General features: G+C 62.5%; 45 protein-coding genes (1 of these 45 running past the window's edge). 22 read left to right on the top strand and 23 right to left on the bottom strand.

Translation table 11 applies throughout. The features are described from left to right. On the bottom strand, positions 1 to 2,746 hold the 5' portion of the coding sequence (locus V7773_RS04845) for an NAD-glutamate dehydrogenase (protein ID WP_336072498.1). Its footprint begins 2,123 nt before the window's first position; 2,746 of the gene's 4,869 nt are visible here — the first part of the coding sequence; it begins with the start codon at positions 2,744 to 2,746; its stop codon lies off the left edge, out of view. Between the two features lie 431 nt (positions 2,747 to 3,177). Here V7773_RS04845 and V7773_RS04850 point away from each other — a divergent pair, with 431 nt between their 5' ends. Continuing rightward, positions 3,178 to 3,531 carry a hypothetical protein gene (locus V7773_RS04850; protein ID WP_063320773.1) on the top strand — a complete coding sequence of 118 codons (354 nt, stop codon included), beginning with the start codon at positions 3,178 to 3,180 and terminating at the stop codon, positions 3,529 to 3,531. Between the two features lie 49 nt (positions 3,532 to 3,580). Here V7773_RS04850 and V7773_RS04855 read toward each other — a convergent pair whose 3' ends face one another. Further along, positions 3,581 to 5,734 carry a WG repeat-containing protein gene (locus V7773_RS04855; RefSeq protein WP_336072499.1) on the bottom strand — a complete coding sequence of 718 codons (2,154 nt, stop codon included), beginning with the start codon at positions 5,732 to 5,734 and terminating at the stop codon, positions 3,581 to 3,583. Between the two features lie 243 nt (positions 5,735 to 5,977). Here V7773_RS04855 and V7773_RS04860 point away from each other — a divergent pair, with 243 nt between their 5' ends. From V7773_RS04860 to V7773_RS04880, 5 genes are all read left to right on the top strand, one after another. Further along, on the top strand, positions 5,978 to 7,003 hold the full coding sequence (locus V7773_RS04860; protein ID WP_336072500.1) for a LacI family DNA-binding transcriptional regulator: 1,026 nt from the start codon (positions 5,978 to 5,980) through the stop codon (positions 7,001 to 7,003). A gap of 149 nt (positions 7,004 to 7,152) precedes the next feature. Then, on the top strand, positions 7,153 to 7,935 hold the full coding sequence (locus V7773_RS04865) for a sugar phosphate isomerase/epimerase family protein (protein ID WP_336072501.1): 783 nt from the start codon (positions 7,153 to 7,155) through the stop codon (positions 7,933 to 7,935). Beyond that, positions 7,928 to 8,902: a sugar kinase gene (locus V7773_RS04870; RefSeq protein ID WP_336072502.1), complete on the top strand. Its 975-nt coding sequence runs from the start codon at positions 7,928 to 7,930 to the stop codon at positions 8,900 to 8,902. The genes V7773_RS04865 and V7773_RS04870 overlap by 8 nt, the downstream gene beginning before the upstream one ends. Positions 8,903 to 8,994: 92 nt before the next feature. Then, positions 8,995 to 10,293, top strand: coding sequence for an MFS transporter (locus V7773_RS04875; protein ID WP_336072503.1), 1,299 nt, complete (start codon positions 8,995 to 8,997; stop codon positions 10,291 to 10,293). A gap of 14 nt (positions 10,294 to 10,307) precedes the next feature. Next, a complete protein-coding gene (locus V7773_RS04880) occupies positions 10,308 to 11,285 on the top strand; it encodes a 2-hydroxyacid dehydrogenase (protein WP_336072504.1) in 978 nt (325 codons plus the stop codon). Positions 11,286 to 11,697: 412 nt separating this feature from the next. Here the strand turns inward: V7773_RS04880 and V7773_RS04885 are convergent, their stop codons facing one another. After that, the gene (locus V7773_RS04885; RefSeq protein ID WP_336072505.1) at positions 11,698 to 12,066 is read right to left on the bottom strand and encodes a DUF6124 family protein; all 369 of its coding nucleotides are present in this window, start codon (positions 12,064 to 12,066) and stop codon (positions 11,698 to 11,700) included. Positions 12,067 to 12,652: 586 nt separating this feature from the next. Here V7773_RS04885 and V7773_RS04890 point away from each other — a divergent pair. From V7773_RS04890 to V7773_RS04935, 10 genes are read left to right on the top strand one after another with little or no spacing between them, the layout of a single operon-like run. Continuing rightward, positions 12,653 to 13,612 (top strand): AAA family ATPase, encoded by a 960-nt coding sequence (locus tag V7773_RS04890; RefSeq protein ID WP_003202654.1) that lies wholly within the window; start codon positions 12,653 to 12,655, stop codon positions 13,610 to 13,612. A gap of 9 nt (positions 13,613 to 13,621) precedes the next feature. Continuing rightward, complete coding sequence (locus V7773_RS04895; RefSeq protein ID WP_092145907.1) at positions 13,622 to 14,566, top strand: DUF58 domain-containing protein; 945 nt, start codon at positions 13,622 to 13,624, stop codon at positions 14,564 to 14,566. Continuing rightward, complete coding sequence (locus tag V7773_RS04900; RefSeq protein WP_063320765.1) at positions 14,563 to 15,057, top strand: DUF4381 domain-containing protein; 495 nt, start codon at positions 14,563 to 14,565, stop codon at positions 15,055 to 15,057. Before V7773_RS04895 ends, V7773_RS04900 begins: the two co-directional genes overlap by 4 nt. Continuing rightward, on the top strand, positions 15,050 to 16,129 hold the full coding sequence (locus V7773_RS04905) for a vWA domain-containing protein (protein ID WP_092348694.1): 1,080 nt from the start codon (positions 15,050 to 15,052) through the stop codon (positions 16,127 to 16,129). Before V7773_RS04900 ends, V7773_RS04905 begins: the two co-directional genes overlap by 8 nt. After that, positions 16,126 to 17,862, top strand: a complete 1,737-nt coding sequence (locus tag V7773_RS04910) for a VWA domain-containing protein (RefSeq protein ID WP_336072506.1) — start codon at positions 16,126 to 16,128, stop codon at positions 17,860 to 17,862. The genes V7773_RS04905 and V7773_RS04910 overlap by 4 nt, the downstream gene beginning before the upstream one ends. Continuing rightward, on the top strand, positions 17,859 to 19,496 hold the full coding sequence (locus V7773_RS04915; protein ID WP_063320762.1) for a BatD family protein: 1,638 nt from the start codon (positions 17,859 to 17,861) through the stop codon (positions 19,494 to 19,496). The genes V7773_RS04910 and V7773_RS04915 overlap by 4 nt, the downstream gene beginning before the upstream one ends. A gap of 20 nt (positions 19,497 to 19,516) precedes the next feature. Continuing rightward, positions 19,517 to 19,852: a hypothetical protein gene (locus V7773_RS04920; protein WP_336072507.1), complete on the top strand. Its 336-nt coding sequence runs from the start codon at positions 19,517 to 19,519 to the stop codon at positions 19,850 to 19,852. A 44-nt stretch (positions 19,853 to 19,896) separates the two neighbouring features. Beyond that, a complete protein-coding gene (locus tag V7773_RS04925) occupies positions 19,897 to 21,141 on the top strand; it encodes an exonuclease SbcCD subunit D C-terminal domain-containing protein (RefSeq protein WP_336072508.1) in 1,245 nt (414 codons plus the stop codon). Next, on the top strand, positions 21,138 to 24,779 hold the full coding sequence (locus V7773_RS04930; RefSeq protein ID WP_336072509.1) for an SbcC/MukB-like Walker B domain-containing protein: 3,642 nt from the start codon (positions 21,138 to 21,140) through the stop codon (positions 24,777 to 24,779). The genes V7773_RS04925 and V7773_RS04930 overlap by 4 nt, the downstream gene beginning before the upstream one ends. After that, on the top strand, positions 24,776 to 25,378 hold the full coding sequence (locus tag V7773_RS04935) for a glutathione S-transferase (protein WP_063320759.1): 603 nt from the start codon (positions 24,776 to 24,778) through the stop codon (positions 25,376 to 25,378). Before V7773_RS04930 ends, V7773_RS04935 begins: the two co-directional genes overlap by 4 nt. Positions 25,379 to 25,782: 404 nt before the next feature. On the opposite strand, the gene V7773_RS04940 is transcribed toward V7773_RS04935, so the two are convergent. The 7 genes from V7773_RS04940 to V7773_RS04970 form a co-directional block, all read right to left on the bottom strand. Beyond that, positions 25,783 to 25,908, bottom strand: coding sequence for a hypothetical protein (locus V7773_RS04940; RefSeq protein ID WP_003180680.1), 126 nt, complete (start codon positions 25,906 to 25,908; stop codon positions 25,783 to 25,785). A 173-nt stretch (positions 25,909 to 26,081) separates the two neighbouring features. Further along, on the bottom strand, positions 26,082 to 26,261 hold the full coding sequence (locus tag V7773_RS04945) for a hypothetical protein (RefSeq protein ID WP_003202673.1): 180 nt from the start codon (positions 26,259 to 26,261) through the stop codon (positions 26,082 to 26,084). Between the two features lie 156 nt (positions 26,262 to 26,417). After that, positions 26,418 to 27,593, bottom strand: coding sequence for a lactonase family protein (locus tag V7773_RS04950; protein ID WP_336072510.1), 1,176 nt, complete (start codon positions 27,591 to 27,593; stop codon positions 26,418 to 26,420). Beyond that, positions 27,580 to 27,876, bottom strand: coding sequence for a DUF5629 family protein (locus V7773_RS04955; RefSeq protein ID WP_336072511.1), 297 nt, complete (start codon positions 27,874 to 27,876; stop codon positions 27,580 to 27,582). The genes V7773_RS04950 and V7773_RS04955 overlap by 14 nt, the downstream gene beginning before the upstream one ends. A gap of 234 nt (positions 27,877 to 28,110) precedes the next feature. Continuing rightward, positions 28,111 to 29,691, bottom strand: coding sequence for an aldehyde dehydrogenase (NADP(+)) (locus tag V7773_RS04960; protein ID WP_336072512.1), 1,581 nt, complete (start codon positions 29,689 to 29,691; stop codon positions 28,111 to 28,113). 13 nt (positions 29,692 to 29,704) lie between these two features. Continuing rightward, positions 29,705 to 30,697, bottom strand: a complete 993-nt coding sequence (gene araD1, locus V7773_RS04965; RefSeq protein ID WP_336072513.1) for an AraD1 family protein — start codon at positions 30,695 to 30,697, stop codon at positions 29,705 to 29,707. A 218-nt stretch (positions 30,698 to 30,915) separates the two neighbouring features. Next, positions 30,916 to 32,238 (bottom strand): MFS transporter, encoded by a 1,323-nt coding sequence (locus V7773_RS04970; RefSeq protein WP_092145923.1) that lies wholly within the window; start codon positions 32,236 to 32,238, stop codon positions 30,916 to 30,918. Between the two features lie 193 nt (positions 32,239 to 32,431). Here V7773_RS04970 and V7773_RS04975 point away from each other — a divergent pair, with 193 nt between their 5' ends. The 3 genes from V7773_RS04975 (at position 32,432) to V7773_RS04985 (ending at position 40,059) form a co-directional block, all read left to right on the top strand. Beyond that, positions 32,432 to 34,168, top strand: coding sequence for an IlvD/Edd family dehydratase (locus V7773_RS04975; protein ID WP_336072514.1), 1,737 nt, complete (start codon positions 32,432 to 32,434; stop codon positions 34,166 to 34,168). Between the two features lie 327 nt (positions 34,169 to 34,495). Then, complete coding sequence (locus tag V7773_RS04980; RefSeq protein WP_336072515.1) at positions 34,496 to 35,215, top strand: FadR/GntR family transcriptional regulator; 720 nt, start codon at positions 34,496 to 34,498, stop codon at positions 35,213 to 35,215. Between the two features lie 131 nt (positions 35,216 to 35,346). Beyond that, positions 35,347 to 40,059 carry a dermonecrotic toxin domain-containing protein gene (locus V7773_RS04985; RefSeq protein WP_336072516.1) on the top strand — a complete coding sequence of 1,571 codons (4,713 nt, stop codon included), beginning with the start codon at positions 35,347 to 35,349 and terminating at the stop codon, positions 40,057 to 40,059. A gap of 282 nt (positions 40,060 to 40,341) precedes the next feature. Here the strand turns inward: V7773_RS04985 and V7773_RS04990 are convergent, their stop codons facing one another. The 8 genes from V7773_RS04990 to V7773_RS05025 form a co-directional block, all read right to left on the bottom strand. Beyond that, a complete protein-coding gene (locus V7773_RS04990) occupies positions 40,342 to 42,717 on the bottom strand; it encodes an efflux RND transporter permease subunit (RefSeq protein ID WP_336072517.1) in 2,376 nt (791 codons plus the stop codon). Between the two features lie 43 nt (positions 42,718 to 42,760). Continuing rightward, the gene (locus V7773_RS04995) at positions 42,761 to 43,813 is read right to left on the bottom strand and encodes a WD40/YVTN/BNR-like repeat-containing protein (RefSeq protein WP_336072518.1); all 1,053 of its coding nucleotides are present in this window, start codon (positions 43,811 to 43,813) and stop codon (positions 42,761 to 42,763) included. Between the two features lie 388 nt (positions 43,814 to 44,201). Beyond that, positions 44,202 to 46,859, bottom strand: a complete 2,658-nt coding sequence (pepN, locus tag V7773_RS05000) for an aminopeptidase N (RefSeq protein ID WP_336072519.1) — start codon at positions 46,857 to 46,859, stop codon at positions 44,202 to 44,204. 13 nt (positions 46,860 to 46,872) lie between these two features. Beyond that, positions 46,873 to 47,703: a DUF2797 domain-containing protein gene (locus tag V7773_RS05005; RefSeq protein ID WP_116642028.1), complete on the bottom strand. Its 831-nt coding sequence runs from the start codon at positions 47,701 to 47,703 to the stop codon at positions 46,873 to 46,875. Further along, the gene (locus tag V7773_RS05010) at positions 47,700 to 47,960 is read right to left on the bottom strand and encodes a YeaC family protein (RefSeq protein WP_063320747.1); all 261 of its coding nucleotides are present in this window, start codon (positions 47,958 to 47,960) and stop codon (positions 47,700 to 47,702) included. Before V7773_RS05010 ends, V7773_RS05005 begins: the two co-directional genes overlap by 4 nt. A 45-nt stretch (positions 47,961 to 48,005) precedes the next feature. Then, complete coding sequence (locus V7773_RS05015; RefSeq protein WP_063320746.1) at positions 48,006 to 48,878, bottom strand: rhomboid family intramembrane serine protease; 873 nt, start codon at positions 48,876 to 48,878, stop codon at positions 48,006 to 48,008. Beyond that, on the bottom strand, positions 48,875 to 49,849 hold the full coding sequence (locus V7773_RS05020) for a metallophosphoesterase (protein WP_170862103.1): 975 nt from the start codon (positions 49,847 to 49,849) through the stop codon (positions 48,875 to 48,877). The genes V7773_RS05015 and V7773_RS05020 overlap by 4 nt, the downstream gene beginning before the upstream one ends. After that, on the bottom strand, positions 49,846 to 50,736 hold the full coding sequence (locus V7773_RS05025; protein WP_003202709.1) for an NAD(+) kinase: 891 nt from the start codon (positions 50,734 to 50,736) through the stop codon (positions 49,846 to 49,848). The genes V7773_RS05020 and V7773_RS05025 overlap by 4 nt, the downstream gene beginning before the upstream one ends. A gap of 232 nt (positions 50,737 to 50,968) precedes the next feature. On the opposite strand from V7773_RS05025, the gene V7773_RS05030 reads away from it, so the two are divergent. Continuing rightward, positions 50,969 to 51,934: a DUF1853 family protein gene (locus V7773_RS05030; RefSeq protein WP_063320744.1), complete on the top strand. Its 966-nt coding sequence runs from the start codon at positions 50,969 to 50,971 to the stop codon at positions 51,932 to 51,934. Between the two features lie 64 nt (positions 51,935 to 51,998). On the opposite strand, the gene V7773_RS05035 is transcribed toward V7773_RS05030, so the two are convergent. The 3 genes from V7773_RS05035 to V7773_RS05045 all read right to left on the bottom strand — a co-directional run bounded on the left by V7773_RS05035 (position 51,999) and on the right by V7773_RS05045 (position 54,425). Further along, positions 51,999 to 53,282 (bottom strand): arsenic transporter, encoded by a 1,284-nt coding sequence (locus tag V7773_RS05035; protein ID WP_336072520.1) that lies wholly within the window; start codon positions 53,280 to 53,282, stop codon positions 51,999 to 52,001. A 37-nt stretch (positions 53,283 to 53,319) separates the two neighbouring features. After that, the gene (locus V7773_RS05040; protein ID WP_336072522.1) at positions 53,320 to 53,670 is read right to left on the bottom strand and encodes a metalloregulator ArsR/SmtB family transcription factor; all 351 of its coding nucleotides are present in this window, start codon (positions 53,668 to 53,670) and stop codon (positions 53,320 to 53,322) included. Between the two features lie 197 nt (positions 53,671 to 53,867). After that, entirely contained in the window at positions 53,868 to 54,425 is a 558-nt protein-coding gene (locus V7773_RS05045; RefSeq protein WP_336072523.1) for an NADPH-dependent FMN reductase, read from the bottom strand. A gap of 186 nt (positions 54,426 to 54,611) precedes the next feature. Here V7773_RS05045 and V7773_RS05050 point away from each other — a divergent pair, with 186 nt between their 5' ends. Both V7773_RS05050 and V7773_RS05055 read left to right on the top strand, forming a co-directional pair. Then, a complete protein-coding gene (locus V7773_RS05050; protein ID WP_336072524.1) occupies positions 54,612 to 54,845 on the top strand; it encodes a hypothetical protein in 234 nt (77 codons plus the stop codon). Positions 54,846 to 54,930: 85 nt separating this feature from the next. Next, entirely contained in the window at positions 54,931 to 55,824 is an 894-nt protein-coding gene (locus tag V7773_RS05055) for a LysR family transcriptional regulator (protein ID WP_092145941.1), read from the top strand. Here V7773_RS05055 and V7773_RS05060 read toward each other — a convergent pair. Together V7773_RS05060 and dnaQ are read right to left on the bottom strand one after the other, a co-directional pair. Beyond that, positions 55,790 to 56,404, bottom strand: coding sequence for a GNAT family N-acetyltransferase (locus V7773_RS05060; protein WP_336072526.1), 615 nt, complete (start codon positions 56,402 to 56,404; stop codon positions 55,790 to 55,792). The genes V7773_RS05055 and V7773_RS05060 overlap by 35 nt on opposite strands. Before the next feature lie 327 nt (positions 56,405 to 56,731). Further along, positions 56,732 to 57,493, bottom strand: a complete 762-nt coding sequence (gene dnaQ / locus V7773_RS05065; RefSeq protein WP_336072527.1) for a DNA polymerase III subunit epsilon — start codon at positions 57,491 to 57,493, stop codon at positions 56,732 to 56,734. Between the last annotated feature and the right edge of the window lie 178 nt (positions 57,494 to 57,671).

Here is a 57,671-nt window from a genome sequence, read left to right on the forward strand (position 1 = left end):
CCACCACCAGGTACGGGTCATCGTCGTCATGACGCACGACGTTGGCCGGCGGTACCAGCGCGCCGTCCTTCAGGTTGTCGGTGATGTCCAACAGGCCCGAGATGAAGATGCGGTAGCAGGCGATGCCCTCGGCCGCGATCTCGTCCCGGCCGCCGCCCAATGGCAAGCGACGTGGCAGGAAACCGCCCTTGGCGCCCACCGGCACGATCACCGAGTTCTTCACTTGCTGGGCTTTTACCAGGCCGAGCACTTCGGTGCGGTAGTCTTCTTCACGATCGGACCAGCGCAAGCCACCGCGAGCCACGTTGCCGAAGCGCAGGTGCACGCCTTCGACCCGTGGCGAGTACACGAAGATTTCGAACTTCGGTACGGGCTTGGGCAGCTCCGGGATCAGGTGCGGGTTGAACTTGAAGCTGAAGTAGGACTTGTTCTGGCCGTTGGCGTCGGTCTGGTAGAAGTTGGTCCGCAGGGTGGCCTTGATCAGGTCCAGGTAGCGACGCAGGATGCGGTCTTCGTTGAGCACCTGGACGTCGTCCAGCGCCGAGAGAATCGCTTGCTCCAGGCGCAGTTGCTTGTCTTCCAGGTCATCGCCGGTGAGTTTGCGCGCCAGGTAGAAGCGGGTCTTGAACAACCGGGTCAACTCGCGAGCGATGTCGGTGTGGTTGTTCAGGGTGCTGGCGATGTAACCCAGGTCGAAGCCCAGGCGGATCTGCTTCAGGTAACGGGCATAGGCACGCAGCAGCGCCACGTCGCGCCATGGCAGGCCGGCGGTCAGCACCAGGCGGTTGAAGGCATCGTTCTCGGCATCGCCACGCACAATGTGGACGAAGGCGTCCTGCAAGGTGTCGTTGAGTTGCTGGATATCCAGGTCCAGGCCTTCGGCGGCGGTGAACGCGAAGTCATGGATCCAGAACTCGCGGCCATTGGTGTGGCGCAGGCGGTACGGGAATTCACCCAGCACGCGCAGGCCGAGGTTTTCCAGGATCGGCAGCACGTCGGACAGCGCCAGTGGCGTATCGGCGTGATACAGCTTGCAGTGCAGCTCACGCTGGCCGGAGACCTGGCCCAGCGGCTGGTAGAAGCTCATGACCAGCGGATTTTTTTCGCTCAGGCTCAGCAGGTGCTGCATGTCGACCACGGCCGAGTGCGCAGCAAAGCGCTCGCGGTAGCCGGCCGGGAAACCTTTCGGGAAATCCGACAGCACGTTGGTGCCCTGGGCTTCACCGAAGCTCTCGACGACCAGGCTGGCGTAATCGTCCTTCCAGCTGCGGCAGGCCTGCACGACTTCTTTTTCCAGCAGCAACGGGTCGATGTCGATGCGGTTCTTCGGGTCCACCCGCAGGATCAGTTGTACACGGGCCAGTACGGATTCGGAGAAGAAGGTCCAGAACTCGCAGTCCGAGGCCTTCAGGCGATCCATCAGTACTTGCTGGATCTTCTGGCGCACTTCGGTGGAATAGATATCACGTGGCACGTAGGCCAGGCAGTAGCAGAAACGGCCATACGGGTCTTTGCGCAGGAACACGCGGATCTTGTTGCGTTCCTGGATCTGCACGATGGACATGACAGTGCTGAACAGCTCGTCCACCGGGGTCTGGAACAGGTCGTCACGGGGCAGCACTTCGACCACCTGGGCCAGTTCCTTGCCCAGGTGCGCCTTGGCCTGGAAGCCCGAGCGACGCTCGATTTCCGCGACCTTGCGGCGGATGTACGGGATGGCCCGCACGCTCTCGCCATACACCGAAGAGGTGTACAGGCCCATGAAGCGGCATTCCTTGATGACCTTGCCGTCGGCGTCGATTTCACGGATCGACACGTAGTCAGGATAGGCCGGACGGTGTACGCGGCTCGGGTGCGCGGCCTTGGCGAACGACAGCGGCGTCGGTTCGCGCAGGTAATTGACGGCGTAGTCTTCGATGCGCAGGTCTTCGGCGGTCAGGCCGGCGCGCAGCAATTTGGTCAGGCCCAGGAACGAATCGGGGTTGTACTCGATGTGGCCACCATCGGCCTCGTCACGAACCACGAACTCTTCGTAGCCCAGGAAGGTGAAGTGGTTACCCACCAGCCATTCCAGGAAGCTCTTGATCTCGCTCTTTTCATCAGCGTCGATGGCGTAGGCGCTGCTGTCCAGGCTGTCGAGGATTTCCTGGACCTTGGCTTTCATCGGTTCGAAGTCGGCCACGGCCACGCGCACTTCGCCCAGCACTTGCTCAAGTTCCTTGCTCAGGACGTTGAGTTCGGCGGCGTTGGCGCAACGGTCGATTTCCAGGTACATCAACGACTCTTGCAGGATGTCGTCGCCCTGGGTGCCTTTTGGCAGGATTTCCAGCAACTCGCCCTTGCTGCCGCGACGCACGCTCAGCACGGTGGTTTGCAGGGTATGAATGCTGTAGCCGCGACGGTTCAGCTCGGTGCGGACCGAGTCCACCAGGAACGGCAGGTCGTGGTGCAGCACTTCCACGGCCGTGTGGGTCGACTGCCAACCGTGGCGTTCGTAATCGGGGTTGTAGACGCGCACCTGCGGCTGCGCGTGATCGAAGCGCTCAAGCAGGCGCCAGGCAGACAGGGTGCAGCCGGCGAGGTCGGACAACCGGCGCTGGGTAAGTTCATCGAGGGAAATGATGCCGAAGAATTGTTCAGCGAACAGCGCCACTTGTGGCAGTGCCTGTTCACTGATGTGCTGCGCCAGTGCCGCTTGCAGTTGATGCTGGAAGTCGGCCTTGCTGGCTGCGGTGAAGAACGCCATCTGTGGTACTCCGCTTGGGCTTGTTATTGATGAAAGCGTCGCGTGCAACCCCTTGCGGGGTTATCGGCCATCCCGTTCCTGATTCTCGGGCAGAGGAAACAGGATGACAGGTGGATGAAGCTGGACAGGACCCGCAGGTCACATCCTTTTCCATGTAATTTCATGTCATGGGCACCTGCAAAAAACACCCGTGGGATGGCCTTTGCAGGTGCACATCCGTTGCGCAGCTTAACGAGTGCGACAACCTGCCTGCTTGCAGCGCTGCGACATATTCGGTCATCGGCTAGCTAAACAGCCGGTACGCACCGGACAACCCTAGCAGGCTGGGGACCAAACGGCACCCCGAGGCGGTAAACCAGCAGAAAATCCTTCGGGCTGGCAGAATCCACTTTTTGCACCCCGCAGGTGCACTCGATCCTGGAGCCATCACCATGAAAATGACCACCGCCCTTCTGATCGCCAACCCGTGTGATGAAGAAGAAGACAACATGGCCATGCTCTGCTGCCACAGCACCCAGGGCGACATGTTCCTGATGACCCGCTACCCCGACGAAGATGAACTGGAAATCGCCCTCGATGGCGAGCCTTCGACACTGGACGGCGTCAAGGTCACCCTCAGCCCGACCCACTTGCTGATTGAAATTGCCCCGGCGGATGCCGATGCGCTCAACGGCGACGATGTGCTGGAGATCACCCACGACACCGATACGGCGGACCTGGCGGAAGTGGAACTGACGCTGCAGAACATCCTCAAGGGGACGGGGACCTATATAAGCCAGCTCTGAGATCCGGACACGAACACGCTCCTGTGGCGAGGAATCAGTGCGTCCGCCTTTATCCGTCTTTCTTCACGAGATTGCCATCGGCGTCATAAACCAGGTACTCGTCACTGTTATTCGGATCCCTCACGTAATAACGAGCCTCATTGCCGTTATCCGTCACGTCCAGGCTGGTGTAGGACCCCAGTTCCTTGATCACCTTGTTGTCCCGACTGATCAAGACCAGGCCGGAACCACCATCGGCCCGGATGGCCGCGGCGTAGTGGGCCTGGAACGCGCTGATCTGGTTGTAATCCAGCGGGACCTGCAACCTGCCCGCCAGGTCGATGGCACCGTAGCTGCCATCGCGTCCGACCACCGCCATGCCGTTGGAAAACGGCGTCACTTCGTCATACGGCAACTTGATGGGTAGCCGCGCGCCCTGGCGATCGATAAAAGCGAATTTCCGGCTTTTAGTGTCTTGCACCAATAGCGGTTGTTGCCCGACAAACCGGCCTATCACGTTGTCCACCTGAAGGTTGATCCGTTTACCTTGCAGGTCGAACACGTCTTGACGACTCCGATCGGCGGAGCTGGCGTAGAGCAACCCCTCGCGGTACTCGATGCCCGAGAACTGCGTCGGCAGGATCTCTTTGCCGTCCAGGGTATAGGCGCCGTACAGGCCTTCCATGACATCGGTTCGCTTGCCGAGACGGGCGATGAACACGTTGTCGGTCACGGTAGGGTTGACGAATTTCATCGGCAACACGAAACGATGACGCTTGGCATCATAGAGCCCGTAAGGGCCGTTGGTTTCGCGCTCCACCAACAGCAGGCCATTGCTCAACGCCTCGGTGATGTATTCGAACGGCAGGTCTACGAGTTTGTTGCTACCGGCGGGGAAGTAGGCGAGCTGGCTGCGCAACGCCTGCCACTCCGACTCCGGGTCGCTGGACTTCTCCGGGGAAAACAACGTGTAGGTATCGGCCATCTGGCTATCTTGCACCTGCACCCAACGGGGCTTGATCAACCACTGGCCAGCCTGATCGATGAAACCATAGCGCTCGGCGTTCCGGTCCAGGGCGATGTAACGCGCTTGTGCTGCAAGGACGTTGTCGACCTGGGCGAACTCAACGGTGTTGTCTTCCATCGGATCGAGCACATGGATGACGATACGTTGCGGGGTGGCCTCGAATCGATAGTCGACCTCGGTGTTTTTCAACGGCCCCACCTGAGCGGCCAGCGCCTCGGTCAAGCGCTGCAATTGCTGTTGCACCGCCTGGCCGGTCTTGAGCTGCTTGAGATCGCCCTTGGTCCGCAGCAACCCGTTGTAATACTCATGCAACGCCGCGATATCGCCATCGGAAGGGAACGCCCGGGCGTTGTTGCCGTTGCTGTAGAGCGCCCTGCCCGCGTCATCCAGCCCCTGCACCACGAAGGTCGACAATTTCGGTGTACTCAACCGCACGGACGCGCTGTCATCACCCAGGGCAGTGAGCTGGAAGGACTGACCGCCGTCCAGGGTCACTTTCGGGTGATCCTTGTCCAGTACCACTTTCTTGAACGCCGGGTAGCTGCGGTAAGCGACCGTGAGGCCGAGGCTCGCCAGGGATTTGTTCACCGACAGGGCGAAGGCGTCATGGGACGAGATCGTGTCGTCGGACTCGACCTGGGGCGACACCTTGAGCTCGGCGAAGGTTGTTTCGCTGCCATCGCGAAAACGCAGGCGCTGCGGCAGGTACTGCTCCGCCGCCGGCTCCTCCGGCGTGGCGGCGCGCTTCCAGAGCGGATCGAGGCGGCTGGTATCGAGCCGCACCTCAGAACCCTCGGCAAACAGCCGCTGGGTAAAACGCAAGCCTTGAATCGACGCCAGCTCAGCTTTCAGTTGCGCGCTGGTGAACGGGACAAACAGCGGCTCGTATTGCAATGGCTGCTCGTCGTCGGGCTCGCTCGTCGAAAGGGTCAGGCTCAATTGCGCGTCGCTGATCAGCTCCAGGGACCTGAGGGTTTCACCGGTGTCCTGAATCAAGTAATTGAGGCGTTTTTCCACCTCGGGCGCTGCCAGCGTACCGATGTCTTCCATGCCCCCTTCGTTCAGTTGCTCGGCGGCGAAACCTTCATCTACCGGCGCGCCGCTGTGGCGAAACAGGTAATAGGACGCACAGCCCACCACCAACAAGGTCACACTCAGTATCGACAGCAATCTCAAACGAGGCTGGGTAAAGTTCATGGTGGTTTCGGCAGTCAACGGGCTGGGGAGACAGGCAGCTAACCACACGGCCTTGCGCGCTGCAAATCGCCTGGGTGGCCCGGTTCTGATGAAGACCTGTCTGGATCGTCGCCCCTGTGCGACGCAAGCGAACCACCGCTGGTCGTGCCTGCGACACGTCGCCCTTGACGACCGATTGGGTTCTGGTGTTTCCTGAAACCGGTTTCAGAGCCACTAATAAATCCAATAAGCAGGTTTCAATCCGTGACTTCTTTCTCCGCCGCCCAGCGCAGCCGCGTGACCATGCTTGACGTCGCCGAACGCGCCGGGGTCTCCAAGGCCAGTGTCTCGCGCTTCATTGGCGAGGACCGCGCCCTGCTCTCCGAGGCCATCGCCCGGCGCATCGAGCAGGCCATCAGCGAGCTGGGCTACCGGCCGAACCAGATGGCCCGTGGCCTCAAGCGTGGGCGCACACGCCTGATCGGCATGCTGGTGGCCGATATCCGCAACCCTTATTCGATTGCCGTGATGCATGGCGTGGAAACCGCCTGTCGTCGCCATGGCTATAGCCTGGTGGTGTGCAACACCGACCGCGACGACGAGCAGGAACGCCAGCACCTGGCGTTGCTGCGCGCCTACAACATCGAAGGGCTGATCGTGAACACCTTGGGTCACCACCGTGACGAACTGTTCGAACTGCGCAGCGAAATGCCCCTGGTGCTGGTGGATCGCAAGGTCGATCGGCTCGACAGCGACCTGGTCGGGCTGGACAACCCGGCGGCCATCGAAATGGCCCTCGATCACCTCGAACAACGGGGCTACCGCGATCTGTTGCTGGTGACCGAACCGTTCGACGGCACCAGTTCGCGAATCGAGCGAGTCGAGAGTTTCAAGGCCGGCATCCAACGACGGCCTGCCCTGGCCGGCACCGTGGTGGAAACCTCTGATCAGTTGACCACGCGTATCAAGGCCTTTCTTGCCCAGCCTGGCCATGACCCCAAGGCGTTGTTCTGCGCCAATGGCATTGCCGCCCTGGCCGCCACGACGGTGTTGCGCGAACTGGGTTGTCACTTGTTCGATGACGTGGGCCTGATCGCCCTCGATGACTTGGATTGGTATCCCTTGGTGGGCAGCGGCATCACGGCCCTGGCCCAACCCACCGCCGAGATTGGCGCCAGTGCATTCGAATGTTTGCTCAAGCGCTTGCGTGGCGACAACGGGCCGGTGCGGAACCTGGATTTTGCGGCGCGGTTGATTGAGCGTGGGTCGACGCTTGGGAATGGTCGGTGATGGTGAGGCCCCTATCGCGAGCAAGCTCCCACAGGGATCTTCAGTGCGCCACAGATCCCGTGTGGGAGCGAGCTTGCTCGCGATGAGGCCCTGAAGCACACCCCCTTTTTTTAAATAAAACTGAAACCGGTTTCAGAGGTATAACAACAATGCACAACCCACCCGTCTCCATCAGCCTTTCCAGCTACGGCGCCGACCTGGTACGGCAACAAGGCCAAGGCCGTTTCATCGATCTGCTGGCCGCCGCCGGCGCCTCACGCATCGAATGGCGCGAAGAATTGCTCACCACCGAACAGCCCGCCGAGCTGGCCGCTCGCGCTCGCGCCCAGGGGCTGCAAAGTGTTTTCTCGTCGCCACTGGAGCTGTGGCTCGCCGGGCAGTCCAGGCCCAACCCGGCCCTGGCACTGACCCTGCAACGGTCCGAGGCTTTCGGCTCGGCATGGCTAAAAGTCTCCCTCGGGCACTTCACCGGCTCCCATGATCTGTCGGCACTGGCGGATGTGCTCGGCGCAAGCCCGGTGCAGTTGCTGGTGGAAAACGACCAGACCTTGCAAGGCGGACGGATCGAACCGTTGCAACGTTTCTTCACCGCTGCCCAAGAGCATGCATTGCCCGTCGGCATGACCTTCGACATCGGCAACTGGCAATGGCAAGACCAATCGGCCGCCGTCGCCGCCCGACAGCTCGGACGGTATGTGGCGTACGTGCATTGCAAGGCAGTGGCCCAGCGCGCCGACGGCAAACTGGTCGCCGTACCTCCGGCCATGACCGACCTGCACCTGTGGGAGCAACTGCTCAAGCACATGCCCGTCGGTGTAATGCGCGCCGCCGAATACCCGTTACAAGGCGAAGACCTGCTGCAATTGACCGCTGGACATGTCGCCACCCTTGCCCGCCTCGGGCAATCGCGCCGGGAGCCTGCCCATGCCTGAGTTCGATGTGTTGTCGTTCGGCGAAACCATGGCGATGCTGGTGGCCGACCAGCGCGGTGACCTGGCCAGCGTCGACCAGTTCCACAAGCGCATTGCCGGGGCCGACAGCAACGTGGCCATCGGTTTGTCGCGCCTTGGCTTCAAGGTGGCGTGGCTGAGCCGGGTTGGCGCCGATTCCCTGGGACGCTTCGTCGTGCAGACGCTGGAGAACGAAGGCCTGGATTGTCGTCACGTGGCGGTCGATCCAACGCACCCCACCGGATTTCAGTTCAAGTCCCGTGCCGACGATGGCAGCGACCCGCAAGTCGAGTATTTCCGTCGTGGCTCGGCGGCCAGTCATCTGTCGATCGATTCCATCGCGCCATCGCTGCTTGAAGCCCGTCACTTGCACGCCACCGGCATCGTCCCGGCGTTGTCGGTCACGGCCCGCGAGATGTCCTTTGAATTGATGAGCCGTATGCGCGCGGCCGGCCGCAGCCTGTCGTTCGACCCCAACCTGAGGCCAAGCCTTTGGGGCAGCGAGTCGACGATGATCACTGAAATCAATCGCCTCGCCGCCCTCGCCCACTGGGTCTTGCCGGGGCTCGGCGAAGGCCGGCTGCTGACCGGTTTCGACGACCCGGCCGACATCGCCGCGTTCTACCTGGACCAAGGCGCCGAACTCGTCGTGATCAAGCTCGGCGCGGACGGGGCCTATTACCGCACGGCGTTGGACCAAGGCGTCATCCCCGGCGTGCCGGTGGCCCAAGTGGTGGACACCGTGGGCGCCGGTGATGGCTTCGCCGTGGGCCTGATCAGCGCATTGCTCGAAGGCCAGGCCATCACCGAGGCCGTGCAGCGCGCCAACTGGATTGGCAGCCGCGCGGTGCAGAGCCGTGGAGACATGGAGGGATTGCCGACTCGCATTGAGTTATTGGCGGAATTCAATGACGCCAATCGCGAGCAAGCTCGCTCCAACAGGGGCTGACGTTAACCCTGTGGGAGCGAGCTTGCTCGCGATAGAGACCACCGCAAAACACACCTGCTGCGACAAAAACAACAAGCTCAGGAGTCAACGACATGCAAACGCTCACCCTCGCCACCCGCCGCTGGTGGTACATCATGCCCATCGTCTTCATCACCTACAGCCTGGCCTACCTCGACCGGGCCAATTATGGATTTGCCGCCGCCTCGGGCATGGCCAAGGACCTGATGATCACCCCGGGGCTGTCGTCCTTGCTGGGCGCCCTGTTTTTCCTCGGCTACTTTTTCTTCCAGGTACCGGGGGCGATCTACGCGCAAAAGCACAGTGTGAAGAAGCTGATCTTCGTCAGCCTGATCCTCTGGGGTTCGCTGGCCACCCTGACGGGCGTGGTCTCCAATGCCTACTGGCTGATCGTGATCCGCTTCATGCTCGGGGTGGTCGAGGCCGCGGTGATGCCGGCCATGCTGGTGTACCTGTGCCACTGGTTCACCCGCGCCGAACGTTCGCGCGCCAACACGTTCCTGATCCTTGGCAACCCAGTGACCATGCTGTGGATGTCAGTGGTGTCGGGTTATCTGGTGCAGCAATTCGACTGGCGCTGGATGTTCATCATCGAAGGCCTGCCGGCGGTGCTCTGGGCCTTTATCTGGTGGCGCCTGGCCGATGATCGTCCATCCCAGGCCAAGTGGCTCAGCGACCAGGAAAAACACGACCTGGAAAGCGCATTGGCGGCTGAACAGGTGGGTATCAAGGCGGTGAAGAACTATGCCGAGGCCTTCCGCTCGCCCAAGGTCATCATCCTGGCGTTGCAGTTTTTCTGCTGGAGCATTGGGGTCTACGGGTTCGTGCTGTGGCTACCGTCCATCCTCAAGGCAGGTTTGCAGATGAGCATGGTCGAGGCCGGCTGGCTGTCGTCGTTGCCGTACCTGGCGGCGGTGGTCGGCATGCTGGTGGTGTCCTGGGCCTCGGACAAGGCCCAGAAGCGCAAGCGCTTCGTCTGGCCGCCACTGCTGGTCGCTTCCATCGCGTTCTACGCCTCCTACCTGCTGGGGCCTGAACATTTCTGGTGGTCCTACAGCCTGCTGGTGGTGGCCGGCGCTTGCATGTACGCGCCATACGGTCCGTTCTTCGCCATCGTTCCGGAAATCCTCCCAGCCAATGTCGCCGGCGGCGCCATGGCGTTGATCAACAGCATGGGCGCGCTGGGTTCGTTCGGCGGCTCTTACCTTGTGGGCTACCTCAACGGCACCACCGGTTCCCCTGGCATGTCCTTCCTGCTGATGAGCGGCGCCTTGCTGCTGTCGGTCGTGCTGACCCTCGCCCTCAAGCCCGGCGCCAGCGACCGGACCGTCTCCCACCCCGCGACGCCAAACCCGGCGCCTGCCCGTTCCTGAATCGAGACCCATCCATGAAAAAGCACGTGGTGTTGTACAAAACGCTGTCACCTCAATTGATGGCTCGCCTGCAAGCCCAGGCCCAAGTCACGCTCATCGAACGCCTCGATGCCCAAGGCCTGGCACAACTGCGCGACGCCCTGCCCACGGCCCACGGCCTGCTGGGCGCCAGCCTCAAGCTGAATGCGGCGCTGCTGGACCTGGCGCCGAACCTGCAAGCCATCGCCAGCGTCTCGGTAGGGGTCGACAACTACGACATCGACTACCTGACCGAACGCCGGATCCTGCTCACCAATACCCCGGACGTGCTCACCGAAACCACCGCGGACACCGGTTTCGCCCTGATCCTGGCAACCGCCCGGCGCGTGGTGGAACTGGCCAACCTGGTGCGCAGCGGCGGCTGGCAACAGAGCATCGGCCCCCGGCATTTCGGCACCGACGTCCATGGCAAGACCCTGGGCATCATCGGCATGGGCCGCATCGGTGAAGCCTTGGCCCAGCGCGGGCACTTCGGCTTCGGCATGCCGGTGCTCTACCACAGCCACTCGCCCAAGCCTGCAGTCGAGCAGCGTTTCAACGCACGCTATTGCAGCCTCGAAACATTGTTGCAGCAGGCGGACTTCGTCTGCCTGACCTTGCCCTTGACGGCTGAAACCCAAGAGCTGATCGATGCGCAGGCGTTTGCCCGGATGCGTCCCGAGACCATCTTCATCAACATCTCCCGAGGCAAAGTGGTGGACGAGGCGGCACTGATCGACGCCCTGCGCAGCGGGCAGATCCGTGCCGCGGGGCTGGACGTGTTCGAGCGCGAGCCCTTGAGTGCGGATTCGCCGTTGTTGCAACTGGATAACGTGGTGGCGACACCGCACATGGGCTCGGCCACCCACGAGACCCGGGAAGCGATGGCGCGCTGCGCGGTGGACAACCTGCTGGCGGCATTGGCGGGTGAACGACCGGCGAATCTGGTGAATGCGGGGGCGTGGGTAGGCTGAGCAATCATCCAAGCACGGCTGTGGCGAGGGAGCTTGCTCCCGTTCGGCTGCGCAGCAGTCGCAGGCCCGGCGGGCGCGGTGTGTCTGGGGAACCGCGCCGGCTCGGTTTGATCGTTCCCACGCTCCCGCGTGGAAACGCCGCCAGGGACGCTCCGCGTTCCGCTTCTGCAAGGTGACGCAGAGCGTCACAGGATGCATTCCCACGCAGAGCGCGGGAACGATCAAATGCGAGGGCGTGGGTAGACTGAGCAATCATCCGAGCACGGCAGCGCTTCTGTGGCGAGGGAGCTTGCTCCCGTTCGGCTGCGCAGCCGCCGCAGGCCCGGCGGGCGCGGTGTGTCTGGGGAACCGCGCCGGCTCGGTTTGGGGCTGCTGCGCAGCCCAGCGGGAGCAAGCTCCCTCGCCACGGGGGTTATGTCGGCTGACGGGTTTCGATGTTGTCCAGTGCACGGTTTGCCAGCAGGCTGCCCAGTTCGATCAGTTGCTGAATGCCCAGGAGGAAATGCCGGCGTGAACCGTCCAGGTCGAACGCCAGGTCATTGACCATGGCATTGGCCGAGGCCAGGGTTTCGCTGAGGTTGGCAAGCAGGCTTTCGGTGTCGATGTCTTTGTTGACGGTGAAGAGTTGGCCGGGGGCAGGTTCTGCTTCGGGTTTGTCCGGCTTGGGGTTCAGGTAATGGTCGAGGACTCGGTCGGTGACTTCGTCGTGTTTTTGGGACGTGGTTTTTGGACGCGGTGACGTTGGATCGGTGTTCGGTGGGTTCGGGGTTACTTTGAACATGAATGAATCTCCAAATCAGAAAAAGGAGACCATCAACCTCGCTACCACACGAAGGTGGCGGCCATACGCGGGTTGGTAGACCGGTGACTTGGAGAACCGGCGCGTCCGAAGACGCCCTGCGCATGACCGCCATAAAACAGATACCAAAAAGGCCTCTGTTACAGGGGCTGTGCGACAAGTCAAAAGCCGGGCTACCAAACCCGATCGCTGATTCATCAGCGACCCGGAAACGATAGAACCTGCCTCCCAAGCGCACAAGCCGGCGGATTCTGGCGCAGTCGTAGGCAATGGTGCAAGACAACGTAGCCTGCTCCAGAGCACTCCTACGTCCCGATAAACACCCCTTCATTTTGTGAGTGCTTCGCACTCAAGCGGGAGCAAGCTCCCTCGCCACCGGGGTAAGGGCGCCTGTCGGGTGGGATTCATGGCAAGCAAACCCACCCCCACAATCTTTCCAAGCCGATCACAATTCACACGGCCAATCAAAATCCCGTTAGTCGCCACCCCCTGCCATGCATTAAAGTAACGCCCCCAGCCCCGGCGTTATCCGAACGTCCGGGGCCACCCTTTCCAGGAACAGTCACCGATGGAACATCGTGAAGCGCTGCTTGCGCTGCGAACCTTTCTTTCAACGCAGATTCTCGGCCAGGAAAAACTCATCGAGCGCCTGCTCATCGCCCTGCTTGCCGACGGCCACATGCTGGTGGAAGGCGCGCCGGGGCTGGCCAAGACCAAGGCCATCAAAGAACTGGCCGAAGGCGTCGAAGCGCAATTCCATCGCATCCAGTTCACCCCCGACCTGCTGCCCGCCGACATCACCGGTACGGAAATCTACCGCCCGGAAACAGGCAGCTTCGTGTTCCAGCAAGGGCCGATTTTCCATAACCTGGTGCTGGCGGACGAAATCAACCGCGCCCCGGCCAAGGTCCAGTCGGCCTTGCTGGAGGCGATGGCCGAGCGGCAGGTCAGCGTCGGGCGCAGCACTTATGAACTGTCGCCGCTGTTCCTGGTGATGGCCACGCAGAACCCGATCGAGCAGGAAGGCACCTACCCGCTGCCCGAAGCCCAGCTCGACCGCTTCCTGATGCACGTCAAGATCGGTTTCCCTGACGCCGCGGTGGAACGCCGTATCCTGCAGCAGGCCCGGGGTGAAGCGCTGAACGGCGAGACCAAGCCCGAACGCCGCGTGAGCCAGCAGGCGATTTTCTCCGCGCGTAAGGAAATCCTCGGGTTGTACATGGCCGACGCCGTGGAGGAGTACTTGGTGCAACTGATCATGGCCACCCGCAACCCGGCCAAGTTCGATCCGGAAATGGCCGAATGGATCGCCTACGGCGCCAGCCCGCGGGGCTCCATCGCCCTGGACCGCTGCGCCCGTGCCCACGCTTGGCTGGCCGGACGCGACTTTGTCAGCCCCGAAGATATCCAGGCCGTGCTGTTCGACGTGCTGCGCCATCGCATCATCCTGTCGTTCGAAGCCGAGGCCGCTGGCATCGACCAGGACCGGGTCGTGCAGCGGATTCTCGACGTCGTCGCTGTCGCTTGAGCATGCGTCATGAATAACCCACTGGCGCCCGCACCGGGCATCCGCGTCAGCCTCGCAGAGCTGATCGAGATGCGCCATCGCGTACGCGAAGTGCAGTTGTTCTCGACCCCAGGCCAGCGCAGCCCGCTGATCGGCCTGCATCACTCCAAGCTGCGCGGACGCGGCGTCGATTTCGACCAGGTGCGGGTCTATCAGGCCGGCGACGACGTACGCACCATTGACTGGCGCGTCACCGCCCGGACCCAGGAGCCCCACACCAAACTGTTCCACGAAGAACGCGAGCGGCCGATCTTCATCATGATCGAGCAAAGCCACCGGCTGTTCTTCGGTTCGGGGCTGGTGTTCAAGTCGGTGCTCGCCGCCCAGGCCGCCAGCCTCATAGGCTGGGCCGCGCTGGGGCACAACGACCGGGTCGGCGGCCTGGTGTTCGGCAATAACACCCATTACGAGGTCAAGCCGCGACGCAGCAAACAGAGCCTGTTGCAATTGCTCAACCGGCTGGTGCGGGTCAATCAGTCACTGCACACCGAGGCCGAGCCGGATCGCGACTCGTTCGGCATCGCCCTGCGCCGGGCCCGGGAAGTGCTACGGCCCGGCAGCCTGGCGATCGTGATTTGCGATGAGCGCGCGCTGTCCGACAGCGCCGAGCAACAGTTGAGCCTGCTGTCGCGCCATTGCGACCTGTTGTTGCTGCCGCTGTCGGACCCGCTGGATCATGCCCTGCCCGCCGCCGGTCTGCTGCGGTTCACCCAGCGTGGTTCGCAGCTGGAACTCGACACCCTGAATTTCGAACTGCGCCAGGCCTATCGCGCCCAGGCCGAGGCGCGCCAGGAACGCTGGGAGATGCTGGCGCAGAAACTGCGAATCCTGATGCTGCCCCTGAGTACCCAGGGCGACATGGTCGAGCAACTGCGCGACTACCTGAACCCCAAGCGGGCCGGGAAAAGCCGATGAGCAGCCTGGATCAACTGCAACCGCTGATGGCGCCGCCGCCTATCGGTTTCTGGCCACCCGCGCCAGGCTGGTGGCTGCTGCTGGTTTTGATCCCATTGCTGGGCCTGGGCCTGTGGCAGCTGCGCCGGTTCATTCCCATCAAGCGCACCGTCGCCCGCGCCGAACAACCCTTGGACCCAGTGCGCCTGGCCGCGCTGGCCGAACTCGCCCTGCTGCCCAAACCCTACGACGGCGCGCCGGCCGGGGCCTGGTTGCAACAGCTCAACGGGCTGCTCAAGCGTCTATGCCGCAATCACTACCCCTACAGCCAGAGCCACACCCTCAATGGGCGCAAATGGCTGGCGTTCCTGGATAACCGCTGCCCGGCCGCGGGCCTGACGCGCTGGATGATATTGGTGGAAGGCGCCTACAAACCCGAATGCAAGCTCGATGACAAAGCCATCGCTGGCCTGACCCAGGCGGTCGAAATCTGGATTCGCAAACATGTTTGAGTTCGCCTGGCCGTGGGTATTCGCCCTGTTGCCGTTGCCTTGGCTGATGCGCCTGGTGCTGCCGGCGGCCGATAGCGGCGAGCCAGCGCTCAAGGTCAGTTTCCTCGGGGACCTGGAAGGCCTGGTGGGTCGGCGGGCGCGGGCCAATCTGCCGACCTGGCGGCAACAGGCGCCCTTCATCCTGCTCTGGCTGCTGTTGCTGATCGCCGCGGCTCGACCGCAGTGGTTGGGCGAGCCATTGCCGATTGCCGCCAGCGGCCGCGACCTGCTGGTGGCGGTGGATGTCTCGGGTTCCATGGACTTTCCCGACATGCAGTGGAAGGACGAAGAGGTCAGTCGCCTTGTGCTGGTCCAGCACATGCTCGGGGACTTTCTCGAAGGCCGCGAAGGTGACCGGGTCGGCCTGATCCTGTTCGGCAGCCAGGCCTATCTGCAAGCACCGCTGACCTTCGACCGCCGCACCGTGCGCCATTGGCTCGATGAGGCGCGTATCGGTATCGCCGGCAAGAACACCGCCATCGGCGACGCCATCGGCCTGGCCCTCAAGCGCCTGCGCCAGCGCCCGGCCCACAGCCGCGTGCTGATCCTGGTCACCGACGGTGCCAACAACGGCGGTGAAATCGATCCACTGACCGCTGCGCGACTGGCCGCCGACGAAGGTGTGAAAATCTACCCGATCGGCATCGGTGCCGACCCGGAACAAAGCGGCACCACGGGTTTGCTCGGCGTCAACCCGAGCCTGGACCTGGATGAACCGACACTCAAGGAAATCGCCCAAGCCACCGGCGGCCAGTATTTTCGTGCCCAGGATGGCGCGCAATTACTGGCGATCAAGACCGCCCTCGACCAGCTCGAGCCGGTGACCCAGCAACCGACCCAGGCCCGTCCTGCCCTGGCGCTGTATCACTGGCCCCTGGCCGTTGCGCTGCTGTTGAGCATGTTGCTGGTGGCCCGGGCGCGCTGGCCGGACAATCCGTTGCAGCGCCTGTTCAACCAGCCGCTGTTCCAGCCGGCCCAACACACCGAGTGGCGCCAGCGGCTCAAGCGCCTGCGCTTGCGGAGGCGTCGATGATCGCCTTCTGGCCACATTGGCTACGCCCCTGGTTCGTATTGCTGCTACCTCTGCTGGGCTGGTTGCTCTGGCAACTGTGGCACCGGCAGAAACGCGTGGGCCGCTGGCAGATGATCCTGCCGCCCGCCTTTCATGCTGTGCTGCTCAGTGGCGGCAGCGGCCGTGAAAGCCGGCTGCCGTGGATTGCCCTGGGCCTGGGTTGGCTGTTGATCGTGCTGGCGTTGCTGGGGCCGAGTTGGGCGCGGGTCGAACAGACCAGCCAGAAACCCGCCGACCCGCTGGTGGTGGTGCTGGAACTGACCCCGGAAATGCTCGCCACCGACGTCCCGCCCACACGACTGGAGCAGGCCCGGCGCAAGGTACTGGACCTGTTGCAGAACCGCAGCGACGCCCAGACCGCGATCATCGTCTATGCCGGCAGCGCCCATACGCTGGTGCCGCTGTCCGACGACCTGTCCACCAGCGCCAACCTGCTCGAAGCCCTTGCGCCATCGATCATGCCGCAGAGCGGCCATCGTGCCGACCTGGCGGTCCGCAAGGCGCTGGCCCTGTTGGACCAGGGCGAACTGGGCCATGGCCGGATCCTGCTGATCGGTTCGTCGCTGAACGAGCAGGAACGCCAAGGCATTCGCCAGGCCCTGGACGGTTCCGCCACACAATGGCTGATGCTCGGCATTGGTACCCGCGAAGGCGCACCGGTGCCCCAGGAAGATGGCAGTTACCTCAAGGATGCGCAGGGTTCGATCCTGCTGCCACGCCTGGACAGCCCGGGCCTCAAGGCCTTTGCCAACAAGCTGGACGGCCGCTACCGGCCGGCGCGCCTGGACGACAGCGACCTGCGCGGCCTGGGCCTGTTGGACGGCCCTCGTCATCTGCGCAGCGACGGACAAACGCTGCGCCTGGACACCTGGGCCGACCAGGGCTATTGGCTGCTCCTGCCCCTGTTGCTGCTGGCCGCCTGTGCCGGACGGCGAGGCTGGCTGTTCTGCCTGCCACTGTTATTCATGTTGCCGCAAACCGGCCACGCCTTCGAATTCCAGGACCTGTGGTTGCGCGCCGACCAACAGGGCCAGCACTTGCTCAAGCAAAAACGTCCCGCCGAAGCCGCCGCCCACTTCGAGGACAGCCAGTGGCAAGGCGTCGCCCTGTACGAAGCCGGCCAGTACAGCGAAGCCGCCCGACGCTTCGCCGAAGGCAACGACGCCCGTGCGCACTACAATCGCGGCAACGCCCTGGCCAGGAGCGGCGAACTGGAAGCCGCGCTGGATGCCTATGAGCAGGCCCTGGAGTTGCAACCCGACCTGCGCCCCGCCCAGACCAACAAGGCCCTGGTGGAAAGTTTGTTGAAACAGCCGGCCCCCGTACCGGAAGAACCCAAGCCTGCCGAAAGCGAGGAGCCGGCCCGCGCCGAGCAATCGCCGGATACCGACTCACCCACCCAGTCTTCCGAACCGGGACAGCCCTCTCTCGAGGCAAGCGCGACATCGGACGAGCCCCAACCCCCGCGCGCGGCACAACCGCCGACCGCCCAGGATGTACCAGGCAGCGAACTGCCCGATGAGCAGACCACCACCCCGCCACTGCGTCCTGCCGCGGGCCAGCGCAATGAAGAAGAACAGCGCCAGGCACTGGAACAATGGCTGCGCCAGATCCCGGATAATCCAGGGGAGCTGCTCAGACGTAAATTCTGGTATGAACAGCAAAGCCATCAGGCCCAGGAAAAAACCAAATGACCCGCTTCACCACCTACTTCCTCGTGTTGCTGCTCTGGGCCTCTGGAACCCAGGCTGCACAGCTGACGGCCAGTGTGGACCGCAGCCGCCTGAACTCCGGGGAAACGGTGGAGCTGACCCTGGAATCCAACGACGCCACGTTGTTCGGCAAACCGGACCTGGCTCCGCTCCAGGCCTTGTTCGATGTGCGCGGTACCCGTCAGGTCAACCAGTTGACGACCCTTGACGGTGAGAACCGCGCCACCACCCGCTGGATCGTGACCCTGCTGCCGCGCCAAAGCGGCACCGTGATCATTCCGCCGTTGCAACTGGGCGAAGTGACCAGCCAGCCGATCACCCTGCAGGTGATCGAAAGCGAAACCCGCAACGCCTCGGAGCCCCTGGCAGCGGTGTTTATCGAGGCCAGCCTCGACCAGACCGACGTGTATGTTCAGGCCCAGGCGATCTTGACCCTGCGCATCTACCATTCGGTGTCGCTGTACGACGACAGCAGCCTCACGCCGCTGCACATCCCCGATGCCCGCACCGAGCAACTGGGCGAATCGCGCACCTATGAAAAAGTCATCAACGATGTCCGCCATGGCGTGATTGAACTGCGCTACGGCATCTACCCACAGCGCAGCGGCGAACTGACGATTCCGGCCCAGACATTCAGTGCCACCCTGGTCGAGCCGGTGGCCCAGGACGCCGTACCTTCGGGCCCCAAGCCCGGCCAGTTGATGCGGGTAAGCTCCACGCAACTGTTGCTGCGCGTCAAGCCCAAGCCTGCCAGTTATCCGGCCGACGTGCCCTGGCTGCCGGCACGCAGCCTGTCCTTGAGTGAAAGCTGGAGCCCGGAGCCGACCCACAGCCAGGTGGGCGATTCCCTGACCCGCAGCCTGACCCTGGAAGCCGAAGGCTTGGCCAGCGCCCAGTTGCCACCGCTGCCGGCCACGGAGATCAATGGCCTGCGGCGCTATCCGGACCAACCGGTACTCAGCAGCCGCAACAGTGAACGCGGGCTGGTGGGCAGCCGCGAAGACCGCGAAGCCCTGGTGCCCAATCGCAGCGGCACCATCGAGTTGCCACCAGTGGAAGTGGTCTGGTGGAACACCCTGGAAGACCACCTGGACCGCACCAGCCTCCCGGCGCGGACCCTGCAGGTGGCGAACAATCCAAGCCTGATGGTGGACACACCGGCCGGCACGGCGCAGATCGTAACGACCGTCGACAGCGACATGCTCTGGTACTGGCAACTGAGCACCTTGGTCCTGGCCTGCACGACCGTACTGGGCTTCGCCCTGTGGTGGCGCGGCCGCTGGCAGCCAGCGATCCTGCGCTCGACCCAGACCGGACCGAGCCCACGCACCCTGCTGGATGATCTCAAACGCACCTGCCTGGCCAACGACCCCCACGCCACCCGCCAGGCCCTCGACGCCTGGGCCCGCCAGCAACCGGAAACCCTGGCCGACATGGCCGCGCGCTTCGTGCCGCTGTCCGACGCCCTGGACGGCCTCAACGGCGCGCTCTATAGCGAGACCGGCCAGCATTGGCAGGGTGAAGACCTGTGGCGGGCGATTCGGGCGATTCCGCCCACCGATGGGGCGCAGGCTTCTGCCAGTGATTCCGGGTTGCCGCCGTTGTACCCCAAATAAACCCGGTTTCCTGGGCAGTCGTGGCTTTTGTAGCTTTTGTAGCTTTTGTAGCTTTTGTAGCTTTTGTAGCTTTTGTAGCTTTTGTAGCTTTTGTAGCTTTTGTGGCTTTTGTGGCTTTTGTGGCTTTTGTGGCTTTTGTAGCTTTTGTGGCTTTTGTGGCTTTTGTGGCTTTTGTGGCTTTTGTGGCTTTTGTGGCGAGGGAGCTTGCTCCCGCTGGGCTGCGAAGCGGCCCCTTTTTTTGCGATTGCTGCGCAATCGAGCGGGAGCAAGCTCCCTCGCCACAGGGTCTTGCACCAAATCCTGCAAAGTCGAGCAAGTCCTCGCACCCGTTTCCCAGTAAACTCTGCTTCTTTTAGCCGCCCCTCTTCACGCGGCCATCATCTGTTTCCTGGAGTACACCTTGCGTCTGTTTCACACCTCCGACTGGCACCTGGGGCAAAACCTCCACGGCCAGGAGCGCGACTTCGAACACGCGTGTTTCCTCGACTGGCTACTGCGCCAGCTAGCCGGCGAAAAACCCGATGTACTGCTGATTGCCGGCGATATCTTCGACACCGTGAATCCGCCGGTCAAAGCCCAGGAACGGCTCTACGACTTCATCGTCAGCGCCCATGAACAAAACGCCAACCTGACCATCGTGATGATCGCCGGCAACCACGACTCCGGCTCGCGTATCGAACTGCCTGCGCCGCTGATGCGACGCCTGCGCACCCATGCCCTGGGCCGGGTGCTGTGGCTGGACGACGGTCAACTGGACGTCGAGCGCCTGTTGTTGCCGTTGCCCGATGCCAAAGGCAAGGTCAAGGCGTGGTGCCTGGCCCTGCCGTTCCTGCGCCCCGCCGAAGTCACTGGCGCACAGCTGGGCGACGACTACCTGCGAGGCATCGGCCAGGTCCATGAGTGGCTGATCGCCGCGGCCAATAGCAAGCGCAAGAAAGGCCAGGCGCTGATCGCCATCAGTCATGCCCATATGGCCGGCGGCTCGGTGTCCGAGGATTCCGAGCGCAGCCTGATCATCGGCAACGCCGAGGCCCTGCCCGCCAGCCTGTTCGGCCCGAACATCAGCTACGTCGCCCTCGGCCATTTGCACAAACCGCAGAAGGTCAACGGTGAAGAGCGCATCCGCTACAGCGGTTCACCGATCCCGCTGTCATTTTCGGAGATCGGCTATCAGCATCAGATCCTCGACATCACCCTCGACGGCGAGGCGCTGGTCAAGGTCGAGCCGCGCCTGATCCCACGGGCCGTCAACCTGCAACGCCTGGGCCCGGCGCCATTGGCCGATCTGCTGGTGCAACTCAAGGACCTGCCCGACATCGACCTGCTGGCCGATGTCCAGCGCCAACCCTGGTTGGAAGTGCGGGTACGCCTCGACGAACCGCAGCCGGACCTGCGTCACCAAGTGGAGACCGCACTGCAAGGCAAGGCCGTGCGCCTGGTGCGGATCGCCGCCGAGTACGCCGGCAACGGCGGCGCCGGCAGTGCCGATGATGGCAGCGCGCTGGTGGAGCTGGATCAACTCAGCCCACAGGAGTTGTTCAGCCGCGCCTGGCAGGACACCTACGGCAACGACGTGGACGAACAGACCCTCAAGGACTTTGCCGTGCTGTTGCAAGACGTGCAGATGGAGAGCGAGCAGCCATGAAGATCCTCGCGATCCGCCTCAAGAACCTGGCGTCCCTGGCCGGGCCGTTTGAAATCGATTTCACCGCCGAACCCTTGGCCAGCGCCGGCCTGTTCGCCATTACCGGCCCCACGGGCGCCGGCAAGAGCACATTGCTCGACGCCCTGTGCCTGGCGCTGTTTGGCGCCGTGCCGCGCCTCAACAACACCGGTCGCGACGCCAAGGTGCCGGACGTCGATGGCGAAATTGCCACGGGCGATCCGCGCACACTGTTGCGCCGTGGTACCGGCGATGGTTATGCCGAAGTGGATTTTCGCGGCATCGACGGACGCCGCTATCGGGCCCGCTGGGAAGCCAATCGCGCCCGGGAAAAGGCCGGCGGCAAGTTGCAAGCCAGCCGCCAGAGCCTGCGGGACCTGGACAACGATCAACTGCTGGCGAGCCAGAAAGGCGAATACAAGACCCAGCTCGAAACGGCCCTGGGCCTGAACTTCGAACAGTTCACCCGTGCCGTGCTGCTGGCCCAGAGCGAGTTCAGCGCGTTCCTCAAGGCCGATGACAACGATCGCAGCGAACTGCTGGAAAAACTCACCGACACCGCCCTCTACACCCGCCTCGGGCGCCGCGCCTTCGACAAGGCCAAGCAAGCCAAGGAAAACCACAAGCAGTTACAGGACCAGGCCACTGGCGTTACGCCGCTCGCTCCCGAGGCCCGGGCCGAGTTGGACCTGCGCTTCAACGAAGCGCAACTGCAACTCAAGGCCCAACAGGCCCAACTCAAGCAGCTGGAACAACAACACACCTGGCTCAAGGACCTGCGCCAGTTGCAGGACGAACAGAGCAGCGCCGCCGATCAACTGCAACAGGCCCAGGCCGATTGGAACGCGCTGGCAGACGAACGTCTGAAACTGACTCGCCTGGAACAACTGGCGCCCCAGCGGCATCAGTTCATTCGTCAGACGGAACTGAACCGGCAGCTCGAGCCCCTGGCGGCGCAGATCCGGCAACTCACCCAGCAGCAGATCGACCTGCACGCCCAACAAGCCGAACTGGAAAAGGCCTTGGACGATGCGCAACAAGCGCTGGCCAGCGCCCGTCAGCAAAGCATCGACAGTGCGCCATTGCTGCGTCAGGCCTTCGGCGAGCAGAGCACCCTCGCCCGCCTGGCCCAAGACGCGAGCCTCAGCGCCGAGCGCCAGGCACAAGCACAGCAGGCCTGCACCGAAGGCCAGCGCACCATCGACACCTTGCTCGAGCAGCAAAGGCAGGTGGCCGAGCGTTTGCAGCGCATCGCCGACGCGCTGGAACAAAGCACGCACCTGGCCCCGCTGAGCGATGCCTGGAACGCCTATCGCGATCGCCTCCAACAACTGATGCTGATCGGTAATCGCCTGAACCAGGGCCAGGCCGAACTCGCCACACTGGAACAAAACGCCACCCGCGCCGCCGAGGAACTGGCCACCCGCCGACAAGACCTTGAAGTGCTCTACAAGGAAGCCGGCGCCGAGCCGGAGGCCGTGGCCGAACAGATCCAGTTGCTCGGCACCCTGCTGCAAGACAACCGCAAGCAACTGCGCGCCTTCGAAGACCTGACCCGGCTGTGGGCCAGTCAGCAAGAGCTGGACAAACGTGGCGCCGAGCTTGAACAACGCCAGCAACGAGCGTTGCAGGAACGTGACCGGCTGATGCGCGAGGGCGGCGAAGCCAAGGCCGAACTGACCATCGCCGAACAGACCCTGACCGTTACTCGCGAGCTGCTGGAGCGCCAGCGCCTGGCCCGTAGCGAAAGTGTCGAGCAGCTGCGCGCACAGTTGCAGGATGAACAGCCCTGCCCCGTGTGTGGCAGTGTCGAGCATCCTTATCATCAGCCCGAAGCCCTGCTGGAAAACCTCGGGCGCTTCGATGAAACCGAAGAGGCCAACGCCCGCAAGGCCGTCGACCTGCTCAATGAAAAAGTCGTCGACCTGCGGGCGCAATACAGCGGGGTCATCGCCCAGCTCAAGGAACTCAAACAGCAGCAGGAACAGCTCGCCAGCCAGCAACAGGGCCTGGCACCCAGCCTTGAAGCCCACCCGTTGTCGGCGCAACTGCTGGCCCAGGAAGCGAACAAGCGCGACGCCTGGCTGACCCAGCAAAACAGCCAACTGAACCTGCGCATCAGCCAGGACGAACAACGGCAAACCACCCTGCTGACCCTGCAGCAAGACGCCGCGCGCATGGCGCAGCGACTGCGTGAAGCCGAGGCAGCCAGCCAACAGGCGTCACAACACCTGGGCAACCAGCAGCAGGAACTGTCCCGCGATCGCCAACGCCTGGACGATGAGTTGAGCCACTTCAGCGCCCTGTTGCCGGCCGACACCTTGCAGGCCCTGCGCACCGAGCCGGCCGCCACGTTCATGCAGCTCGACCAGCATATCGCCCAGCGCCTGGAGCAATTGGAACAGCAGCGCGACGAACTGAGCGAACAGCTCCAGCGCCAGCAGACCCTGGAGAAAGAGCAGGACCGCCAGCAGACCCGCCTCCAGCAACTGGAAGCGGCCCGCCTGCAATTCAGCGCCCTGAACGAGCAACAACAGACCAGCCAGCAGCAACTCACGCAACTGCTCGGCGAGCACACCAGCGCCGAACAGTGGCAGCAACAACTCGACCAGCGCCTGGAACAGACGCGGGATGCCGAGGCGACGGCCAATCAGCAGTTGCAGCAATTGCGCAACGACCTGGTGCAACTGGCCGCCGAACTCAAGGCCCGACAGGAACAGGCCCAATCCCTGGACCTCGAACGCCAGGCGCTGGCCGCCGGTATCGCGCAATGGCGCACCAACCATCCGGAACTGGACGATGCCGCCCTCGAGGCCCTACTCGGCCTGGACGACCAACACGTCAGCCAGTTGCGCCAGCGCTTGCTCAACAGCGAAAAAGCCATCGAGCAGGCCCGCGTCCTGCTCACCGAACGCGAGCAGCGCCTGCAAAACCATCAGGCCCAACACAACGGCAACCTGTTGCCGGAACAATTGGCCGAAGCCCTCACCGAGCTGCAAGGCCAGTTCACCGCCAGTGAACAGCGCTGTGCCGAACTGCGCGCCGAACAAGCCGAGGACCAGCGCCGGCAGAACGCCAACCAGGCCCTAGCCCAGCAGATCGAACAGGCCTATATCGAATACCAGCGTTGGGCACGGCTGGACGCATTGATCGGTTCGGCCACCGGCGACCGCTTCCGCAAGCTGGCCCAGGCCTACAACCTCGACTTGCTGGTGCACCACGCCAATGCCCAACTGCGGCAACTGGTACGCCGCTATCGGCTCAAGCGTGGCGGCAGCATGCTCGGGCTGCTGGTGATGGACACGGAAATGGGCGATGAACTGCGCTCGGTACATTCGTTGTCCGGCGGCGAAACCTTCCTGGTCTCCCTCGCCTTGGCCTTGGGCCTGGCCTCGATGGCGTCCAGCACACTGAAGATCGAATCGCTGTTCATCGACGAAGGCTTCGGCAGCCTCGACCCCGAGTCGCTGCAACTGGCGATGGACGCTCTCGACGGCCTGCAGGCCCAGGGCCGCAAGGTCGCGGTGATTTCCCACGTGCAGGAAATGCACGAGCGGATTCCGGTGCAGATTCAGGTCCGTCGCCAAGGCAACGGCTTGAGCACCGTGGAGGTGAAATGAGCCACGCCACGCTCTATTCCTTCCGCCGCTGCCCCTACGCGATGCGAGCACGCATGGCCTTGCGCTACAGCGCGGTCGAGGTGGCGATTGTCGAAGTCAGCCTGAAGGCCAAGCCCGCCGAGATGCTCGCACTCTCCAGCAAAGGCACGGTGCCGGTGCTGCAGGTCGATGGCCGGGTGATCGATGAAAGCCTGGAGATCATGGCCTGGGCCTTGGCCCGGCATGATCCGCAAGACTGGCGGTTGCTGGATGATCCCGAAGGCCAGACATTGGCGGCAGCGTTGATCGAGGAAAACGACCATCGGTTCAAGCTTCACCTGAACCGCTACAAGTACCCCGAGCGTCATCCTGAACAGCCGGTGGAGCATTATCGGGCCGAGGGCGAGGTGTTCCTGGGGCGGCTGGAAACGCTGCTTGAAGCGCGGCCATTCCTGGTGGCCGATCACCTGAGCCTGGCCGATGTGGCGCTGATGCCATTCGTGCGTCAGTTCGCCCATGTCGACCGCGAGTGGTTCACCCAGGCGCCTTATCCTCGGCTACGGGACTGGTTGCAACGGTTCCTGGCGTCCGAGCTGTTCGTGGCGATCATGGCCAAATAACGGCTGCACACAGCCCTTGTGGCGAGGGAGCTTGCTCCCGCTGGGCTGCGCAGCAGCCCCCCCTCAAGGACCACTAATCAACCTGACCCACCGCGTTGCCGGGTTTTAGGGCCGCTTCGCGCCCCAGCGGGAGCAAGCTCCCTCGCCACAGGGAATTGGGCTCGGCGCGGGTTAAGGGAATGCCTCGAATCAGTGTCGGTTTCAAGAGCAAATCGGTTGGTCGACCGGGATGCTTTTGTGGCGAGGGAGCTTGCTCCCGCTGGGCTGCGCAGCAGCCCCTCTCAAGCTTCACTCAATCAACCTGATCCACCGCGTCGCCGGGTTCTAGGGGCGCTGCGCGGCCCAGCGGGAGCAAGCTCCCTCGCCACAAAGGCAATCCTGCAACCCGATTGTTGCCGATCCGATCAGTCGCTCAGCAGACTCAATAATCGCTCACGCGCCACTTCCAACTCGCCGGAATCCGGCTGCGCCGCCGAGACTATCGGCGTGGAGTAGAGAAACAGCAGCATCACTGCCAGACGCATCGCCATGGTGTCCATCCTTATCTGCGAAGGAGTCAATTTGTCAGCGTCAAATTTAAACACATGGCCAAATGATATTACAGCTGGTTTTTCCAGAAACGACGAAGCCTGCGATCTTTTCTCTTGCACCTGGGGGTCAGTGAAGATGAAAAGATCGCAGGCTTCAGTCGTTGCGCGCTATTTCAGTGTTGGGTCTTGTGGTCCAGCGCCGCATAGAAATTGGCACTTTGTTGCAGGTATTTCTCGGTATAGCTCTGGGTGCGATTTTTCTTGTCGCTGATCTCGACGCTGGCACTGGCGGGCAGCGCCACGGTGGCAGAGATGGCGGAAGCGGCGATCACGGAGAAGAGATTCAGATTCATGGCGGTAGACCTCGGATTCAGTTGGCTGACTTGCCCGGTTGGGCCGTGAAGCAAACTTACGCGCCGAGGCGTCCTGCGTTGAAATGCTTTACATCACTTGCGAATATCAGTCTCGTTGATACAACGGCGCAGGCCCCGAAAAACGGGGCCTGTGGTCTATTGACGGACCATGAATTTCAAATCGCTGGGCGCATCCATCGGCATTTTCTGCACGGTTTTACCCAGCAGGCCGGTCTTCGGATCGCGCTCGATCACCACGATCTGGTTGCTCTTCTGGTTGGCAATCAGCAGGAATCTTCCACTCGGGTCGAGGCTGAACTCCCGTGGATGATCGCCTTCGACCGAGCGCCGCTGCAGCTCTTTGAGCGTACCAGCGGCCGGGTCGATAGCGAACACCAGCACTTCGTTGGTGGTGCCACGGTTGCTGACGTAGAGGAACTTGCCATCCCTGGACGCATGCAGCGCAGCCGCCGCCCTGCCCGGCTGGGGTTTGCCGGCGGCCAGGTCGACCCGTTGACGCTGGGTCAATCGGCCGTCCTGATAGTCGAACACCGCCACTTGCGCGCTCATTTCCATGGTCAGCCAGGCGTGCTTGCCGTCAGCGCTGAACAGCAGGTGACGCGGGCCGCTGCCGGGTGGCAACTGCACGAAGGCTGGATCGGCAGCGGTCAACGGTAGCTCTGGATTGGCCTTGGGGTCGTAGCGGTAGATGAATACCTTGTCCGCCCCCAGGTCGTTGGCGAACACGTACTTGCCATCGGGCGAGGACACTGCGGCGTGGACGTGAGCCGACATCTGCCGCTCGGGGTTGACCTTGCTCGGCTGATGACTGCTCAACTGCACCACCGGCGCCAGCTTGCCATCGGCGCCCACCGGCAACACCGCCAGGGTGCCGCCCGGGTCTTCCATCACCGAGTAGTTACTGACCAGCAAATGCCGGCCATCACCGCTGAGGCTGGAATGGGTCGGCTCGTTGCCCAGGGACTGCACCTGATTGATCAGGCTCAGTTCATGGGTCTTCGGGTCAATGGCGTAGCTGCTGACCTTGCCCACCGGGTCTTTCTGGCCCGGCCCGTTTTCATTGACCACGAACAGCCGGGTCATGTCCTTGGAAAGGGTCAGCCACGACGGGTTGTCTGTCTTGATCACTTGCAACGGGTTGGCATCGAGCTGGCCGGTGCGGCTGTCGAATTGCAACCGGTAGATGCCCTGGCTCTGGCCGGCGGTGTAGGAACCCACCAGCAGTTGATGGCGTTCATCGGTGTCTGCCTGGACACCCATCGCGCCCAGGCTGCCGGCCATCAGCAACGGCCAGAGACTACGCATCTTCATGTTCGTCGTCCTCATCATTGTGGCCGCTGGTGGCTTCCACGCATTCCAGATGGTGGTCGCCGGAGTCACTGGTGATGATCCAGTGATTCGAGGCCTTGTCGAACGTCGCGGCCTCCATTTGCGCCGGCGTGAAACGCCAGTGCTCGAGGGTACGGCCGTTCATGCACTCGACGTGCAATTGGTCCTGCTCGTCGAGGGAGAAATCGAACGCGTGCAGCCCGTCGATAATCAGCATGTCGCAGGCTTCGAGGGCTTGCAGCAGGGGGGCGGTTACGGCAGTCATGGTGATCAGTCGGTCGTTGGGAAAGCAGCCATGATAACCCAATGTGCTAGTGGACCTTGGGCCATCACTTCAGAAGCGAGGTTGACTGGACAATCGCCATCGCGAGCAAGCTCGCTCCCACAATGGACCTTTTGTGAACACGAGATTTGTATTCACTGAAATCCTAATGGTGGGAGCGAGCTTGCTCGCGATGGTGGCAGTCCATCAAACCTCAATGCAACTGCCCCACTGCGATCAGACCGCCTCGCGCCCCGGCACGCCATCCACCAACCGCAGAATCCCCAGCGGGTTGGCATTCTTCAGCGGCTCCGGCAGCAGGCTGTCGGGATAGTTCTGGAAGCACACCGGGCGCAGGAAGCGATCGATCGCCAATGTGCCCACCGACGTACCCCGGGCATCGGACGTCGCCGGATAAGGCCCGCCGTGCACCATCGAATCACACACCTCGACCCCCGTCGGATAACCGTTGAGCAGGATACGACCGACCTTCTGTTCCAGCAGCGGCGTCAATTCGCTGAACCGTTCGAAATCCGCCGGCTCGCCGATGATCGTCGCGGTCAACTGGCCGTGCAGACCGTTCAGCGCAGCGGTCAGTTGCGCCTGATCGGCGACTTCGACAAACACCGTGGTCGGGCCGAACACTTCTTCCTGCAGCGCCTCGTCACCGTTTATCAGCAGGCTGGCATCGGCCTTGAACAGCTGCGGCTGGGCCTGGTTGCCCTGCTGCTCGCGCCCGGCCAAATGCTCGATGCCCGGGTGAGCCAGCAATTTCTGCAGGCCCTTGCCGTAGCTTTGCAGCGTGCCGGCATTGAGCATGGTCTGGGGCGCCTGGTCGCCGATCAACGCGGCCACTTGCTGGGTGAAGGCGGTGAACTGCGGCGAACGAATGCCGATCACCAGGCCCGGGTTGGTACAGAACTGACCGCAGCCCTGCACCACCGAAGCGGTCAAGTCGCGCGCGACGCTCTCGGCGCGGTTTTCCAGGGCTTGGGGCAAGACGATTACCGGGTTGATGCTCGACATCTCGGCAAACACCGGGATCGGCTGGGGCCGTGCGGCCGCCATGTCGCACAGGGCACGCCCGCCCTTGAGGGAACCGGTGAAACCCACGGCCTGGATCGCCGGATGCTTGACCAGCCACTCGCCAACGCCACCGCCGTAGATCATGTTGAACACGCCTGCCGGCATCGCGGTCTTTTCCGCCGCGCGGATGATCGCATCGGCCACGTGCTCGGCGGTCGCCATGTGGCCGCTGTGGGCCTTGAACACCACCGGGCAACCGGCCGCCAGGGCCGACGCCGTGTCGCCACCGGCGGTGGAAAATGCCAGAGGAAAGTTACTGGCACCGAACACCGCCACCGGCCCCAGGCCGATGCGGTACTGCCGCAGGTCCGGACGTGGCAACGGCGTGCGTTCCGGCAAGGCGCGGTCGATACGCGCACCGTAGAAATCGCCACGACGCAGAACCTTGGCGAACAGGCGCATCTGGCCGCTGGTGCGACCGCGCTCGCCCTGGATCCGCGCCGCCGGCAACGCGGTTTCACGGCAGACCACGGCCACGAATTCATCGCCCAAGGCGTCCAGTTCATCGGCAATGGCCTCCAGGAACTCGGCCCGGCGCACGGCGCTCAGGCTCCGGTAGGCCGGATAAGCCGCAGCCGCGGCCTTGGCGGCAGCATCGACTTCTTCGGCCGTGGCCTGGATGAAATCATGGGGCAAGGCCTCGCCGGTGCTGGCGTCGACGCTTTGCAGGCGAGTCTGGCCGGTCGCGCTGCGCGCCCCGCCGATGTAGTTGTGGCCAAGGATCTGGTTCATCGCAAGTCTCCTTTTAAAGTGTGCCGATAGTACCCGGGTTGAACACCGCGTCCACCGGGGCAATGCCGTTGACCAGCGGCGCGCCGAATTCAGCCTGGCTGATTTCGAACACATCCCCCGGCTGGGTGCGGATGCCGTCGGCGAACGACAGGGTCGCGGTGCCGAAGAAGTGAACGTGCACGTCCCCAGGGCGCAGGAACTGACTGTACTTGAAGTGATGGAACTCCAGGTTTTCGAGGCTGTGGCACATGTTCGCCTCGCCGCTGAGGAATTCGTTCTGCCACAGCACTTCGCCATTGCGCAGGATACGACTGGTCCCGGAAAGATGTTGAGGCAGCTCACCGACGCGAAGTTCCGGACCAAAACTGCAGCTGCGCAATTTCGAGTGGGCCAGGTACAGGTAATTCTTGCGTTCCATGACATGATCGGAGAACTCGTTACCCACTGCGAAGCCCAGGCGATAGGGCTTGCCGTCGTGACCGATGACATACAGGCCGCTGATTTCCGGCTCTTCGCCAGCGTCTTCGGCAAAGGGCGGCAGCGGGAACGGATGGCCCGGACGGACCACAATGCTGCCGTCACCCTTGTAGAACCACTCTGGCTGCACGCCGGCCTGCCCAGCCTGGGGTTTACCGCCCTCCACGCCCCATTTGAAGATGCGCATGGTGTCGGTCATGGCGCTTTCGTCGCCAGCCTGCTGGTGCATCTTGTCCCGGGCCGAGGCGCTGCCCAGGTGGGTCAGGCCGGTACCGCTGACCAACAGGTGCGCCGGGTCCGGGTGGTCCAACGGGGGCAGGATGCGCAGCTCAGCGAGCATCTGTGCGTAATCATGACCGGCGCCCAGGCCCAGGCTGTCGACCTGCTCTTCAAGCTTCACGCCCGCCTCGATGGCCGCCAGCGCCAGGTCGCGCACGCTAGCGGCGCCCTGCACTTCCCGCACCTGATCGCCCTCGACCACACCGACGCGGCGTTCGCCGTTAGGCAATTCGAACTGAACTAAACGCATGAATTTTCTCCTGTGAAACAAAACATGAATATGCAGTGAACTGTGGGGCCCTCTTGCAAGCTCTTGTGGCGAGGGAGCTTGCTCCCGCTCGACTGCGCAGCAGTCGCAAAACAGGCGATTGTGTTTTGCCTGAATAAACTCGGCGCCTGATATTGGGGGGCGCTTCGCACCCCAGCGGGAGCAAGCTCCCTCGCCACAAGAGCGCGCTCGCTGTGACCTCAGGTACGCGTCGCTCCCCGGGCACTGGCCGCGAACTGATCCGCCGGCAGCACGTGCTTGCGCTCCAGCAACCGATACACCACCCCAGTCAATACCAGGCCGAACAGCATCACACAGGACAGGAAATACAGCCCCGAAGCCAGGTTACCGGTGTACTCCTTCAGCGCGCCGATCACGAACGGCCCGATGTAGCCACCCAGGTTGCCCACCGAGTTGATCAGCGCAATACCCGCCGCCGCACTGGCTCCGGCGAAGAAACGCCCAGGCAAGGTCCAGAACACCGCCGTGCAGGAAAACAGCGCGAACGCCACCAGGCACAGCGCCGCCAGTTGCAACACCGGCACCGACAGCCAGGCACTGAGGAACAGGCCAATGGCGCCCAATACATAGAGCACGGCCAGATGACCGTAGCGGTCGTTCAAGCGATCGGAGCTGCGAGGAATGATCAGCAAACCGATGATGCCGAAGATGTACGGCACCGACGACACGAAGCCGGTCACCAGGTCGCTGCCGCCGAACTGCTTGATCAGCGTCGGCAACCACAGGCCCAGGCCGTAGATGCTCAAAGTGACAGGTAGGTAGAACAGCGCCAGCAGCAAGACCCGCTTGTCCTTCAGGGCGTGCAGCGGGTTGCCGTGGCGGGTCTGGCCGTATTCCTGCAGGTCTTTTTTCAGTTCACCGGTCAGCCAGTCCTTCTCGGCCTGGTCCATCCATTTCACTTGTTGCGGGCCGTCCGGCAAGTAACGCAGTACCGGCCAGGTCAACAGCACCGCCGGCAGGCCGATGACGATGAACAGCCACTGCCAGCCGTGCAGGCCCAGGATCCCGTCCATGCCCAGCAAACCGCCGGACACCGGGCCGGTGATCATCATTGCAATAGGTTGGGACAGAATGAACAGGCCCAGGATCTTGCCGCGATGGCGCACCGGGAACCACTGGGTGATGTAGTACAGCACGCCCGGGAAGAACCCGGCCTCGGCCGCGCCGAGCAAAAAGCGCATCACATAGAAGCTATGCGGGCCTTGTACGAACGCCATGCCGATGGTGATGGCGCCCCACGTGATCATGATCCGGGCGAACCAGCGCCGGGCGCCGTAGCGTTCCAGCATCAGGTTGCTGGGGATCTCCAGCAGGAAATAACCAATGAAAAACAGCCCTGCACCCAGGCCGTAGGCGGCGTCGCCGATGCCGAGGTCGGCGCCCATGTGCAGCTTGGCAAAGCCCACGGCAGAGCGGTCCACGTAGGCGATCAGGTACAGCAGGATCAGGAAGGGAATCAGTTTCAGCGTGATGCGACGAATAAGCCGCAATTCCTGGCTCATGGGACCGGTCTCCGATTGTTGTTGTTATGGAACCTCGGGGGATTTCTCTCGCGAATGACCGCCAGGACAATCCCTCCGTTGAATCGGACTATATAGTAATACTATTTACCCAACAACACTTCCAAACCGCGTAAATTGCGCTTATGTTACGCTCACGCTAGAACAATATAGTCATACAATAAGAGAATCGATCATGTCTGATAAGAAACCCTCCCTGCGCTCGGCCCAATGGTTTGGCACCGCCGACAAAAACGGCTTCATGTACCGCAGCTGGATGAAAAATCAGGGCATCGCCGACCATCAGTTCCACGGCAAGCCGATCATCGGCATCTGCAACACCTGGTCGGAGCTGACGCCGTGCAACGCGCACTTCCGGCAGATCGCCGAGCACGTCAAGCGCGGCGTGATCGAAGCCGGAGGCTTCCCGGTGGAATTCCCGGTGTTCTCCAACGGCGAATCGAACCTTCGCCCCACCGCCATGCTGACCCGCAACCTGGCGAGCATGGACGTGGAAGAAGCGATTCGCGGCAACCCGATTGACGGCGTCGTGCTGCTCACCGGTTGCGACAAGACCACCCCTGCGTTGCTGATGGGCGCCGCCAGTTGCGACGTGCCGGCTATCGTCGTCACCGGCGGGCCGATGCTCAACGGCAAGCACAAAGGCCAGGACATTGGCTCCGGCACCGTCGTCTGGCAATTGAGCGAACAGGTCAAGGCCGGCACCATCACCATCGACGACTTCCTCGCGGCCGAGGGCGGCATGTCCCGTTCGGCCGGCACCTGCAACACCATGGGCACCGCCTCGACCATGGCTTGCATGGCCGAAGCCCTCGGCACGTCGCTGCCGCACAACGCGGCCATTCCGGCGGTGGATGCACGGCGTTATGTGCTGGCCCATATGTCCGGCATGCGCGCCGTGGAAATGGTCCGCGAAGACCTCAAGCTGTCGAAGATCCTGACCAAGGAAGCCTTCGAAAACGCCATCCGGGTCAACGCGGCCATCGGCGGCTCCACCAACGCGGTGATCCACCTCAAGGCCATCGCCGGACGCATCGGCGTGCAACTGGACCTGGACGACTGGACCCGCATCGGTCGCGGCATGCCGACCATCGTCGACTTGCAACCGTCCGGGCGCTTTTTGATGGAGGAGTTCTACTACGCTGGCGGCCTGCCCGCCGTGCTGCGGCGTCTCGGCGAGGCCAACCTGATCCCTAACCCGAATGCCCTGACCGTCAACGGCAAGAGCATCGGCGAGAACACCAAGGACGCACCGATCTACGGCCAGGACGAAGTCATCCGCACCCTGGACAACCCGATCCGGGCCGACGGCGGTATTTGCGTGCTGCGCGGCAACCTGGCGCCATTGGGAGCGGTACTCAAGCCGTCCGCCGCCACCGCCGAACTGATGCAGCATCGCGGTCGCGCCGTGGTGTTCGAGAACTTCGACGAGTACAAGGCCCGGATCAACGACCCGGAACTGGACGTAGACGCCAGCTCGATCCTGGTGATGAAAAACTGCGGGCCCAAGGGTTATCCGGGCATGGCCGAAGTCGGCAACATGGGCTTGCCGGCCAAGCTGCTGGCCCAAGGCGTTACGGATATGGTGCGGATTTCCGATGCGCGGATGAGCGGCACCGCCTACGGCACCGTGGTCTTGCACGTGGCACCGGAAGCCGCTGCCGGCGGGCCCCTGGCGGCGGTGAAGGAAGGTGACTGGATCGAGCTCGATTGCGCCAGCGGGCGTCTGCACCTGGACATCCCGGACGCCGAACTCGCCGCCCGCCTGGCCGACATCATCCCCCCGCAACAACTGCTGGTGGGCGGCTACCGCCAGCTGTACATCGACCATGTGTTGCAGGCCGACCAGGGCTGTGACTTCGACTTCCTGGTCGGTTGCCGTGGGGCCGAGGTGCCGCGTCATTCCCACTGACCCCATCCATCCCCCTGTGGGAGCGAGCTTTTGTGGGAGCTGAGCTTGCTCGCGATAGCGGTGTAACAGACAACATCAAAGTTGGCTGTCACACCGACTGTGGCGAGGGAGCTTGCTCCCGCTGGACTGCGAAGCAGGCCCAAAAGCGGCGGACTTATGCAAAAATGATGTGCGGGCTTTCAGATTTTTGGGAGCGCTTCGCACTCCAGCGGGAGCAAGCTCCCTCGCCACACAAGCTCTTCCTCGCCTCAGGGTTTGGCCTGATGAATATCCGCCGCGCCTGCTATCATGCGCAGCACCCCCTCGCACAGGATCGCGCCGCATCCCATGGATTACCGTAAACCCTCCGACCGCAAGAGCATGCACGCGCGCATCGTCCAGGAACTGGGCATGCAGATCGTTTCCGGGCGCTTCAAACCGGACGATAAACTGCCCGCCGAAGCCTTGTTGTGCGAAGAGTACGCGGTCAGCCGTCCGGTGCTGCGCGAGGCCACCCGCGTGCTGGTCGCCAAGGGCCTGGTGTATTCGCGACCGCGGGTGGGCACGGTGGTCAAGGCCCGGCGGGAGTGGCATATGCTCGATCCGGATGTGCTGCATTGGCTGATGCAGAGCAGCCCGCAGAATGAATTCTTCAACCTGCTGACCAGCGTACGCAGCATCATCGAGCCGGCCGCCGCGGCCCTCGCCGCCCAGTTCGCCACCGAGGACGACATCGCTTCCATCCGCGAGGCCTACCAGCGCATGGAAGCGGCACCGACCCCCGAGGCCGTGCTCCAGCCGGACCTGGACTTCCACAGCCGCATCGCCGACGCCACCCACAACGACCTGCTCGCCAACCTGTGCAACATGTTGTCGGTCGCCATCGCCGAAGCGCTCAAGCATTCCAACCAGCGGCCTAACCTCCATGAGCTGGCGATGCCACGGCACAAGGCGATCCTCACCGCCATCGAAAACCGCGATGCCCTCGGTGCGCGCCATGCCACCCTGGTGCAACTGGACGATGCCCGCAGTGCCCTGAACGTGGTGTTGGGCGCCGATCCTTCCTGATATCTAGCCCGGCCCATCCGTGGCCTGGCACACATTCCAGCCGCCGCGGCGGTATCTATATACCGCCCGCGCGAGCCCAGAGGTCGATACTTTTCCGGCGTCATTTCCAACGCCCATGAAAAGGATTTCTCATGACCTCATCCTCCCCGGTTGACAGCCCTTCTGCGCTTGCACAAAGCGTCAGCCTGCAATTTTCCAGTCGTCCGACCTTCGAGCAGTTCGCACAACGCATGCTTGAACAAGCCATCCAGGAAAAGTACCCCACGCTGGTCTTCGATCTTTCCAAGACTCGACTGGCGACGCCCGATCCGGCCTCTCGCGGCTACTTGCTTGAACCCTTCATGCCTCGCGTCCTCGATTACCTGGCGCTGGGCACCCCCGTGGCGTTCGAGGATCGCAATGGGCGTCGCAGTTTCCTGTCCGACTCGCCACCGCGCCTTCTTGCGCCAGATGACGGGAAACTCGAAATGAAGGTCATTGAAAAACTGCTGCTCGAATTGCCCTGGACCGTACCCATCGGACTGGAGGACGCGCTGACTCGCTATTGGAACGCCAACATCGACACCGCTCCGCAGGACGACAGGCAGGACGGCACCAGCCGTTGGCAGTGGCTCAGCGAGGTACTGCGCAACCTTGCGCAGATCCGCAGCCTGCAACAACAGGACCTCACTGGGCAGGCCCGGGAAGCCCTGGGCCAGATTGTCCAATGGCCCGATCGGGAACAACGCTTTCGGCGCCACGGCCAATCGGCCGTCTATGCCTACAGCCTGGAGACCCGACTCACTCGGGACGGCTCCAGCAGTCTGTTGACCAGCAGCGACATCCTGTTGATCCAGTGCAAGAACAACGCGACGCTCTTGCTGCTTTGCAGCCCTGCGGGTGCGGTCCAGGTCTTTGACTCCCTGGAAGCGTTCACTCAGCACTGGGGCGCGCTGATCGCCAGCCAGTACATCGTCGACAGCGTCACCTGCCAGCGTAACGAGATCAGTGGCAATGCCTTCGAGACCCAGGCGGCCCTGATCCTGGAGCAGCAACTGGCCGACCTGCAGGCCGTGCAGTTGCCCGCGCGCATTGGCCTGCCCGACCTCCAGGCGCTCTATAACGAGTTGAGCGACCCTGCCCGCTATCTGCTCGACGCTCCGCGCCCGATGCCGGTAACGTCGGCGCGGATCGCGCCCCTGATCCCCGACTGGTTGAGGCAGGCGTCGGTCCTCGACAGGACGAAAATCCAGCAATACAGCCTCGCCTTGGCCAGCGCCAAGAAACGCAACCAGGGGCGCACCTTTCTCAGTGATATCCAGGACATCAAGGCCTTTGCCGCCGACGCCTTGCTCAAGTGCATGGGACAAGCCAACGACAGCAGTCCGGCGAAGGCGCAAGCCAACCAATACCAGCCCGACGATGTGGAGCTGACCTTCAGCGCGGCGGCGGGCTATCCCGGAACCATCGGCATCGTCGAAAAAAGAACGATGAGCCTGACCGAACTGGCGATCAACAACCTCGTCGCCCGACCTGGCGTGGATCCGGTGCTCACTCATCGCCGGGGCCTGGCGCTGCCGGTGTGGCTGACGGCGGACTTCATCACCCGCAAGGGCGGCTTGATCGAACAGGTGGATATCGGCACGACCTACCCACGTTACCTGCAACAAAACCTGCTGGACGATGGGCCTCGAACCCACGAGCGCCAGCGCATGTTCGCCGAAGAGATGCCCGCCCAGTTGCCGCTGGACGCCCTCAAGCAGATGCTCAACCAGGAAAACGGCATGACCCGCCAAGGCCTGGCGCTGATCGAAGCCCTCCTCAAGCCCGACGCCGATGAGCAGCAGGTCGCAGGCCGCCCCGTCGTCATTCGCCACCTGGCGTTCCTGCGCAAGCCCGAAGCCCACCCCGATACCGTGACGAACATGTTCATCATTGAGCCGGAGGATGTCGCGACGGGCCCGCATATGCTGTATCGCCCGCTCTATACGCCTTCGCTGCAGCAATACCCGACGCGCCAAGCCTTGCTGCAAGCCATCGTCGCCCCCGGAGACCTGCAGCAGAGTGTCCTGGCCTGGATGTCCGACGCCGCCCGCCCGATCTATGCCAATGGCGGCTTCCAGGAGCCCCATATCGTGCGCTTCTACCAGGGCGATGAATTCAGCCTGCCCGAGAAGCCAGCCCCGGCCACCCTGGCGGTCGACAGTGTCAACGACGAGCTGCGGCAGTTCCTGCGCAACGGCGAGCTGATGCAATACCTCTATGGCAGCAACGCGCGGGCCCTGGTCACCCAGGCCGACCGGGATTCGGTTTCCAACAGCGAAAGCCGTTGGGCCGTTCTGCTGCATGGCGGCAGCCTGCTGTTCAATACGCTGCTCTTGCCCTTGCTACGCGGCCCAGCCATGGCCACGGCCTGGCTATGGAACCTGATGGCCAGCGCCAGTCAGGACATTCCGTCGCTGAGCAGCGAAGACGCGGTGACGCGAGAACTCGCCGCCGTCGATCTGCTGCTCAACCTCGGCATGCTCCTGATTCAATTCCCCTCCATCAGTGCGCCGCCTCATGCCCCCTTGCCCGAATCGCTCAAGGAACAGGCGATGCGCCCTCCCGCGCCGCGCATCATCCCGGAGCAGTGGCCCGCACCCGCGCCGCCGAGCATTCATGAAGGGTCGGTGGCCTTACCAGGGGAACGCTTCGGGGACAGCGGCGCAAGCCTTGACCTCAGTTTCGCCAGCGCCCGCCGCCGGCTGACAGCGGAGCAACTCGCCCGCCTGCAGCGCTTTGAGGTAAGCCGCCCGGCGTCCCTGCCCGAGCCGACAAAATACGGCCCCTACACGGGCCTGTACGTCATTCGAAACACCTGGCACGCCCTGGTGGATGGAAAAATGTATCAGGTGACCCCGGAATCGGACGGCAGCGCGATCATCGTCAACCCGCTCGCCCCGCGGGATCCGGCCCAGAACGGTCCCGTATTGCAAGCGGATGCCCGCGGCAACTGGTCCATCGACCTGCGTCTGCGCCTGCGTGGGGGCATGCCGCCCAAGCGCCTGGCCAAACTGCGGGACATCAAGACCCAACGCGCGGCCGAACTGAGCGAGCTTCTGAAGAGTTATTACAAGGACGAGGTCGATCGGCAACGCGCTCTGGACACCGCCCAGGAAGTCATGACCAGGACCCAGGCAGGCAACTTTACCGAGGCGCAACGCGCGGACAAGCGGGCGCGGTTCTACAAGCTGCTTGAGGAGCAGACTGACAGCTATCTGAAGCTGCTGGACAACATGACCGAATATGCCAGCCTCGATATGCATCTCCCCCCCGCCATCATTCGTACCTTGATGGAGAACGTGGTCAACAACGCCCGCAAGGGCTTCTTGATCAACGAATTCGAGCTGACGGCGCTGGACGCCGCCTATGGCCAATTCACGCAAGATTATTCGACCCTGCAAGCGAATGTCGCTGGCAACGTTCTCGACTATTTCAACTACCTGGACGCCTTGAGTGACATCAACGATCGCTCGATCTATTGGCTGGAACTCAGGGATCGTTACCTGGAAGCGCTGTTGAACCTGGGTGCCGCCGGTGCGCAAGTGTTCGAACGCCTGACCCAGGACCGTCCATTGGGTGAACGAACGGCATTGGCCACCAAGGCCCTGCAACTGCCTACGCTGGCGTCACTGATATTCAAGGATCCCGACTCCAATCTTCCCGAGAACCTGCACAGCGTCACCAAGCTGTTGATGGAGCAGGCACGTTCCCAGTCCGACCTGAGCACCTACGAGCTGACCCCATCGGAACAGATCGAGGTCTTGGAAAGCCTGGTCGAACACTATGGCGCGGCACTCGATGCCATGCAGGGCATGAAAGCCCTCAATGCCGCTGACATGGACACGTCCTATTTCGGCAGGCTGTTCAGGCTGGTCGAGGGTCTTTATGAAGAGGCGTCCACGAAGCTGGCCGCCGAGATAAAGCCCGAGCCAGAGCCGCGCAAGCGCCCACCCAAACGCAGCAGGACAGCGGCCGGACGCCCGCAGAAAAAGGTGATCAAGACGCGCAAGAGCGGCGTGTTGATCGGTGACTTGAAGCCGGCTGGCACGTCGCTGCCGATCGAGGTCGTCGAGCTGCGCTCAGAAGTCGACGACAAGTTGCTCGCCACCTATTCGCAACACGACGACGTCTGGGACCTCGTCGAGGTCCAACGACCGGCCCCGGCCCCCCGCACACGCTCGGTCAAAGCGATCAAGGCCGATGCACGAAAGCTGCTCGGGCAACTGGACAACAGTCTGGCGAACGCCGAGCGCTATAAAACCCAGTGCCGCTTCCCTCAGGAAATCGAGGAAATCCTGAGCAATGAGGCGAGTCGCTACCGCAAACTGTCCGAAGAACTCGAAAGAGCCTTCACGGCCTCGAAAAACCCGCGCACCGCAGCCGATCAGACACTGACCGAGCAGCTGTCAAACGCTGTTTCGCGTCTGACCACCCGAGGCAGTGAACTGCGCACCGAATTGAGTCTGAAACTGCCTCCCACCGACAGCAACCTTCGCTACCTGTTCGAGAAAAACCTGGTGCAAGTCGCGAGGCTCGGCGAACGCATAGCCTTGAAAGGAGAGCGCAAGGATTTCCTCCAGGAGTACGCCATCAATGACCGGGACGGCTGGCCGCTCTGGTACGCGCATTTTCATTACGAAACCGCCGACACGCCAAAGGCTGACTTTAGCGTCGCGCATTTGAAAACCAAGGAACAGCGCAAGGAGCACTACCATTCAATGCTGGCCAAGGCTAAAAGCCCTTACGCAGTGGTGAATGTGCATCGAGGACAGATCGGCAGGCCGTTGGCACAAAGCAAATTCTTGCCGTTGGCGCCCTGATCGCGGTGAAAGGGCAAGACGCTGCTCACGTGAGACCAGTGGATCGAACTGCCTGATTCACCCAGCCCATCGCCAAACACAAACCCCGTGGCGAGGGAGCTTGCTCCCGCTGGGCTGCGCAGCAGCCCCAAAAAAGCCTGGAAGCATTCAGCCCGTTACACCGAGGCGCCTGGTTTGGGGGCTGCTTCGCAGCCCAGCGGGAGCAAGCTCCCTCGCCACAGATCATTCCAAGCCCCTTGAGCGGATAGTCTCAAGGTTGCAGCATTGCCATTCAGCCGGCAGTCAGTGGGCAAACAACGAATTGCCCTTCTGCCCCGCCAGTTTCTCCGGCTTGATCAGGAAGCGTGCCAGCGCCGGCAGCAACCACAGCGCGCCGAACATGTTCCACAGCAGCATGAACGTCAGCATCAACCCCATGTCCGCCTGGAACTTGATGGCCGAGAAGATCCAGGTGCACACACCAATGGCCAGGCACAAACCGGTGAACAGCACCGCCTTGCCGGTGGATTTCAGTGTCTGGTAGTAAGCCTCCTGCAACGGCAACCCGGCCCGCAGGAAACTTTCCAGGCGGCTGTAGATGTAGATGCCGTAGTCCACGCCGATGCCCACGCCCAGTGCCACCACTGGCAAGGTCGCGACCTTCACGCCGATGCCCATGAATGCCATCAGGGCGTTGCCCAGCACCGAGGTCAGCACCAGCGGCAGCACGATGCACAACGTCGCCGCCCAGGAACGGAAGGTGATCATGCACATGGTCGCCACGCAGATGTACACCAGGACCAGGATGGTCAGTTCCGACGCCTTGATCACTTCATTGGTGGCCGCTTCAATACCCGCGTTACCGGCGGCAAGGATGAACTCCAGGCCGTCGCGGTTGTTGTCCTTGGCGAAGTCCTGCACCGCCTTCACCGCCCGGTCCAACGTCTCGGCCTTGTGGTCGTTGAGGAACACCAGCACCGGCGCCAGGGAGCAGCTGTTGTTGTACAGGCCATCGGCCCGGGCAATGGAGTTGTTCAGCACGTCAGGGTTGCGCGACAAGGTCTCCCATTTCAGGTTGCCCTCGTTCATGCCCTTGATCATTTGCTTGGACACGGTCACCAGGGAAATCGCCGACTGCACGCCCTCGGTGTTCTGCATCTTCCACATCAGCTCATCGATGGGGGCCATGGCTTCATAGCGCGAGCAGCCTTCGGCCTTGGTCTTGACCATCACCACCAGTACGTCGGAGCTGGTGGAGTAATTGCTGATGATGAAGTTGTTGTCCTGGTTGTAGCGCGAGTCCGGACGCAGTTCCGGCGCCCCCTGGTCCAGGTCGCCGATCTTCAGGTTCTGGCTGTACCAGAGGCCGCCGCCGAAGGCGATCAGGGCCAGGGCAATGGACACCGGGGCGACTTTGGCGCTGGCGAAATTCGACAACAGGCGCCAGAACGGATGCTCACGGGTCGCGTCTTTCTTGCTGCGCTCGACCGCACGCTTGCTGATGCCGGCGTAGGAGATCGCCACCGGCAGCAGGATCAGGTTGGTGAACACAATCACCGCCACGCCGATGGAGGCGCCAATGGCCAGTTCGCGGATCACGCCGATGTCGATGATCAGCAAGGTGATGAAGCCGACGGCGTCCGCCAGGATCGCGATCATTCCCGGCAGGAACAATTGCCGGAAGGTGCGCCGCGCCGCTGTCAGGGCGTTGTCCGCCTCGCTGGACTGCAAGGCGATGCCGTTGATTTTCTGCACGCCATGGGAAATGCCGATGGCGAAGATCAGGAATGGCACCAGCATCGAGTACGGATCGAGGCCGAAACCGGCCGCATGCATCAGCCCCAGTTGCCAGACCACGGCCACCAGGGTGGTGGTCAACACCGCAACGGTACTGCGCATGCAGTTGGTGAACCAGTAAAGCAGGATCAGGGTGATGACGAAGGCCACGCCGAAGAACAGCACCACCATGACCAGGCCATCGATCAGGTCGCCGACTTTCTTGGCGAAACCGACGATATGGATCTGCACGTTGGGGTTCTGGGCTTCGAACTTGTTGCGGATCTTGTCTTCAAGCTCGTGGGAAAATTTCCGGTAGTCGAGGGCGAGCAATTTGCCTTGGTCCTGCGGGTCGGGATAGGACTCCAGCAGCGGGATGTCGATGATGCTCGACTTGAAATCGTTGGCCACCAGGCGCCCGACCTGGCCGGACTTGAGCACATTGTTGCGCAGCAGGTCGAGGCTGTCGGCCGAACCGTTATAGCTCTGGGGAATCACCTCACCGCCAGCGAAGCCCTCCTCCGTCACTTCGGTCCAGCGCACGCTTGGGCTCCACAACGACTTCAGTCCGGAACGATCGACGCCGGAGATGTAGAAGACTTCGTCATGGATCTGGCGCAGGGTCTCCATGTATTCCTTGGAGAAAATATCGCCGTTGGTGGCCTCCACGGAAATGCGCACCGTGTTGCCCAGGTTCGCCAGGTCATTGCGATGCTCAAGCATCTTCTGGATGAAGGGGTGCTCGAGGGGGATCATTTTTTCGAAACTGGTGGACGGCCGGATCAGCGTGGCCTGCCAGAACAGGAAAATGCTGACCAGCAGGCAAATGATGATCACTGCCGGGCGGTTGTTGAAAATCAGGCGTTCGAGAAACGTCGCCTTGTCTTGGTGATGACTGCTCATGGGGTCCGCCTTCTTGTTTTTGTGCCCGTCTTGCAGGCGTGACTCATTTGCTCAGTTCGGCGCCGGTGGACGTGGTGGCGCGTACGCCGCCTTGCCCCGCCAGGATCAGGTTGCCGTTGCCGGCGGTCGTGACGGCTGCCACGGAAATTCGATCCGGGCGATTGAACACGCTGAAGGTCTCGCCGTCGTCGGTGCTGCGCACGACGCTGCCGCCGTTGCCGACAATCACGATGGAACCATCCGCCAGCAGCGTGGCGCCTGACAGGCCGAACTCCAGGGCACCGCGCGCGGCCTTGAGCTCGATCTGATCCCAAGTGCCGCCGAAGTCAGTGGAACGATAAAGGTTGCCGCGCAAGCCATAGGCCAGCAGCGTCGAAGGCCGGGCGGTGCCGATGACCCCGAACAGCGAGCCTTCATAAGGGCCTTCGACCTTTTCCCAGGTCTGGCCCCAGTCGGCGGAACGGAACATGCTGCCAGCCTCGCCGACAATGAACAGCCCGGCATCTTTCACGGCGGCTATCGCATTGAGGTGGAACTGGTCTTCGTTTTCGAGGCGGTCGCTGGCGTCTTCCCAGTGCTTGCCGCCGTCGGTGGTTTCCAGCAGTGCGCCGTAGGCACCCACGGCGAAACCGTTGTTGGCATCCTTGAACCAGACGTCCAGCAGCGGTGCTTCGCGGGTAAGGTCTTCGAATTGCTTGGTCCAGGTGCTGCCACCGTCATCGCTGGCGAGGATCTGCGCGTCGTGCCCCACGGCCCAGCCGTGTTTGTCATCGACGAAAAATACCGCCGTGAGCAGTTGACGAGTCGGCACCTTGGCCTGGGTCCAGGACTTGCCCTGATCGTCTGAATAGACAATGTGCCCCCGATCACCGACCGCCACCAGGCGCTGGCCGGCGTGGACCACATCGAGCATCAGGGTTTTGCTGGCCTTGGCCGATTCGACGGAATAGATGACATCGGACGTCGACGCCGCAACAGCCATCACCGGTGCCGACAACACCGCAGAGCCCAGCAGCGAGAGCGCCGAAGCCAGCAACGCCACTCTGCGCAGCATCGGCGGCCGGCTGCGGCCCACAGCCATGACAGGCTCATTCATAGACCTTTCCCCCATTATTATTGTTAGGTCATTCAACCTTTCAGGGCGCCGTAAGCAGGCTCTGGATGGTTGCCAGTCCTGGAGCATAGTCCTGAAACCTGCAATCTAGAGCCACTTCGGAAGCTGACCTATCCTATCGGGCTTTCGAAAGGTCTGACAATCGACGCCGCGTTATCTTTTGTTAACCAGGGGGATATAGGCCAACGGCGAATAAGAAGACATTCGTGAGGGTGATGAATGTGGCGAGGGAGCTTGCTCCCGCTGGAGGCCGAAGGACTCCCTGAGCTTGGTCCACCCGCCATTCGCAGCGAAAGGGAACCAGGATCAGGCCTGCTTCGCAGGCCAGCGGGAGCAAGCTCCCTCGCCACAAAGGTAAGGCAGTGCCGGTTTATGCCAGGCTCTTGCTCACCACTTCGAACACATCGGCCGACAGCCCGCCGGACGCCAGGATGCGTTCCAGTTCGCCTTTCATCAACGCCTGGCGGGCGCTGTCGTATTTGCGCCAGCGGGTCAACGGTGCCAACTGCCGCGAAGCGATTTGCGGGTTGAAGCCATTGAGCTGAATGACCAGGTCCGCCAGGAAGCGATAACCCGAACCGTCGGCGGCGTGGAAGTTGATCAGGTTCTGCCCGGCAAAGGCGCCGACCAGCGCCCGCACCTTGTTCGGGTTCTTGATATTGAACGCCGGGTGCTCCATCAAGGCCTTGACCCGCGCCAGGCCACCCGGCAACGGGCTGCCAGCCTGGACGCTGAACCATTGGTCCATGACCAATGGGTTGCCCTTGAAGTTTTCCGCAAAGACTTCCAGGGCCTTGGCCTTCTCGGCTTCGAATGGCGAATTGACCAGCACCGCCAGCGCAGTCAGGCGCTCGGTCATGTTGTCGGCGGTGTCGAACTGCTCCAAAGTCGCACTCAGCACCTCAGGCTTGCCGGTGAGCATCAGGTACGACAGCGCGATGTTCTGCAACGCGCGACGGGCGAAATGCTCGGCCTCAGCCACGTAAGGCGTTTTCTTCGACAGGTCGCGGTTGGCTGCGTAACGCAGCCACAGGGCTTCAAACAGGTTCTCGGCCAACTGCTGACGGGCGAAGTCACGGGCGGCATGGATCGCCTCGACGTCAGCCACTTCGCTAATTTCCGTCAGGTAGGCCTCGCTTGGTAGCGAGAGCATTTCGGCGACCATGGCCTGGTCCAGGGACTCGTCCGACAGCACGCTGCGTAGTGCACTGACCAGGCGCGGATCCAGTGCCAGGCTGGCACCCTGCTGATGCTGGGCAATCAATTCCTGCAACACCTGCACCGACAACTGCTGGCCGGCATCCCAGCGGTTGAAGCCGTCGCTGTCGTGCTGCATGAGGAACATCAACTGGTCGCGGTTGTACGGGAAGCTCAGCTTCACTGGCGCCGAGAAACCACGCAGCAACGAAGGCAGCGGCTGTTCGGCGACATCGAGGAAAGTGAAGGTCTGCTGGGCTTCGGTCACCGAGATCACTCGGGACGTGCCGTCTGCCACGGCTTCACCGACCAGGCGCAGAGGGATTTCAGCCCCCTTGCTGTCCAGCAGGCCGAGCTCCACGGGAATCACGAACGGCAGCTTTTCCATCTTGTCCGGGGTCGGCGGGCAACTCTGGCGGAAGGTCAGGCTGTAGGTCTTGGCGGCGGCGTCATAAGACTCGCTCACCGCCAGCCGTGGTGTACCGGCCTGGCTGTACCAGCGCTTGAACTGGGCCAGGTCGACGCCGTTGGCATCTTCCATGGCCTTGATGAAGTCGTCACAGGTCACGGCCTGGCCGTCGTGGCGTTCGAAGTACAGGTCACTGCCCTTGCGGAAACCTTCCGGCCCCAACAGGGTGTGGATCATGCCAACCACTTCCGAGCCCTTTTCGTACACGGTCAGGGTGTAGAAGTTGGAAATTTCGATAAAACTGTCCGGACGCACCGGGTGCGCCATGGGACCGGCGTCTTCGGCGAACTGGTGGGTGCGCAGGTACGCCACGTCCTGGATGCGCTTGACCGTGGCCGAGTTCATGTCAGCCGAGAAACCGGCATCGCGGAACACCGTGAAACCTTCCTTGAGCGACAGTTGGAACCAGTCGCGGCAAGTCACGCGGTTGCCCGACCAGTTGTGGAAATATTCATGGGCCACGATCGCCTCGACCCGCTGGTGCGCAGCATCGGTGGCGGTTTCGGCGCGGGCCAGCACGGCGCTGGAGTTGAAGATATTGAGGCCCTTGTTCTCCATGGCGCCCATGTTGAAATCGTTGACCGCGACAATCATGAAGATGTCCAGGTCGTACTCACGCCCGTATACCTCTTCGTCCCAGCGCATCGACTTCTTCAGGCTGGTCATGGCGTGCTGGCATTTGTCGATGTTTTCCGGCTCGACATAGATACGCAGCGCCACGCTGCGCTCGCTCAGGGTGGTGAAGGTGTCCTCGACGCACCACAGGTCGCCGGCCACCAGGGCAAACAGGTAGGCCGGCTTCTTGAACGGGTCTTCCCAGGTCGCCCAGTGCCGACCGTCTTCGCCCGGGCCGCTGGCAATCGGGTTGCCGTTGGACAGCAGCACCGGATAGCTGTGCTGCTCGGCCACCACGGTGGTGGTGAACTTGCTCATCACATCCGGGCGGTCCAGGTAATAGGTGATCTTGCGGAAACCTTCGGCCTCGCACTGGGTGCAGAACATGCTGCCGGACTTGTACAAGCCTTCCAGGGCGGTGTTGGTTTCCGGGTGGATCCGGACGGAGGTGTCGACCGTGAAGGCCTGGGCCTTGGGGTGCAGGGTCAGGTGGCTGTCGTCCAACTGATAGTCGCCCTGCCCCAGGTCGGCGTCGTCGAGCTTGAGCGAGAGCAGTTCCAGGTGCTGGCCATCAAGCACCAGCGGCGGCAGCCCGGCACCACGCTCGGGGTTGCGGCGCATCACCAGTTGCGCATGGACCAGGCTGTGGTCCTCGAACAACTCGAAGGTCAGGTGCGTCTCATCGATCAGGTATTCAGGGGCCTGATAGTCCTTCAGGTAAATCATCTTCGGCTGTTCGGTGCGCATGGGTCGAATCCTTCTACTGATGCACGGCGAGCTGGTAGGCCGTGTATTTACGAATATTGATCACGCCGGTGTCAAAAATCAGGTACTGGCCCTTGATTCCCAGCAGCGTGCCTTCGGCAATCGGGTTCTTGTCCAGGTTGAAGCTGACGATCTTGGCCGGGTATTGCTCCACCGGATAACGGATCTCGATGGGTTCGACGTCCGCTATGGTCTGGATCGCTTGCAGGCCAAATCGTTCCTGCAAGCCCTGCAATCCCTGGGCGCAGCTTTCGAACAGCGCGTCACGGATCGCCGGCAGGTCCACCGCCACCGCGTCGCCCTTGAGCAAGGCGCGCCAGTTGGTCTTGTCCGCCACCTGGCTGCGGAACAGGTCCTCGACAAACCCCGACTGCTGGCGGGTGGCGACCCGCAGGATCGGCAGCGCCTGGCTTGCCCCCTGGTCCAACCAGCGGGTCGGCAATTGCGTGGCGCGGGTGATGCCGACCTTCACGCCCGAGGAATTGGCCAGGTAGACCACATGATCGGTCATGCAGAACTGCTCGCCCCAAGCCGGATCACGGCAGGTGCCCGCCTCGTAATGGCAACGCTCGGGGCTCATGATGCACAGGTCGCACTGGGCCAGCTTGGTCATGCAGGGGTAACAATATCCCTGGCTGAAGCTGGTCTTGGTCCGGCGTCCACAGTGGGTGCAGTGGATCGCACCGAGGTACTCCAGGCGCACCGTGCTGCCGATCAACGGGTTGACCGGCACCTCGACATCGCCCAGACGAAAGGCGTATTGAACGGTCGGCCCGTCAAGGCGCGCCGACATCTTGCTGATTGCACCGCGGCCAATCTCGATCAATGGATGGCGTCCGACTTGAACAGGATATTCGGCACTTCAGTGGACTTCGAATGGCATTCCTGCGCCCCCATGTAACCGGTGCGCTCGTCTTCGGGCAGGTTCTGGATTTCCCAGGCGATCATCGCCTGCAGCGACAGCTCGCGCTGCTCGGCGGTGAGCTTGTTGCCATCGGCCCATTTACCGATTTCCACCGCCAGTTTCAGGCTCCGGTAGATGTCGGGAGTGATGTTCTGGATCATTTCGTTGAAGGAAGCCATGGGTTCTCCGCGCAATTGCGCATTCTCAAAAGGCACAGGTGCCGGTCAAAGGGCCATTTTACGGCGAGCGAACAGCCCGCCCAACAACCCCGTGAAGCACCCGACGAGCAGCCCGCCGACGTGAGCCGCATTGGCGATTTCACCGAAACCGATCAGCGAAACCAGCCCGGACAGGCACAGCAGCAACCACACCAGCATCATCACCAACACCCCGCGGGGCAAGTGATAGGCCGGGTTCGGTGCAAGCAGTTGGTAGATCCAGCAATGGCCCAGCAAGCCGTACAACACCCCCGACAACCCACCGAACAGTGTCGGGCCGCTGAAAAAGTACTGGGCAAAATTGGAGACGAGGCTGAACAGCAGCGTCAGCCCCAACAAGTTGATGCCGCCCTGGCGCGCTTCGATCCGCCGTCCCAGTTCCCAGTACCACATGCCATTCATGGCGATGTGCAGAAAGCCAAAGTGAATCAGCATCGGCGTCACCAGGCGCCACCACTGCCCCGCCGCCAGGCTATCGGCCAACGGCGTGAACTGGATGTAGTCGCCAACGACGCGGAACTCGAGGAAGGTCAGCCAGCGCAGGATCTCAAGATTCTCCCCCAGCAGGGTGACCGCGCTGACGATCAGGCTCAGCAACAACACCACGGCCGTCACTGGACTGCGCGTCAGTTGCTGGACGAACCCCGCTCGCCGGGAAGTGCCACCCGTGTTGGGCAGCTCCAACTGCTGATCGGGATCGCCGGCGGGAAAACGTGCGTACAACGAACGCACATCCTCACTGATTTCATCCGGTACCCAGAGCACCTGCTCGCCGGCCTCTTCGCTGACACGATGGGGTACCTGCATGCGTTGCAGCAGCTTGACGAAGCCACTCAAGTCCGCTGCCAGGGGCAGGCGCAATACCGCGACGACACTCATTGCAGCACCTCCGGCCGCTCGACATCGACCCAGACGAACTTGTGCGGATCCAGGCGGGTTTCCTGGTCGAGGCGATAGGCGACCAGCTTGCCGTAGAGCACCGCGCTGTAATCCAGGCAGGCCAGGTTCGGGCGGATCGGCGCGGGTTTGCCGCTGCGCCAGTAGTGGCCGACGAACAACAGCGGTTCGTGGACGCCATAGCGCAGCAGGTTGTTTTTTTCATCCGGCGACAGCGGCGTACGGGCCACCGGTTCCGGCAAGGCGTCGGGCTGGAAGACGATGTCGCCGTAGGTCTGCGGGTTGTCTTCCCAGAACTTGGTGCGGAAAAACGAACGGGTCAGGCCATCGCCACCGGTCAGCGTCAGGCCATGGGGCAGACGCATGTCGGTGCCGCGCAGCAAACGATCGAACACCGTGCAGGCAAAACTGCCCGGTTGCGCCGAGGCCTGGAGGAAATGTTCGTCGACACAACCATCCGGGAACAGGCCACGCAGCGGTTCGATCAGGCCGGAGTCCCAACAGGCATGCACAACCCGGAACCGGCCGGCGTCGACAAACAGCGGCAGCTCATAGAACCACTTGAGAAAGTCATGCCAGTCGCCGGGATGCTGCTCGAACTGAGTCAGGGTCTCGTTGAGCAGGCGGGCATGGCGTGGCGTGTGTTCGCGCACGTAGCGCTGGCCGCTGCCTGGCAATGCCGGTGTGCTCCAGCCCAGGGCATTGAATTCGTGGTTGCCCATGATGCACAGCGCCTGGCCGGCCACGACCATGTCGTGGACGATGTGCAGCGCCTCGCGAATCCGCGGGCCACGGTCGATGATGTCCCCCAGGAACACAGCCATGCGCGACGGATGCCGCCAGACCCCGCCCTGCTTGTGGTAACCGAGTCGGTCCAGCAGGTGTTCCAGGGTCAGGGCGCATCCGTGCACGTCACCGATCAAATCGTAACTGCGCGCAGGATCGAGCATCAGTCGCCTCCACCCCCCAACCGACTTCCCCAGCCGAGTTTGGTCCGGCAGACTTCATAGTAATTGTGATCCAGCGGATGGATCAGGCGCAGCTTCTGCGCTTTTTTGCTGACGGTGATGGTGTCACCCGGCGCGCAGGTGAAATGGTTCTGGCCGTCACAGGACACTTGCGGGTAGATCTGCATATCCTTGGACACGACGATTTTCAGCTCACTGTTGCCATCGACCACAATCGGTCGCCCAGACAAGGTATGGGGGTACATGGGCACAATCACAATAGCGTCGAGCTTGGGGTGCATGATCGGTCCGCCGGCCGACAGTGCATAGGCCGTGGAACCGGTCGGGGTCGCGACGATCAGGCCGTCGGCCTTCTGGCTGCAGACGAACTGGCCGTCGATGTACAGCTCGAATTCGATCATGCGCGTGGACTTGCCGGGGTGCAGCACCACGTCATTGAGGGCATCGCCCTGGCCAATGGCCTCGGCGTGACGACGGACCTCGGCTTGCAGCAGGAAACGGTTTTCCACCAGGTAGTGGCCGTCCAGCACCTCGGCGACCTTGGTTTCCAGCTCGTCGGGGCGGATATCGGTGAGGAACCCCAGGCTGCCCCGGTTGATCCCCAGCACCGGGATGTTGTGCCGCGCCAGGGCCCGGGCGGCCCCCAGCAGGCTGCCGTCGCCGCCGACCACGATGACCATGTCGCAGACCTCGCCCAGCATCTTGCGCGACGACGTCTGCAGGCCATGGCCCGGCAAGACTTCGGCGATGGTGTCTTCGAGGATCACATGCAGGTGTCGCTCCAGGAGGAAACGTTTGAGACGGCGAACGGTGTCCAACACCTGCGAACTGCCCAGGCGACCGATGATGCCGATATTGCGAAATTGCTCCATGAGGCTCCTGCGAGGGTCTGCGGCGGGCGAAAAACACGATTATGGGCGAAAGCGCTCCATAGACAAAATTCTTTAAGCCTTCACCGTGGCGAGGGAGCTTGCTCCCGCTCGGTTGCGCAGCAACCGCCCCAAGGGGCCTGCTTCGCAGTCCAGCGGGAGCAAGCTCCCTTGCCACAGGGTCTTTACCTTCCTGAATTGACAGCATTGGCCGCATAGCCGCTATGCTCGCAAAATGATCCTGTTCCCTGAATTGCTGGACTTGCCCCGCCGCCTGCACCATCCCGAAGTGCGCGACCTCGCGTGGGCGATCATCGCCCCGCCGATGCTCATCGACACGCCCTGGCCCCAGCGCCATCCCCTGGCCGGCAGTGACTGGGTGCAGGATCCCCATCGACTGGAACACTGGCTGCGACAACTGGACCGCGACAGCTACCCGTTGCTGCACTGCCTGTCCCTGGGACGGACGCGACGCCTGGGCCTGTATTACGAAAGGCTGTGGCAGTTCGCCGTGCAGCACGCTCCCGGCATCGAGCTGATTGCCGCGAACCTGCCGATCCGCCACGAAGGCCATACCCTGGGCGAACTGGACCTGCTGCTGCGCGATCGTGACGGCATCCATCATCTGGAGCTGGCGATCAAGTTGTACCTCGGCCCGCAACAAGGTAACGGGCGGGACGCCGCGCAATGGCTGGGTCCGGGGTGCCATGACCGGCTTGACCGCAAGCTGGCCCATCTGCGCGAACACCAGTTGCCGATCTCGGCCCGCCCGGAAAGCCGTGAGGCCCTGGCGGCACTGGGTATTGAGCCGACCGGTCTCGAGGTATTCCGCTCCGAGCTCTGGCTCGGCGGCTACCTGCTCTACCCCTGGCCGGGCCACGCCGACCCACCGACCGGTGCGCACCCCCGGCATTTGCGGGGCAGTTGGCTGCATCAGCGGGATTGGCCTGCATTCATCGCCCAGCGCCCACCTGGGCGCTGGCAACCCCTGCCCCGCGCCGCCTGGTTGGCCCCGGCCCATTATCCGGCGGAGCAGACCTGGAGCACCGAGCAACTGGAGGCCTGGCGAATGGCCCTCGACCCGATGGCGCCGGCGCAACTGATGGTGCGCCTGACTGAAAATGCCGAGGGCGAGTGGGAAGAAGCTGAGCGGCTATTCCTGGTGGCCGATCTTTGGCCGGATGTGCCGGGTAATGGCTGAGCCTTGTACTGCCTGTCAGGGCCTCATCGCGAGCAAGCTCGCGATGAGGCCAATTCGGTCTGGCCTAGAAGGACAACCGCACCGCCAGCGCCGCCAACGTCACCAGCAACACCGGCACCGTCAGCACGATCCCGACCTTGAAGTAGTACCCCCAGCCGATCTGGATGTTCTTGCGCTCCAGCACATGCAACCACAGCAAAGTCGCCAGGCTGCCGATCGGGGTGATTTTCGGGCCCAGGTCGCTGCCGATGACGTTGGCGTAGATCATCGCCTCCTTCACCACCCCGGTGGCCTGGCTGGCATCGATGGACAAGGCGCCGACCAGCACCGTCGGCAAATTGTTCATGGCCGACGAGAGCAACGCCGTCAGCACGCCGGTGCCCATGGCCGCCCCCCACACACCATATTCGGCAAAGCCGTCGAGCCAATGGGCCAGGTAGCCAGTCAGCCCGGCATTGCGCAGGCCATAGACCACCAGGTACATGCCGAGGGAGAAGATCACGATCTGCCAGGGCGCTTCCTTCATCGCCTTGCGGGTGGAAATCTTGTGGCCGCGGGCCGCGACAGCCAGCAGCAACGCGGCGCAGACCGCCGAGATCGCGCTGATGGGAATCCCCAGCGGCTCCAGCGCAAAGCAGCCCAGCAGCAGGATCACCAACACCACCCAGCCGGCATAAAACGTTGCCTTGTCGTGGATCGCCGTCGCCGGATCGTCCAGTTGATCGGGGTCGTAGTCACCCGGGATGTCGCGACGAAAGAACCACAGCAAGATCGCCAGGCTGGCCGCCACGCTGACCAGGTTCACCGGCACCATGACCGCCGCGTAGCGGTTGAAGCCAATGCCGAAGAAGTCCGCCGAGACGATGTTCACCAGGTTCGACACCACCAGCGGCAGGCTCGCGCTGTCGGCAATGAAACCGGCGCCCATCACGAATGCCAGGGTCGCCGCCGGGGAAAAACGCAGCGCCAGCAGCATCGAGATCACGATGGGCGTCAGGATCAACGCCGCCCCGTCATTGGCGAACAGGGCCGACACCAGTGCCCCCAACAGCACCATAAAGGCAAACAGCTTGCGTCCACTGCCTCGTCCCCACCGGGCCACATGCAGCGCTGCCCAGGCGAAGAATCCCGCCTCGTCCAGCAACAGACTGATGATGATCAGCGCGACAAACGTACCGGTGGCGTTCCAGATAATCTGCCAGACCAGCGCAATGTCACCGACCTGCACCACCCCGCTCAACAACGCCAGCAGCGCGCCGAGCGTCGCGCTCCAGCCGACGCCAAGCCCCTTGGGCTGCCAGATCACCAACGTAATGGTCAGCAGGAAAATCAATGACGCGATCAGCATGCGCAACAGCCTTGGAAGGAGGATTGAAAAGACGAAATCAGCAGCAACGCGCCACCGGACGATCAGCCATGGCACCCAAACGCTCGACATCCGCCATCAGCCACGCTGTGTTGGCTGCCAACGCCTGCTCCAGCAAATTGCTGACCCAGGCCGGCAACTGCGGATGCAGACGGTAGTAGACCCATTGCCCCTGGCGCCGATCGCTGAGCAAGCCGGCGTTACGCAACTGCGCCAGGTGCCGGGAGATCTTCGGCTGGCTCAGGTCCAGCGCGGCGGTGAGTTCACAGACACACAACTCGCCTTCACGGGCCACCAGCAGCGCAATGCGCGTACGGGTGTCGTCGGCCAGCGCCTTGAAGACATCGACGGGATTGTGGGAATCAGACATGGCTAAGGACGGCCTGGAGGTACGAAGGGGCGAATATATGGAAATTCGAATATCCAGTAAAGCGGGGATTTGAAGTTGCACCTGTGGCGAGGGAGCTTGCTCCCGCTGGACTGCGAAGCAGGCCCCTTCGGGCGGTTGCTGCGCAACCGAGCGGGAGCAAGCTCCCTCGCCACGGGGTTATCTGGAGCCTCGGAACATCAGACCTTCTTGTGCTGCTCGACCCACTTGCCATAGGCATCGATGAATGTCTGCAGGAACGGCCGCACGGACTCCGAGAGATTGCCTGCCTCGTCGAACGCCGTCCCGGCGCCGCTCAGGTAGGCTTCCGGTTGCTGCATGCAAGGCACATTGAGGAACACCAGGGACTGGCGCAAATGATGGTTGGCACCAAAACCACCGATGGCGCCCGGCGATGCGCTGATCACCGCGCCCGGCTTGCCACTCAGGCAGCTCTTGCCATAGGGGCGCGAGCCGACGTCGATGGCATTCTTCAGCGGAGCCGGCACCGAGCGGTTGTATTCAGGCGTGACGAACAGCAATGCGTCGGCTGCGCCCACTTGCTGACGGAATGTGGTGTAGGCTGCCGGCGGCGTCACATCGATGTCTTCGTTATAGAGAGGCAAGTCGCCGATTTCGATGATGCTCAGCTTCAGGTTGGCCGGCGCCAGGTCAGCCAGGGCCAGCGCGACTTTGCGATTGATCGATGCCTTGCGCAGGCTGCCCACCAAAACAGCCACTGTGTAGACATTACTCATGAGAGGCTTCTCGACTATGGGTTCAAAGGAGCCTGTAGTTATAGATGATCGGGGGTCACAATTGGACCAGCGGAGCGACGAAAACCGGCCGACTGGACTATTTTTTTCATGTAGGAAAACTTACCGCGCTTGACCGGGGTCTACAGAACCGCAAATCGAGTGATCTATTTCCAGAGGTTCTAAGCAATGGCAGCAGTACTTGTCGACCAATTTCATGCGCGGGACGCCGAAGGTCGCGTCTATTCGGTGCATGAATTCCAGGAATCTAACCCGTCGCCCGACGGAAACGGCAAGGAGCCTGTCATCACCTATAGACTGGCTATTGGTGATCGAGTGACCAAACTCGACAAAGACAAGTTTATGCTGGTGCAGTCGGGCGTTGAACTGACACGCGAACCCGAAACACAAATCGCCTCATAACGGTTGTTATGTGCAGAAGTCATGCCCGGACTTGGGTTAGGATTCAGCCACTCAATGGCTCACCCGCCGAACATGGACTTCTTGCATGCGTTTACGCCACATCGAAGTGATCCAGGCGCTGCTGCAGACCGGTCACCTCGGCACGGCGGCCGAATGGCTGCAACTGCCGGTGGCGGAGGTCGAGGCGATTCTGCGCGATGCCGAGGCCCAGTTGGGCTTCATGCTGTTTGCCAGCGTGCGCGGGCGCCTGCAGGCCACCCGGGAAACCCTTGAACTGCGCGACGGCATCACGCGGGTGTACGACACCCTCGAACCGGTGCAGCGCCTGGCCAGCAGCCTGAAACACTATCAGGCGCCACCCTTGCGCATTATCTGCACCCCGCCGCTGGCCCAGCAGTTGTTGCCCCAGAGCATCGCCGCCCTGCGTCGCCGCCATCCGGATGCGCCCTGCACCCTGCTCAGCCAACCGACCCGCGACATCGTCCACAGCCTGCTGTTGCGTGAAAGTGACCTGGGCCTGAGCTTGCACGACCCCGAACACCCCGACATCCATTGCCAGATGATCGCCCAGGGCAAACTGCAATTGCTGGCACCTCACGGCTGGCTGCAACCACGACAGAAATACATTTCGCTCCAGGACCTAGCAGGCCAGCCGTTGGTAGGCCTGGATGGCCATGACCCGCTGAGCCCGGCGTTCGAGCATAAACTGGCGGCGCTGCGTCCGGCGCCGATGATCCAGATCCGCGTCCAGACCCATCAGATGATGCGCGCGATGGTCGAGGCCGGCGAAGGCCTTGCCATCGTCGACCCGTTCACTGCCTCGGGTGCCAAGGGCAGTGGCCTGGACGTCTGCCCGGTATCGCCCGCCATTGCGATTAGCCTCTATGCCTTGAGCCTGAACGGCACGCCGCCCTCACCCGCTGTCCAATCGCTGCTGGAACGGGTTACGGAACAAGCCGAGGCGTTGCTGAGCCACTGATCGACATGCCCAGCGGATCGTCGAACAACCGGTACCAGAACAACGCCACTTCGGCGGTATGTCGGTCAATGCCGCGATAGCGCAAGTGATCGATACCACCGAGCACGTAGCCGCAACGTTCATAGAGCCGGCATGCACCCAGATTGTTGTTCTGGGTTTCGAGCATGATGCCCGGCAGTTTTTTCTTGCGGCTCCAGAACTGGGCGACATCGAGCAATGCCTTGGCCACCCCGTGGCGACGGGCCGGGGCGTGCACCGCCAACTCGTCGATGTGGGCGTAGCCGTTCCAGTTGGTACTGATGACTAGGTGCCCTACCGGCTGGTCGTCGAGATAGGCCATGAAAATCTCGCTGTCCGGGGCATTGCGGAAGCTGCTGAATTCCTCGGGATCGATGCCATAGCACTTGCGATAGGGAACAATGGGCGTCACCGGCCATTGGCTGACGGGCCGGCCGATCTGCGCCGTCGCGTAGTCGCTGACTTCGAAGCTGAAGTCACTGCCCCAGATATAAGCGGCAAAGCCGTCATCGACGACGCGCACCGACAACCCGGGGTGCTTGGGATTCATGACCGGTTGCATACTGGGGAAGGTCCTCATTCCTTGAGACAACCAACGGCGTGGTGCCATCCATTGCCCTTGTCTTTCAATTCTTCACACATCAAGCGGGATCCGTAGCCTGCCCGTTACCTCAGGGTAGAAGGTCGTGGCGATTGTGGCGAGAAATGAACGATGGATGCAGTAGCTCACACAAGGATTGCCTGGATCATTGTGGCGAGGGAGCTTGCTCCCGCTTGAGTGCGAAGCGCTCACAAAAAGGGGCTGCTACGCAACCCAGCGGGAGCAAGCTCCCTCGCCACAGGCTCTTTACTTACCTTGAATGAACAGCATGGCTCTCACAGGGTTTCATCAGTGCGTGGCGGCCTGTGCCTCGGCCAACTGCGTCCACAATGCCGGAGCGCCTGCAGACTTGGCGATGGCTTCCAGACGCGCGGCATGTTCGGCCAGGTCGCGTTCGCTGGCGCGGATAATCCGCGATGGCTGGCGGTCAGCGGGCAAACGCCGGATCTCCGTGGCCTGGTTGCCGGAGCCTTCGCCGGTACCGTTGCCGTCCGAGGCGTTACCGGCCAGGGACAGGCTGGTCTGGCCGCCGGTCATGGTCAGGTAGACGTCGGCCAGGATCTCGGAGTCGAGCAAGGCGCCGTGCAGTTCACGACCGGAGTTGTCGACGCCATAGCGCTTGCACAAGGCGTCGAGGCTGTTGCGCTGCCCAGGGTGACGTTCCCTGGCCATCATCAGGGTGTCGAGGATGGTGCAATGCCGGGTAATGTCAGCCCGGTCGTGCTGGCCCATCAGGGCAAATTCGTTGTTGATGAACCCGACGTCGAACGCCGCGTTGTGGATGATCAACTGCGCGCCCTGGATGAATTCGAAGAACTCGTCGGCCACTTCGGCGAAACGCGGCTTGCCCACCAGAAATTCGTTGGTGATGCCGTGCACGCCAATGGCGCCTTCGTCGCTTTCGCGGTCCGGTTGCAGGTAAACGTGGAAATGGCGACCGGTCAGGCGCCGGCCGATCAGCTCGACACAACCGATTTCAATAATCCGGTGACCATCGGTCACCGGCATGCCGGTGGTTTCGGTATCCAGTACTACAGATCTGTTGGCCATCAGTGTTCAGCTCTCAGCGGGCAGTCTTGCAAAAGCGCGGATCTTAACACGCTCACGGAACGCGGTGCCGCACCTGTGGCGAGGGAGCTTGCTCCCGCTCGGTTGCGCAGCGACCGCCCGAAGGGGCCTGCTTCGCAGTCCAGCGGGAGCAAGCTCCCTCGCCACAGGTGTCATCCTG

Origin of the sequence: Pseudomonas sp. 3JA (assembly GCF_036961705.1) — a bacterium.
GTDB classification, from domain to species: domain Bacteria; phylum Pseudomonadota; class Gammaproteobacteria; order Pseudomonadales; family Pseudomonadaceae; genus Aquipseudomonas; species Aquipseudomonas fluorescens_Q.

What these genes read in the sequence shown, in the direction of transcription:
- V7773_RS04850 (WP_063320773.1), top strand. Translation starts at nt 3,178, where the DNA reads ATGAAAATGACCACCGCCCTTCTGATCGCCAACCCGTGTGATGAAGAA.
- V7773_RS04855 (WP_336072499.1), bottom strand. Translation starts at nt 5,734, where the DNA reads ATGAACTTTACCCAGCCTCGTTTGAGATTGCTGTCGATACTGAGTGTG.
- V7773_RS04865 (WP_336072501.1), top strand. Translation starts at nt 7,153, where the DNA reads ATGCACAACCCACCCGTCTCCATCAGCCTTTCCAGCTACGGCGCCGAC.
- V7773_RS04870 (WP_336072502.1), top strand. Translation starts at nt 7,928, where the DNA reads ATGCCTGAGTTCGATGTGTTGTCGTTCGGCGAAACCATGGCGATGCTG.
- V7773_RS04875 (WP_336072503.1), top strand. Translation starts at nt 8,995, where the DNA reads ATGCAAACGCTCACCCTCGCCACCCGCCGCTGGTGGTACATCATGCCC.
- V7773_RS04880 (WP_336072504.1), top strand. Translation starts at nt 10,308, where the DNA reads ATGAAAAAGCACGTGGTGTTGTACAAAACGCTGTCACCTCAATTGATG.
- V7773_RS04885 (WP_336072505.1), bottom strand. Translation starts at nt 12,066, where the DNA reads ATGTTCAAAGTAACCCCGAACCCACCGAACACCGATCCAACGTCACCG.
- V7773_RS04890 (WP_003202654.1), top strand. Translation starts at nt 12,653, where the DNA reads ATGGAACATCGTGAAGCGCTGCTTGCGCTGCGAACCTTTCTTTCAACG.
- V7773_RS04895 (WP_092145907.1), top strand. Translation starts at nt 13,622, where the DNA reads ATGAATAACCCACTGGCGCCCGCACCGGGCATCCGCGTCAGCCTCGCA.
- V7773_RS04900 (WP_063320765.1), top strand. Translation starts at nt 14,563, where the DNA reads ATGAGCAGCCTGGATCAACTGCAACCGCTGATGGCGCCGCCGCCTATC.
- V7773_RS04905 (WP_092348694.1), top strand. Translation starts at nt 15,050, where the DNA reads ATGTTTGAGTTCGCCTGGCCGTGGGTATTCGCCCTGTTGCCGTTGCCT.
- V7773_RS04910 (WP_336072506.1), top strand. Translation starts at nt 16,126, where the DNA reads ATGATCGCCTTCTGGCCACATTGGCTACGCCCCTGGTTCGTATTGCTG.
- V7773_RS04915 (WP_063320762.1), top strand. Translation starts at nt 17,859, where the DNA reads ATGACCCGCTTCACCACCTACTTCCTCGTGTTGCTGCTCTGGGCCTCT.
- V7773_RS04930 (WP_336072509.1), top strand. Translation starts at nt 21,138, where the DNA reads ATGAAGATCCTCGCGATCCGCCTCAAGAACCTGGCGTCCCTGGCCGGG.
- V7773_RS04935 (WP_063320759.1), top strand. Translation starts at nt 24,776, where the DNA reads ATGAGCCACGCCACGCTCTATTCCTTCCGCCGCTGCCCCTACGCGATG.
- V7773_RS04940 (WP_003180680.1), bottom strand. Translation starts at nt 25,908, where the DNA reads ATGGCGATGCGTCTGGCAGTGATGCTGCTGTTTCTCTACTCCACGCCG.
- V7773_RS04945 (WP_003202673.1), bottom strand. Translation starts at nt 26,261, where the DNA reads ATGAATCTGAATCTCTTCTCCGTGATCGCCGCTTCCGCCATCTCTGCC.
- V7773_RS04950 (WP_336072510.1), bottom strand. Translation starts at nt 27,593, where the DNA reads ATGAAGATGCGTAGTCTCTGGCCGTTGCTGATGGCCGGCAGCCTGGGC.
- V7773_RS04955 (WP_336072511.1), bottom strand. Translation starts at nt 27,876, where the DNA reads ATGACTGCCGTAACCGCCCCCCTGCTGCAAGCCCTCGAAGCCTGCGAC.
- V7773_RS04960 (WP_336072512.1), bottom strand. Translation starts at nt 29,691, where the DNA reads ATGAACCAGATCCTTGGCCACAACTACATCGGCGGGGCGCGCAGCGCG.
- araD1 (WP_336072513.1), bottom strand. Translation starts at nt 30,697, where the DNA reads ATGCGTTTAGTTCAGTTCGAATTGCCTAACGGCGAACGCCGCGTCGGT.
- V7773_RS04970 (WP_092145923.1), bottom strand. Translation starts at nt 32,238, where the DNA reads ATGAGCCAGGAATTGCGGCTTATTCGTCGCATCACGCTGAAACTGATT.
- V7773_RS04975 (WP_336072514.1), top strand. Translation starts at nt 32,432, where the DNA reads ATGTCTGATAAGAAACCCTCCCTGCGCTCGGCCCAATGGTTTGGCACC.
- V7773_RS04980 (WP_336072515.1), top strand. Translation starts at nt 34,496, where the DNA reads ATGGATTACCGTAAACCCTCCGACCGCAAGAGCATGCACGCGCGCATC.
- V7773_RS04985 (WP_336072516.1), top strand. Translation starts at nt 35,347, where the DNA reads ATGACCTCATCCTCCCCGGTTGACAGCCCTTCTGCGCTTGCACAAAGC.
- V7773_RS04990 (WP_336072517.1), bottom strand. Translation starts at nt 42,717, where the DNA reads ATGAGCAGTCATCACCAAGACAAGGCGACGTTTCTCGAACGCCTGATT.
- V7773_RS04995 (WP_336072518.1), bottom strand. Translation starts at nt 43,813, where the DNA reads ATGAATGAGCCTGTCATGGCTGTGGGCCGCAGCCGGCCGCCGATGCTG.
- pepN (WP_336072519.1), bottom strand. Translation starts at nt 46,859, where the DNA reads ATGCGCACCGAACAGCCGAAGATGATTTACCTGAAGGACTATCAGGCC.
- V7773_RS05010 (WP_063320747.1), bottom strand. Translation starts at nt 47,960, where the DNA reads ATGGCTTCCTTCAACGAAATGATCCAGAACATCACTCCCGACATCTAC.
- V7773_RS05015 (WP_063320746.1), bottom strand. Translation starts at nt 48,878, where the DNA reads ATGAGTGTCGTCGCGGTATTGCGCCTGCCCCTGGCAGCGGACTTGAGT.
- V7773_RS05025 (WP_003202709.1), bottom strand. Translation starts at nt 50,736, where the DNA reads ATGGAGCAATTTCGCAATATCGGCATCATCGGTCGCCTGGGCAGTTCG.
- V7773_RS05030 (WP_063320744.1), top strand. Translation starts at nt 50,969, where the DNA reads ATGATCCTGTTCCCTGAATTGCTGGACTTGCCCCGCCGCCTGCACCAT.
- V7773_RS05035 (WP_336072520.1), bottom strand. Translation starts at nt 53,282, where the DNA reads ATGCTGATCGCGTCATTGATTTTCCTGCTGACCATTACGTTGGTGATC.
- V7773_RS05040 (WP_336072522.1), bottom strand. Translation starts at nt 53,670, where the DNA reads ATGTCTGATTCCCACAATCCCGTCGATGTCTTCAAGGCGCTGGCCGAC.
- V7773_RS05045 (WP_336072523.1), bottom strand. Translation starts at nt 54,425, where the DNA reads ATGAGTAATGTCTACACAGTGGCTGTTTTGGTGGGCAGCCTGCGCAAG.
- V7773_RS05050 (WP_336072524.1), top strand. Translation starts at nt 54,612, where the DNA reads ATGGCAGCAGTACTTGTCGACCAATTTCATGCGCGGGACGCCGAAGGT.
- V7773_RS05055 (WP_092145941.1), top strand. Translation starts at nt 54,931, where the DNA reads ATGCGTTTACGCCACATCGAAGTGATCCAGGCGCTGCTGCAGACCGGT.
- V7773_RS05060 (WP_336072526.1), bottom strand. Translation starts at nt 56,404, where the DNA reads ATGCAACCGGTCATGAATCCCAAGCACCCCGGGTTGTCGGTGCGCGTC.
- dnaQ (WP_336072527.1), bottom strand. Translation starts at nt 57,493, where the DNA reads ATGGCCAACAGATCTGTAGTACTGGATACCGAAACCACCGGCATGCCG.